Source organism: Ruegeria sp. N10, from assembly GCF_056531545.1.
In genome coordinates, this window is the sequence record NZ_JBQFLY010000017.1 from 1 (window position 1) to 57671 (window position 57671).

Annotated in this window: 55 protein-coding genes (1 of these 55 running past the window's edge); 25 read left to right on the forward strand and 30 right to left on the reverse strand. The window is 55.5% G+C overall.

Features of this window, described 5'->3' with window-relative positions:
- Window position 1: 1 nt before the first annotated feature.
- Window positions 2-892 (reverse strand): LysR substrate-binding domain-containing protein, encoded by an 891-nt coding sequence (locus tag ACR0JI_RS18070; RefSeq protein ID WP_480477701.1) that lies wholly within the window; start codon window positions 890-892, stop codon window positions 2-4.
- A gap of 120 nt (window positions 893-1012) precedes the next feature.
- On the opposite strand from ACR0JI_RS18070, the gene ACR0JI_RS18075 reads away from it, so the two are divergent.
- The 4 genes from ACR0JI_RS18075 (at window position 1013) to pbfA (ending at window position 6388) form a co-directional block, all read left to right on the forward strand.
- A complete protein-coding gene (locus ACR0JI_RS18075) occupies window positions 1013-2200 on the forward strand; it encodes a 2-aminoethylphosphonate--pyruvate transaminase (protein ID WP_480477699.1) in 1188 nt (395 codons plus the stop codon).
- A 17-nt stretch (window positions 2201-2217) separates the two neighbouring features.
- Window positions 2218-3462, forward strand: coding sequence for a phosphonoacetate hydrolase (gene phnA, locus ACR0JI_RS18080; RefSeq protein WP_480477697.1), 1245 nt, complete (start codon window positions 2218-2220; stop codon window positions 3460-3462).
- An 18-nt stretch (window positions 3463-3480) separates the two neighbouring features.
- Window positions 3481-4929 carry a phosphonoacetaldehyde dehydrogenase gene (gene phnY / locus ACR0JI_RS18085; protein WP_480495829.1) on the forward strand — a complete coding sequence of 483 codons (1449 nt, stop codon included), beginning with the start codon at window positions 3481-3483 and terminating at the stop codon, window positions 4927-4929.
- Between the two features lie 106 nt (window positions 4930-5035).
- Window positions 5036-6388 carry a (R)-1-hydroxy-2-aminoethylphosphonate ammonia-lyase gene (gene pbfA, locus ACR0JI_RS18090; RefSeq protein WP_480495831.1) on the forward strand — a complete coding sequence of 451 codons (1353 nt, stop codon included), beginning with the start codon at window positions 5036-5038 and terminating at the stop codon, window positions 6386-6388.
- A gap of 858 nt (window positions 6389-7246) precedes the next feature.
- Here pbfA and ACR0JI_RS18095 read toward each other — a convergent pair.
- The 11 genes from ACR0JI_RS18095 to ACR0JI_RS18145 form a co-directional block, all read right to left on the reverse strand.
- On the reverse strand, window positions 7247-9226 hold the full coding sequence (locus tag ACR0JI_RS18095) for a bifunctional 2',3'-cyclic-nucleotide 2'-phosphodiesterase/3'-nucleotidase (protein ID WP_480495832.1): 1980 nt from the start codon (window positions 9224-9226) through the stop codon (window positions 7247-7249).
- Between the two features lie 280 nt (window positions 9227-9506).
- A complete protein-coding gene (locus tag ACR0JI_RS18100; RefSeq protein WP_480495834.1) occupies window positions 9507-10304 on the reverse strand; it encodes a M24 family metallopeptidase in 798 nt (265 codons plus the stop codon).
- 200 nt (window positions 10305-10504) lie between these two features.
- On the reverse strand, window positions 10505-12304 hold the full coding sequence (locus ACR0JI_RS18105; protein WP_480495836.1) for an aminopeptidase P family protein: 1800 nt from the start codon (window positions 12302-12304) through the stop codon (window positions 10505-10507).
- Complete coding sequence (locus ACR0JI_RS18110) at window positions 12294-13295, reverse strand: ABC transporter ATP-binding protein (RefSeq protein ID WP_480477681.1); 1002 nt, start codon at window positions 13293-13295, stop codon at window positions 12294-12296. Before ACR0JI_RS18110 ends, ACR0JI_RS18105 begins: the two co-directional genes overlap by 11 nt.
- Entirely contained in the window at window positions 13292-14287 is a 996-nt protein-coding gene (locus ACR0JI_RS18115) for an ABC transporter ATP-binding protein (protein WP_480477679.1), read from the reverse strand. The genes ACR0JI_RS18110 and ACR0JI_RS18115 overlap by 4 nt, the downstream gene beginning before the upstream one ends.
- Window positions 14288-14297: 10 nt before the next feature.
- On the reverse strand, window positions 14298-15164 hold the full coding sequence (locus ACR0JI_RS18120) for an ABC transporter permease (RefSeq protein WP_480495838.1): 867 nt from the start codon (window positions 15162-15164) through the stop codon (window positions 14298-14300).
- Entirely contained in the window at window positions 15161-16102 is a 942-nt protein-coding gene (locus ACR0JI_RS18125; protein WP_480477675.1) for an ABC transporter permease, read from the reverse strand. The genes ACR0JI_RS18120 and ACR0JI_RS18125 overlap by 4 nt, the downstream gene beginning before the upstream one ends.
- A gap of 54 nt (window positions 16103-16156) precedes the next feature.
- Window positions 16157-17743 carry an ABC transporter substrate-binding protein gene (locus ACR0JI_RS18130; protein ID WP_480495840.1) on the reverse strand — a complete coding sequence of 529 codons (1587 nt, stop codon included), beginning with the start codon at window positions 17741-17743 and terminating at the stop codon, window positions 16157-16159.
- A 220-nt stretch (window positions 17744-17963) separates the two neighbouring features.
- Window positions 17964-18533 (reverse strand): helix-turn-helix domain-containing protein, encoded by a 570-nt coding sequence (locus ACR0JI_RS18135; RefSeq protein WP_480880178.1) that lies wholly within the window; start codon window positions 18531-18533, stop codon window positions 17964-17966.
- Between the two features lie 725 nt (window positions 18534-19258).
- A complete protein-coding gene (locus tag ACR0JI_RS18140; protein WP_480495844.1) occupies window positions 19259-20191 on the reverse strand; it encodes a phosphotransferase in 933 nt (310 codons plus the stop codon).
- 15 nt (window positions 20192-20206) lie between these two features.
- Window positions 20207-22630, reverse strand: coding sequence for a GcvT family protein (locus tag ACR0JI_RS18145; protein ID WP_480495846.1), 2424 nt, complete (start codon window positions 22628-22630; stop codon window positions 20207-20209).
- A 146-nt stretch (window positions 22631-22776) separates the two neighbouring features.
- Between ACR0JI_RS18145 and ACR0JI_RS18150 the strand changes: the two genes are divergently transcribed.
- Window positions 22777-23538, forward strand: a complete 762-nt coding sequence (locus tag ACR0JI_RS18150; RefSeq protein ID WP_480495848.1) for a DeoR/GlpR family DNA-binding transcription regulator — start codon at window positions 22777-22779, stop codon at window positions 23536-23538.
- Window positions 23539-23884: 346 nt separating this feature from the next.
- On the opposite strand, the gene ACR0JI_RS18155 is transcribed toward ACR0JI_RS18150, so the two are convergent.
- From ACR0JI_RS18155 to pobA, 13 genes are all read right to left on the reverse strand, one after another.
- Window positions 23885-24616, reverse strand: a complete 732-nt coding sequence (locus ACR0JI_RS18155) for an amino acid ABC transporter ATP-binding protein (RefSeq protein ID WP_480495850.1) — start codon at window positions 24614-24616, stop codon at window positions 23885-23887.
- Entirely contained in the window at window positions 24613-25266 is a 654-nt protein-coding gene (locus tag ACR0JI_RS18160) for an amino acid ABC transporter permease (RefSeq protein ID WP_480495852.1), read from the reverse strand. Before ACR0JI_RS18160 ends, ACR0JI_RS18155 begins: the two co-directional genes overlap by 4 nt.
- Complete coding sequence (locus tag ACR0JI_RS18165; RefSeq protein ID WP_480495898.1) at window positions 25263-25538, reverse strand: ABC transporter permease subunit; 276 nt, start codon at window positions 25536-25538, stop codon at window positions 25263-25265. The genes ACR0JI_RS18160 and ACR0JI_RS18165 overlap by 4 nt, the downstream gene beginning before the upstream one ends.
- Entirely contained in the window at window positions 25539-25697 is a 159-nt protein-coding gene (locus ACR0JI_RS18170; RefSeq protein WP_480495854.1) for a hypothetical protein, read from the reverse strand.
- 12 nt (window positions 25698-25709) lie between these two features.
- Window positions 25710-25985 carry an ABC transporter permease subunit gene (locus ACR0JI_RS18175; protein WP_480495900.1) on the reverse strand — a complete coding sequence of 92 codons (276 nt, stop codon included), beginning with the start codon at window positions 25983-25985 and terminating at the stop codon, window positions 25710-25712.
- A gap of 39 nt (window positions 25986-26024) precedes the next feature.
- A complete protein-coding gene (locus ACR0JI_RS18180) occupies window positions 26025-26672 on the reverse strand; it encodes a type 2 periplasmic-binding domain-containing protein (protein ID WP_480495855.1) in 648 nt (215 codons plus the stop codon).
- A 121-nt stretch (window positions 26673-26793) separates the two neighbouring features.
- Entirely contained in the window at window positions 26794-27855 is a 1062-nt protein-coding gene (locus ACR0JI_RS18185) for a 3-carboxy-cis,cis-muconate cycloisomerase (protein ID WP_480495857.1), read from the reverse strand.
- Between the two features lie 66 nt (window positions 27856-27921).
- Window positions 27922-28743 (reverse strand): 3-oxoadipate:acetyl-CoA acetyltransferase, encoded by an 822-nt coding sequence (locus ACR0JI_RS18190; protein WP_480495859.1) that lies wholly within the window; start codon window positions 28741-28743, stop codon window positions 27922-27924.
- Window positions 28744-28791: 48 nt separating this feature from the next.
- Window positions 28792-29409 carry a protocatechuate 3,4-dioxygenase subunit alpha gene (gene pcaG / locus ACR0JI_RS18195; RefSeq protein ID WP_480477649.1) on the reverse strand — a complete coding sequence of 206 codons (618 nt, stop codon included), beginning with the start codon at window positions 29407-29409 and terminating at the stop codon, window positions 28792-28794.
- Between the two features lie 2 nt (window positions 29410-29411).
- On the reverse strand, window positions 29412-30140 hold the full coding sequence (gene pcaH / locus ACR0JI_RS18200; RefSeq protein ID WP_480477647.1) for a protocatechuate 3,4-dioxygenase subunit beta: 729 nt from the start codon (window positions 30138-30140) through the stop codon (window positions 29412-29414).
- Between the two features lie 52 nt (window positions 30141-30192).
- Window positions 30193-30570, reverse strand: a complete 378-nt coding sequence (pcaC, locus tag ACR0JI_RS18205) for a 4-carboxymuconolactone decarboxylase (RefSeq protein WP_480477645.1) — start codon at window positions 30568-30570, stop codon at window positions 30193-30195.
- A complete protein-coding gene (pcaD, locus tag ACR0JI_RS18210) occupies window positions 30563-31351 on the reverse strand; it encodes a 3-oxoadipate enol-lactonase (protein WP_480495861.1) in 789 nt (262 codons plus the stop codon). Before pcaD ends, pcaC begins: the two co-directional genes overlap by 8 nt.
- Entirely contained in the window at window positions 31351-32520 is a 1170-nt protein-coding gene (gene pobA / locus ACR0JI_RS18215) for a 4-hydroxybenzoate 3-monooxygenase (RefSeq protein WP_480477643.1), read from the reverse strand. The genes pcaD and pobA overlap by 1 nt, the downstream gene beginning before the upstream one ends.
- Before the next feature lie 97 nt (window positions 32521-32617).
- Here pobA and pcaQ point away from each other — a divergent pair, with 97 nt between their 5' ends.
- The 9 genes from pcaQ (at window position 32618) to ACR0JI_RS18260 (ending at window position 42034) form a co-directional block, all read left to right on the forward strand.
- The gene (gene pcaQ / locus ACR0JI_RS18220; protein ID WP_480477641.1) at window positions 32618-33559 is read left to right on the forward strand and encodes a pca operon transcription factor PcaQ; all 942 of its coding nucleotides are present in this window, start codon (window positions 32618-32620) and stop codon (window positions 33557-33559) included.
- 44 nt (window positions 33560-33603) lie between these two features.
- Window positions 33604-34311 carry a class II aldolase/adducin family protein gene (locus tag ACR0JI_RS18225; protein ID WP_480477639.1) on the forward strand — a complete coding sequence of 236 codons (708 nt, stop codon included), beginning with the start codon at window positions 33604-33606 and terminating at the stop codon, window positions 34309-34311.
- Between the two features lie 197 nt (window positions 34312-34508).
- Window positions 34509-35534, forward strand: a complete 1026-nt coding sequence (locus tag ACR0JI_RS18230) for a LacI family DNA-binding transcriptional regulator (protein WP_480477637.1) — start codon at window positions 34509-34511, stop codon at window positions 35532-35534.
- A gap of 93 nt (window positions 35535-35627) precedes the next feature.
- Entirely contained in the window at window positions 35628-36932 is a 1305-nt protein-coding gene (locus tag ACR0JI_RS18235) for an ABC transporter substrate-binding protein (protein ID WP_480477635.1), read from the forward strand.
- A gap of 106 nt (window positions 36933-37038) precedes the next feature.
- On the forward strand, window positions 37039-37905 hold the full coding sequence (locus ACR0JI_RS18240) for a carbohydrate ABC transporter permease (RefSeq protein ID WP_480477633.1): 867 nt from the start codon (window positions 37039-37041) through the stop codon (window positions 37903-37905).
- 12 nt (window positions 37906-37917) lie between these two features.
- Window positions 37918-38748: a carbohydrate ABC transporter permease gene (locus ACR0JI_RS18245; RefSeq protein WP_480477631.1), complete on the forward strand. Its 831-nt coding sequence runs from the start codon at window positions 37918-37920 to the stop codon at window positions 38746-38748.
- A 12-nt stretch (window positions 38749-38760) separates the two neighbouring features.
- Window positions 38761-39765, forward strand: coding sequence for an ABC transporter ATP-binding protein (locus tag ACR0JI_RS18250; protein ID WP_480477629.1), 1005 nt, complete (start codon window positions 38761-38763; stop codon window positions 39763-39765).
- Window positions 39762-40535, forward strand: a complete 774-nt coding sequence (locus tag ACR0JI_RS18255) for an L-iditol 2-dehydrogenase (protein WP_480477627.1) — start codon at window positions 39762-39764, stop codon at window positions 40533-40535. The genes ACR0JI_RS18250 and ACR0JI_RS18255 overlap by 4 nt, the downstream gene beginning before the upstream one ends.
- Window positions 40535-42034 carry a mannitol dehydrogenase family protein gene (locus ACR0JI_RS18260; protein WP_480495863.1) on the forward strand — a complete coding sequence of 500 codons (1500 nt, stop codon included), beginning with the start codon at window positions 40535-40537 and terminating at the stop codon, window positions 42032-42034. Before ACR0JI_RS18255 ends, ACR0JI_RS18260 begins: the two co-directional genes overlap by 1 nt.
- A gap of 107 nt (window positions 42035-42141) precedes the next feature.
- On the opposite strand, the gene ACR0JI_RS18265 is transcribed toward ACR0JI_RS18260, so the two are convergent.
- The 3 genes from ACR0JI_RS18265 to ACR0JI_RS18275 are packed head-to-tail and all read right to left on the reverse strand — an operon-like array spanning window position 42142 to window position 44702.
- The gene (locus ACR0JI_RS18265; protein ID WP_480477623.1) at window positions 42142-42300 is read right to left on the reverse strand and encodes an EamA family transporter; all 159 of its coding nucleotides are present in this window, start codon (window positions 42298-42300) and stop codon (window positions 42142-42144) included.
- 56 nt (window positions 42301-42356) lie between these two features.
- Entirely contained in the window at window positions 42357-43514 is a 1158-nt protein-coding gene (argE, locus tag ACR0JI_RS18270) for an acetylornithine deacetylase (protein WP_480477621.1), read from the reverse strand.
- 3 nt (window positions 43515-43517) lie between these two features.
- Window positions 43518-44702: a M24 family metallopeptidase gene (locus ACR0JI_RS18275; RefSeq protein WP_480495865.1), complete on the reverse strand. Its 1185-nt coding sequence runs from the start codon at window positions 44700-44702 to the stop codon at window positions 43518-43520.
- A 492-nt stretch (window positions 44703-45194) separates the two neighbouring features.
- Here ACR0JI_RS18275 and ACR0JI_RS18280 point away from each other — a divergent pair, with 492 nt between their 5' ends.
- The 7 genes from ACR0JI_RS18280 to ACR0JI_RS18310 all read left to right on the forward strand — a co-directional run bounded on the left by ACR0JI_RS18280 (window position 45195) and on the right by ACR0JI_RS18310 (window position 52463).
- Entirely contained in the window at window positions 45195-45569 is a 375-nt protein-coding gene (locus ACR0JI_RS18280; protein ID WP_480488825.1) for a hypothetical protein, read from the forward strand.
- Window positions 45570-45872: 303 nt separating this feature from the next.
- Window positions 45873-47456 (forward strand): ABC transporter substrate-binding protein, encoded by a 1584-nt coding sequence (locus tag ACR0JI_RS18285; RefSeq protein WP_480495867.1) that lies wholly within the window; start codon window positions 45873-45875, stop codon window positions 47454-47456.
- Between the two features lie 68 nt (window positions 47457-47524).
- Window positions 47525-48619, forward strand: a complete 1095-nt coding sequence (locus ACR0JI_RS18290; protein ID WP_480495869.1) for a M24 family metallopeptidase — start codon at window positions 47525-47527, stop codon at window positions 48617-48619.
- Entirely contained in the window at window positions 48619-49626 is a 1008-nt protein-coding gene (locus tag ACR0JI_RS18295) for an ABC transporter permease subunit (RefSeq protein ID WP_480477613.1), read from the forward strand. Before ACR0JI_RS18290 ends, ACR0JI_RS18295 begins: the two co-directional genes overlap by 1 nt.
- Entirely contained in the window at window positions 49626-50528 is a 903-nt protein-coding gene (locus ACR0JI_RS18300) for an ABC transporter permease subunit (RefSeq protein WP_480488831.1), read from the forward strand. The genes ACR0JI_RS18295 and ACR0JI_RS18300 overlap by 1 nt, the downstream gene beginning before the upstream one ends.
- 4 nt (window positions 50529-50532) lie before the next feature.
- Window positions 50533-51510 carry an ABC transporter ATP-binding protein gene (locus tag ACR0JI_RS18305; RefSeq protein WP_480477609.1) on the forward strand — a complete coding sequence of 326 codons (978 nt, stop codon included), beginning with the start codon at window positions 50533-50535 and terminating at the stop codon, window positions 51508-51510.
- The gene (locus ACR0JI_RS18310; RefSeq protein ID WP_480495871.1) at window positions 51507-52463 is read left to right on the forward strand and encodes a dipeptide ABC transporter ATP-binding protein; all 957 of its coding nucleotides are present in this window, start codon (window positions 51507-51509) and stop codon (window positions 52461-52463) included. The genes ACR0JI_RS18305 and ACR0JI_RS18310 overlap by 4 nt, the downstream gene beginning before the upstream one ends.
- A 73-nt stretch (window positions 52464-52536) precedes the next feature.
- Here ACR0JI_RS18310 and ACR0JI_RS18315 read toward each other — a convergent pair whose 3' ends face one another.
- Entirely contained in the window at window positions 52537-53307 is a 771-nt protein-coding gene (locus ACR0JI_RS18315; RefSeq protein ID WP_480477605.1) for a transporter substrate-binding domain-containing protein, read from the reverse strand.
- A 121-nt stretch (window positions 53308-53428) separates the two neighbouring features.
- Here ACR0JI_RS18315 and ACR0JI_RS18320 point away from each other — a divergent pair, with 121 nt between their 5' ends.
- Genes ACR0JI_RS18320 through ACR0JI_RS18330 form a run of 3 tightly spaced genes read left to right on the forward strand, consistent with a single transcriptional unit; the run spans window position 53429 to window position 55284 of the window.
- The gene (locus ACR0JI_RS18320) at window positions 53429-54169 is read left to right on the forward strand and encodes an amino acid ABC transporter ATP-binding protein (RefSeq protein WP_480495873.1); all 741 of its coding nucleotides are present in this window, start codon (window positions 53429-53431) and stop codon (window positions 54167-54169) included.
- Window positions 54170-54178: 9 nt separating this feature from the next.
- The gene (locus tag ACR0JI_RS18325; protein WP_480477601.1) at window positions 54179-54937 is read left to right on the forward strand and encodes an amino acid ABC transporter permease; all 759 of its coding nucleotides are present in this window, start codon (window positions 54179-54181) and stop codon (window positions 54935-54937) included.
- 11 nt (window positions 54938-54948) lie between these two features.
- Window positions 54949-55284 carry a carboxymuconolactone decarboxylase family protein gene (locus tag ACR0JI_RS18330; RefSeq protein ID WP_480477599.1) on the forward strand — a complete coding sequence of 112 codons (336 nt, stop codon included), beginning with the start codon at window positions 54949-54951 and terminating at the stop codon, window positions 55282-55284.
- A 31-nt stretch (window positions 55285-55315) separates the two neighbouring features.
- Here the strand turns inward: ACR0JI_RS18330 and ACR0JI_RS18335 are convergent, their stop codons facing one another.
- Window positions 55316-56248 carry a hydrogen peroxide-inducible genes activator gene (locus ACR0JI_RS18335; protein WP_480495875.1) on the reverse strand — a complete coding sequence of 311 codons (933 nt, stop codon included), beginning with the start codon at window positions 56246-56248 and terminating at the stop codon, window positions 55316-55318.
- 107 nt (window positions 56249-56355) lie between these two features.
- Here ACR0JI_RS18335 and katG point away from each other — a divergent pair, with 107 nt between their 5' ends.
- Window positions 56356-57671, forward strand: the 5' portion of a protein-coding gene (gene katG / locus ACR0JI_RS18340) for a catalase/peroxidase HPI (protein WP_480495877.1). It continues 865 nt past the right edge of the window; only the first 1316 of its 2181 coding nucleotides appear in the window; the start codon lies at window positions 56356-56358; its stop codon lies beyond the right edge, outside the window.

Below are 57671 nucleotides of genomic sequence, written 5' to 3' on the forward strand. Positions count from 1 at the left end.
GTCACATGTCTCCGGCGGTTTCCTTCTCCCCAAGAACCCGCTCCGCAAAGTCCATAAACGCCCGTATGATCTTGACATCGCGACGCTGGGAAAGTGAGATCATGCTTTCACCCATTTGCAAATTCACACCCTTCAATTTGATTTGCCGCAGTCGATCATCGTGCCCATATTCCGCCTGAGAAACAAAACCGATACCTGCACCCGAGGCAACAAGTTCGCGAACGGCTTCTCGGCCTTCAGCTACAATCGCCGGGTTTAACCTGATACCTTGTTTCTCGGCTGCTTCTTCCAGTTTCTCGCGTGTTTTTGACCCGTGCTCTCTGAAAATCAGGGGCAACTCGGCCAGCTCCTTCAGGGTCAGGGTGGGTTTTGATGCCAAAAGCACGCCCTGGCCAGCAAAGGCCACGATTTCAGTGGACCCCAAATTCAATACGTCCATGTCCTTGCCAGGAGACAGGCTGCCAACAACACCGATCTCTGCATTGTAAGACCGAAGCTCTTCCAGGATTTCTTCGGTGTTGCCGGATCGCACAGTGATCGTGATTTTAGGGTATTTCTTTTGGAACGGCGCCAGAAAAGATGTCATGTGATGCGCTGAATCGGCAATGATCCTTAATTCTCCATCGATCGCGGCTTTGGTTTCAGAGAGGTAATCCTCAATCTGATCTTCGATCTCGAAATACTGTTTGGTGAATCGGTAAAGCTGTTCGCCTTCGGGCGTTAGGTTCACGCGTTTTCGTTCACGCTGGAACAACAACAGGTCGTGATCCTGTTCCAGTTTTCGGACCTGCTCTGAAATCGCTGGCTGGGTCAGATACAAAGCCTCTGCCGCACGGGAAAATCCCCCATGTTTGGCCACGTAATGAAAGGCTTTCAACTGGCTGTGTCGCATTACAGTTCCCTGAAGATGAATGCATAGGCTGCGCCTATGATTAGATTGATAATTGCAATTTCACATATAGCAAGCGTTGCTGCAATTGTGTTCCTGAAAACGCTGTTCTGGAGCCTGGTAATGACGCCATCCAAACCAAAATTAGAGCAACCGCGCCTCGGCGAACCCTACCTTTTGACCCCCGGTCCTTTGACAACCTCCTATGCGGTCAAAGAGGCCATGCTGCGCGATTGGGGAAGCTGGGACGATGATTTCCGCGCCATGACGCGAGAGGTGCGGTCAAGCCTGCTGAACCTGCTTGGCGAGGGTGCCGACGAGTTTGATTGCGTGCCGATGCAAGGCAGCGGATCGTTTTCTGTCGAAGCGATGCTGGCATCCTTTATTCCGCGGGACGGAAAAGCGCTGGTATTGGCAAATGGTGCCTACGGGCAGCGTTCGGCACAGACGTTGCAGTACCTGGGTCGTGATCATGTCGTGTTGGACAAGGGCGATTACCTGCCGCCGAGGGGTGACGAAGTGGCGCGCATTCTTGCGGATGACCCGGACATCACGCACGTCGTCGCCATTCACTGCGAAACCAGCTCGGGTATCCTGAACCCGGTCGAAGAGATATCGGAAGTCACATATGCCGCCGGGCGCAAGCTTTTGATCGACTCGATGTCCGCATTTGGAGCGATTGAGCTCAAACCCACTGAAATCCGTTACGAGGCCATGGTGTCTTCGGCGAACAAATGCATCGAGGGCGTTCCGGGTTTTGGGTTCATTGTGGCCCGCAAGACCGAGCTTGAAGCCGCAAAAGGCAACAGTCATTCGCTGTCTCTGGATGTGTATGCGCAGTGGTCGCATATGAATAAAACGGGCCAGTGGCGGTTTACCCCACCGACGCATGTGGTCGCTGCCTTCATCGAGGCGCTTCGGGCGCACACTGCCGAAGGAGGTGTTGCAGGTCGCGGTGCCCGCTATACCCGCAACCGGGACGTCATGGTCGCGGGCATGCGTGAACTGGGTTTCGAAACACTGCTGGATAATCGTTGGCTGAGCCCCATCATCGTTACCTTCTTCTGCCCGGCTGATGAGAAATTCGTCTTCGATCAGTTCTATAACCGGATGAAGGAAAAAGGGTTCATTATCTATCCGGGCAAACTTACTGTCGTCGACAGTTTCCGCGTTGGTTGCATCGGTCAGATGGACGAAGATGTCATGCGTAAAGTTGTGATCGCCGCAAAAGAATCTCTGGAAGAAATGGGCGTGACAAGCGCTGCGCCTCCTCTCCGGGCACTGGAAGAACGCGCCAAGTTGGCCGCATAAAAATCAAGGAAAAACAGATGACCATTCAAACCCCTGTCGAAGCAAATGAGCGCGTCTACCCGACGCCCAAAGTGCCCGCAATTGCCATCTGCCTTGATGGATGTGAACCAGAATACCTCGACGTGGCGATTGCCAAAGGGCTGATGCCCAACCTCAAACGGATGCGGGAGGAAGGTACGGACCGTCTGGCGCATTCTGTTATCCCGTCGTTCACCAACCCCAACAATCTTTCGATTGCCACCGGGCGCCCGCCGATCGTGCATGGAATCTGCGGCAACTACCTTATCGATCCCGATACTGGTGAAGAGGTGATGATGAACGACGTCCGCTTCCTGCGTGCGCCGACCATCTTCTCGCAGTTCTATGATGCAGGTTTCCGCGTGGCGATGGTAACCGCCAAGGACAAGCTTCGCGCGCTGCTTGGTGCCGGGCTGAAGTTTGACGAGGGCAGGGCGGTTGCATTCTCTTCTGAGCGTTCGGGCGAAACGACGCTTGAGGAACACGGCATCGACAATGCCAGCAAGTGGTTGGGCATGGACGTGCCCGAGGTTTACTCGGCCGAACTGTCCGAGTTCGTTTTTGCTGCTGGCGTCAAGCTGCTGAAAGAGTTCAAGCCCGACGTCATGTATTTGTCGACCACCGACTATATCCAGCACAAGTTTGCACCCGATCAAAAGGGCGCACTGGATTTCTACGCCATGTTCGACCGCTATCTGGGCGAATTGGATGCATTGGGGGCCGCCATCGTGGTGACGGCTGATCACGGCATGAAGCCAAAGCACTTGGCAGATGGATCCCCTTCGGTCGTCTATGTGCAGGACCTGATGGACGAATGGCTGGGCAAGGATGCGGCGCGGGTCATCCTTCCGATCACTGACCCGTATGTCGTGCATCATGGTGCACTGGGCTCGTTCGCGACCGCATATCTGCCGGATGGCGCGGATCAGGGCGACATCATTGCCAAACTCAAGGCGACCGATGGGATCACCCATGTGCTGACCAAGGCTCAGGCCATTGAACGGTTCGAATTGCCCGGTGACCGGATTGGCGACATTGTAATGGTTTCTGGCGAAAACATTTGCATCGGAACGTCCGAGCATCGCCATGATCTGGCAGCGCTCAAAGAGCCCCTGCGCAGCCATGGTGGTTTGACGGAACAAGAAGTTCCCTTCATCGTGAATCGTGTCATCGACCTGCCAAACCAACCCGTGCTGCGCAACTTTGATGCCTTCTTCTACGCAACTACAGCGGCGGCACAGTAAGCCATGAAAGACCAGACCATGTCGAAAATCGAAGTACGTAACGAAGGAATGCGGATCGGTGGCGAAATCGTTTTTACCGATGAAACCATTCCGGTTCTCTACCCGTACACAAACGAAGTTGTGGGTCATGTTCCCGCTGGCACCGCAGAACACGCACGCAGGGCTTTCGAAATTGCGGCGAATTACAAACCAAAACTGACCCGGTACGAGCGCAGCCAGATTTTGCAGCGCGCAGGCGAGCTGATCGGTGAAAAACGTGATTATCTTGCGAAATGGCTGACGTTAGAGCTGGGCATCTGCCACCAGCATGCGATCTACGAAACCAAACGTGCACAGGATGTTTATCAGTTTGCGGCGGCTGAGGCGCTAAAGGACGATGGCGAGATATTTTCCTGCGATCTGACCCACAATGGCAAAGCCCGCAAGATTTTCACCACCCGAGAGCCGGTGAAAGCAATCAGTGCGATTACCCCGTTCAATCACCCTTTGAATATGGTAAGCCACAAAATCGCGCCATCTATTGCAACCAACAATTGTATGGTTTGTAAACCCACGGAACTGACTCCCCTGACCGCGCTGACATTGGCCGACATACTTTACGAGGCAGGCCTGCCGCACGAGATGTTCCAGGTGGTGACCGGTTGGCCTGCTGACATTGGCGATGAGATGATCACCAATGAACATATCGATATTATCACCTTCACCGGGGGTGTGCCGGTGGGCAAGTTGATCGCTGAAAAAGGCGTCTACAAGCGTCAGGCGCTGGAACTTGGGGGCAATGATCCTCTGATCGTTCTGAATGACCTCAGCGATGCGGATTTGGACAAAGCCGCAACAATCGCAGTGGCGGGTGCGACCGGAAACTCCGGTCAGCGGTGCACGGCGGTCAAGCGCATCCTCGTGCAGGAAAGTGTGGCCGACAAGTTTGTACCCCTGGTTCTGGAGAAGGCCAAGAAGATCAAATTTGGCGATCCGCAAGACCCTGAAACCGAGCTGGGGTGCGTGATCCACGACAAAGCCGCGGAGATATTCGAAAACCGCGTTCTTCAGGCTGAAAAAGAGGGTGCAGAAATCCTGTATCACCCGGGCCGTCAGGGCGCATTGCTGCCGCCTATCGTCGTCGACAAGGTTCCCCATGACAGCGAGCTGGTGATGGAAGAAACTTTCGGTCCTATCGTGCCGATCGTGCGCGTGCCGGACAACGACGAAGAGGTGATGGCGATCTCAAATTCGACCGAGTTCGGCCTGTCTTCTGGGGTCTGCACTAATGACCTGAACAGGGCCATCGCCTTTATCAACGGATTGAATGTCGGCACATGCAACATCTGGGAACAACCGGGTTACCGCATTGAAATGTCACCCTTTGGCGGCATCAAGGACAGCGGAAACGGCGTGAAGGAGGGTGTTATCGAGGCGATGAAGTTTTTCACCAACGTCAAAACCTATTCGCTGCCTTGGCCCAACTAAACCTTGCGTCCTTTCCCCACAGGCGGGAAGGGCGCCTCATATCCTCCCTGATACTGGCGGGCCTTTAGGGGCCCGCATCTTTTGATGACAGAAACGAGGAGCGGACATGCCACAGATTGTCCACACGGAAGGGGAATCAAACACATCCGAGGCGCGCAAGGCGTGGTTGAGAAAGTCCATGGGACCAAAGTCGACACCTCTGCTCAAACGCGATGCGGATGTATTCCTGCATCAATCTCTGTCATCACCCTGCGTCAGCACCATTGCAAAGGCCAAGGGGATCTGGATCGAGGATATGGAGGGTCGCCGGTACATGGATTTCCATGGCAACTCGGTGCACCACATAGGCTACGGGCACCCGCGTCTGGTTGCCGCAATCAAGGCGCAGCTTGACGATCTTCCTTTCGCGCCCCGCCGCTTTACCAATGATCCGGCAGTGGACTTGGCGGAAAAACTGGCAGATATCGTATCTGGCGATCTGGGGAAAATGCTCTTTACCACAGGCGGCTCTGACGCCAACGAGGTTGCCCTCAAGATCGCGCGCGCCGCGACCGGTCGGTTCAAAACGATCAGCTTCTGGGATGCCTTCCATGGCGCGGGCTTTGGCGCCGCAAGCGTCGGTGGCGAGGCGACGTTCCGCAGTCATATCGCGGGCCCCCTCTTGTCGGGCACTGAACACGTCGCGCCTTTCGCCTGCTACCGTTGCCCATACAATCACACGGGGCCGGAAACCTGCGGGTTGGCCTGCGCGAAAATGGTCGAATATGTTCTGGAGCGTGAAGGAGATGTGGCGGCGGTCATAGCCGAACCGATGCGTGCGGTGCCCTATGTACCACCGCCGGGGTTTTGGAAATCCGTGCGCGAGGCGTGCAATCGTCACGGCGCGCTTTTGATCATGGATGAAATCCCGACAGGCCTTGGCAAAACCGGCAGGATGTTTGCCTTTGAACATGACGAGATCGTCCCCGACATTGTGACGCTCGGAAAAGCGCTTGGCGGGGGCATCCTGCCCATTGCCGCTTGTGTTGCCCGCAAACAATTGGATGTCTGCGGAGATTTTGCCATTGGTCATTACACACACGAAAAGAACCCGGTTACCGCGCGGGCCGCTTTGACAACGCTTCAAATCATCGAAGATGAGGGGTTGGTTCATCGATCGGCCACGTTGGGTGAGCACGCAATTGGCCGTCTTATGGACGAACTTCAGAACGTACCTACCGTCGGAGACATTCGGGGACGGGGTTTGATGTTCGGGGTCGAAATCGTCGATGATCGCGCCGACAAAACGCCGGGTAATGCGCGTGCCGAACGGATTTACTATGCCTGTCTGGAGGCCGGTTTGAGCTATAAGATCAGTCAGGGATGCGTTCTGACATTGTCGCCGCCGCTGACCATCTCGCAATCGGATCTGGACCACGCAATCGACATTGTGGTTGCTGCGATCAAGGCCGAGAGTTGACACGTCGGATCAGTCAAAATTCGGCAGTTGGGAAAAAGAGGCTAGCCGGGACAGCGACGAAGACCCCAAAATGCGACGTAAGACAACGAGTTCGATGGCGCACGGCGTACAAAAAAATTTGGATCTAGCCGAAGGCGTTGTAGTATCCAACTGCACTCAGGCTTCAAGCGCTGACGAAAGTGACGGGAAAGGCAAAATCTTCAATTCGGCCTCTAGTACAAATGAGACTGAATAAACTGACGGGATTACAGGAACTCAATATCAACAGAGCGGGGTCTTTCATGGTATCGAATGTAATTCAGAAGCTGAAAGACCTGTTGTCGCTGTGCTCCACAGATCGCAGCCCGTCGTCTTTGCCAAATGGTGGAAAAAAAGATTCAGTTCAGCAGGCGACTACTTTTTACCTGCCATAGGGTATTCAAACTCCCTTTGCCGCGAGATCCTTGAATACAGATTTCACCAACTTGCCCATGCCTTCATCCGTTTCAGGCGGTTATTCTCTTTTTCCATCCTCGCAAATACTGATCAGATCTAAGGTCTAATCGGCATTACTTCTGTGTGTCATGAATCATCCTTGCAAGGGTGGATGATCAACACCGAGATAGTCTGATTTCAGGGGACTGGGTCACCCGTTCAGCTTCTTTGACAGGGCTGGGAGCGCAGAAGCTCAACTGGCTTCCAACGGTTCGCTGAGTTCTATGGCCCACCCTCTCGACGCATGTCAGGAACGCCGATTGAAAATGTAGCATCTTCCGCCGCCGGGACAGATGGCTTTGAATTGTACGGGTGTTCAGCGCAAACCCGCCACCGAGATAGCAAGGTGGCGGGTCAGGTTATCGTTGTGACAAATTGGTCGGATCAGAGCTTGATGCGGAAGGCTGCGAAACCGTCTGCACCTTCCCCGGCGTCCTCGATTGCCACTCCTTTGACATCGCCCATATAGTCACGGGCTTTTGGACCGGTCTCGAACAACACCGTGGTGTCCGCCAGCGGCGAAAACGACCAGTTGGCATCCGCTTTGGGATCGATTGTGCCCTGTTCGACAATGTAGCGCACAATGACGTCGCGGTTGGTGTCCGGTGCTTCGAACACGATTGTGTCGCCCATTGCGCCCGGGAACGCGCCACCACCGGATGCGCGGTAATTGTTGGTGGCAATGATGAACTCCATATCATCCGTAACAGGCGAGCCATTGAAGGCAAGGTTCACGATCCGTGCTGCGTCGGGGTTTACCTCTTCGCCCTTTGGCCCAAAGCGCGACGGTTGCGACAGGTCGATCTGATAGGTCACGCCGTCCATCACGTCGAAATTGTACGACGGGAATTCAGGGTTCAGAAGGATCGCATCCTTGGATCCAGCTTCGACCTGATTGAACATACCGGCCGAGCGTTCCAACCAGCCACGCACCTGCGCTCCGTTCACTCGAACAGCGCGGACCGTGTTTGGATAGAGGTACAGATCGGCCACGTTCTTGATGGCAACGTCCCCGACCGGGACATCGGTGTAATACTCCGGACCGCCTCGGCCGCCAGCCTTGAACGGTGCTGCCGCAGACAGGATCGGCAGCCCTTCATGCTCGGTGCCTTTCAGCATGTCTTCGACATACCATTTCTGCGCGATCGAGACGATCTGCACAGACGGATCATCCGCGACCAATGCGAAATAGCTGTGCAGCGGAGCCGAGGTCTTGCCGACCGCGCGCCGAACATAGGCGAGCGTTTCGTCATGAGCTTTCGCAACCGAATCCAGAACCTTCTGATCATCTTCGACCAGAGCGGTGATCGAGCGGTCTTCGTTGCGTTTGGAAATCGGTCGCGCCTCGGAGGTTGTGGTAACGACGCGCCATTCATTGCCGTCCCGTTCCAAAAGCAGGTCCAGCAGGCCAAGATGCGACCCCCAGAAACCGCCCATGACGGCAGGTTTGCCCATCAGCGTGCCTTTTTCCACATCGATCCCTGGGCGGTCAGCAAATGTCGGTGACGGGAAAACCAGGTGATTGTGGCCGGTGACCAGCGCGTCGATCCCGTCGACACCTGCCAGAACCACCGATGCGTTTTCCATGCCGTCTTCATGATCGGCACCCCCGATCCCCGAATGCGACAGGGCGATGATCAGGTCACATCCCTGTTCCTTCATCTCGGGCACATAGGCCTGAGCCGTCTCGACGATATCGCGGGCTTGAACATTACCCTCCAGGTGCCTGCGGTCCCAATTCACGATTTGTGGCGGTGTAAAGCCGATGACACCGATCCTGATTAGATGTTTGGTGCCGTCGCCCATCTCGATGTCTCGGTCGAGAATGGCATAGGCCTGAACAAGGGTCTTGTCGTCACGCGGGTTTGCACCTTTTTCCTTGGCGACGTTGGCCAGAACAACAGGGAACTCGGCACCGGCCAAAGCCTTGTTCAGGAATTCCAGACCGTAGTTGAACTCGTGATTGCCCAGCGTCGCGGCATCATACCCGACCGTATTGAAGGCCGTGATGATGGGATGACTGTCGCCGTCCTTCATGCCGCGCTCGTAAGCGATGTAGTCACCCATCGGGTTGCCTTGCAGGAAATCGCCGTTATCCACCAAAAGCGAGTTTTTCGCCTCGGACCGGATTTCGTTGATGATCGACGCTGTGCGGGACAGGCCTACTGTATCGCGGGGTTTGTCCGAATAATAATCATAAGGGAACACATGAACATGGATGTCGGTGGTTTCCATGATGCGCAGATGCGCCTGATTACTGGCCGCTGCCACCGAAAATGGGTGCAGGGTAATTGCCGCTGCACCAGCGGTTGTCGTGGCAAGGAAACGGCGTCGCGAAATTGTAGAACGGCTGGAGAAAGACATAGGTCACCTTTCAGGTTTGTGGTCAACGCGTCTTTTTGCCTGTAATTCACAACAACCATATGAAACGGGGTGCCAGCGCTTTAGACGCGTCATGTGTAGGCGCAATGCTAGGTACAATAGCCCAACTTCCTGTACTTGATAAGACATGGCAGAAGGGGAACCCTTGCCCTGCGATTGCCAAGACAATGCCTCTCAATCAGTGCTTTGCGACATATCCAGCTCGCATCATGTTGGCATCCGTCCACTGACCGCCAACCGTGTGGCTGGGACGGCCCGGTTATCAACGTACTGCCCCCAGGACAACACGCTCTTTCGGGAAGCTGGTCAGTGATTGGCACCCGTCTTCTGTGACCAGGACGTCATCTTCATTACGGACACCAAAACTGCCCAGGTCATACAGACCCGGTTCGTTGGTCCAGACCATGCCTGCGCGCATTACCTGGTTGTTTCCGCGCATGATATAAGGAGCCTCGTGCAAATCCCGACCCAAACCATGGCCTGTCTTGGTGCGTATGCGATTGGCGAATGGGGATGCTTCAAGAACGCCGATGACCGCATCATCGATATCATGGACAGTCACACCGGGGCGACACACGTTCAGACCCATCTGGCCTGCACGTACAGTCCCGATAACCTGCTCAAGCGCACGTTCCGAGATGGTGATCGCAGCTTGCAGGGAGGCCACATCCTTGCTGGACTTGATCAGGCGCAGTTTCGAGACTTGGTGCTCTGCATCAATTATCTTTAACCCAGGCATAGCTTCGGTCAGTGCATCAGAGACAAAAACACGCATGACCTGTCCTTCACCTGTAAGGGACGTGATGCTCAGGTGGTCCGCCAAAGCGGCGAAAGCCCCTTTGTAACCGGCCTCATCCCGCCAATCGAATACCGCTCCTTCGAACCTTAATTGATCCCACGAGCCAAGTTCCAGATTTGGAACAATGGCGGCGGATTCTCCTGAAGCGGGTATCACAACCACGATGAGGCGTTCGTTGGTCATGAAAGACTTGCCCATGGCACGGTCGAAATTTGGACCCGGCACTAATGCCACGGCATCGACAGAGATTTCACGGGCCAATTGGCGATATTCTGATAAATCTGGTAATCTTACCAACCCTTAATGTGACCAAAACCACCCGCTTCGGCGATCCCGGCACATCTTATTGTTCTTACTCCACGCGCGAGCCGTTATCGGCTTGGTATTCTGACGGTTGGAAACGTCGCCACTCGTTTCGCCGCACAGCAGCATACAGCCCGGCCAAAAGTTCGCTTCGTGTTTCAGATTGCAGTCGTCACTTTTGTCAGCCACTCTTTTGCGGGATCGCTCAATCGCGGTGAAAGCATCTGTCTGATTTGACGATGATATTGATTTAACCAGTGCCGCTCGGGCATAGTCAGGTTTTGAACAATCAACATGTCAGTCTGAATTGGCACAAACGTCATATTGCGGAAGGCAAGGAAACCGTTGTCTTCTGTGACGACCTCAAAGACGTTTTCTATGCGGATGCCGAAGCTGGCGGCCTTGTAAAACCCCGGTTCAATCGACATGACCATGCCCGGTTCCAGATCAATCGGGTTATAGGGTTTTCCTATTCTCTGCGGGTGTTCGTGCACTGACAGTCGATGGCCGATGCCGTGACCGGTCCCATGGTCATAGTCCAGCCCGAGATCCCACAAAGGGCGGCGGCAGATCCCGTCGATATGGTGCCCTTGGGTACCAGGCGGGAATCGCAAGGTGGCCAAGGCACAGAAGGCCTTGAAGACTGCCGTGTATGCCTCATCATACCCGTCAGGCCGTGCTCCAAAAGCATAGCACCGGGTGGTATCGGTCGTTCCCGTCTCGTATTGTCCGCCGCTGTCCATCAGATAGGTTTGATCCGGTTGGATAGGATCATTCCGATCCGCGGTCGCGCTATAGTGGCACATCGCCGCGTTCCCGCCTGCCGCTGAGATCGCGTGAAAACTGTCACCTAGGAAACCTTGCTGTGCGCAGCGCAGCGCCTTCAATTTTTGCTCTGCTTCACGCTCGGTCAGGGGGTCACCACTTTCGGCGCGAACGGGAACCGTGTCTGCAAGCCAGGCACCAAATTCTGCCCACGCGATTCCGTCGGTGAAATGGCAGGTTCGAAGACCCTCCAGTTCGATCGTGTTTTTCAATGCCTTAGTCCGGGTAATCACACTGCGTTCAGAACCAAGTTTCGCACCGGCTTCTTCGATGGTTTGTCTTACGGCGACAGGTGAGAAATCCGGATCAGCCAATACCAGCTGATTTGGCCGAAATCTGGCCTTGAGCGTGGGCAAAAACTCTACCTGTGGAACTATCTGAAGATTTGAGGGCAATGCACTCTCTACGAAATCATCCAGCTTTTGCGGATCGACAAACCAAATCAGCGTCCCGTCCCGATGTGCCAGAAGAAAGGAGTTAACTACCGGATTATAGCCAACATCCGCGCCGCGGATGTTCAGTAACCAGGCGATATTGTCAGGTTGTGTTTCGACAACAAAGTCGGCCTGTCGCTGAACCAGATAGTTCGCCAGATCAGAGCATTTTTCTGCACAGTTTTTCCCGGCAATCTGCGACGGTAAAACTGTCACACGACCACAGGGTGGCGCTGGTTGATCTGTCCAAACCGCGTCGACCGGATTGACTTGTTGCGGCACCATCATTGCGCCCACATCCTTGCAAGCTGCGTCAAACCGGTCAAACCACGACGGGGGTATGTGCATCGGGTCATATCCGAGGCGCCAACCTGTACGCATCTCTTTTCTCAGCCACTCTTCGGGCGTCTCGCCATGAAGATGATGATGAGAGAACAACGCGCCTTTGCACTCTTGCGTAGCCTGCAAGCTGTATCGACCATCGACAAAAAGGGCGACGGTCTCAGGTGTTACAAAGGCAAGTCCGGCAGATCCGGTGAACCCGGTCAGATACGCCAGACGTTCGTCATGCGGTGCGACGTATTCGCCTTGATGGGCATCAAATCGTGGTAGTACAAAGGCATCCAGGTCCTGCACGCTCATTTGGTCGCGGAACAGCGAAATTCTTTCGCTCGGACATAAATGAAACCTATCCAGCATGTGCTTTGATCTCTTCCGCGTGGTGGCAGGCGACCTCTCCAAACTCCCTAAATTGTCTGAGTGCGGGAACGTCGCGTTGACAAAGACTTGTGGCAAAACGACAGCGCACGTGGAACGGGCATCCGGGCGGTACGTTCATTGGTGACGGCAACTCACCCTCCAGTCGGATGACGTTGCCCTTGTCATCCGGATCAAGCGAAGGCGCAGCGCTGAGCAGAGCTTGGGAGTAGGGATGTGAGGGATCGGAGAACAAGGTTTCGCTATCGCCGATCTCCACAATCCGGCCCAGATAAATTACGGCCACCCGGTTCGAGACGTGACGTACAAGTCGCAAGTCATGTGCGACGAAAAGAATTGTAAGGTTCAGTTTGTCCTGCAATTCAAGCAGAAGATTGACGACTTGTGCCTGTACTGAAACGTCCAGCGCTGAAACCAGTTCGTCGGCAATCAAAACTTCCGGCTCGACTGCCAGCGCACGTGCGATAGCAATTCGCTGCCTCTGCCCCCCTGAAAACTCGTGTGGAAATTTGTGTGCGGTGTCCTGTGGCAGGCGGACCAGATCCAACAGTTCCATAACGCGCGAAGGAATTTCACTCTCGGGACGCATCTTGTGAACACTAAGAGCCTCGGACAGAATCTGACCAGTCGTCATCCGGGGGTTCAGGGACGAATAAGGATCCTGAAACATCATTTGAACGCGACGGTTGTAGTCGCGCTCATTACGAAATTTCGGGTCAAAGATATCTTTTCCTGCGAAACGGATACTGCCGGCCTGAGGCTGGTGAAGCCGAACGATGCAACGCGCGAGCGTGGACTTGCCACACCCAGACTCGCCGACAACGCCCAGTGTTTCTCCTCGCTTGAGCTCGAGGCTGACACCGTTCAGCGCGTTGACAACCCGCCCGGGTCGCTGGCGGATCAGATCAAGAACCGATCGTGACAAATGAAATTGAAGACCCACATCGTTTATCTCCATGACCGTATCTGTCATGCGACGTCTCCCTGAGCTGCAGGCACATGATTGAAGCACGCCACATGACGGCCCTCGGATATTGCCGACAAGGGTGGGCGCGCGTTCAGGCACGCGTCGACTGTGCTGTGGCACCGTGGGGCAAAGGCGCATCCGACAGGCAATCTCTCGAGGCTCGGAGGCGTGCCCGGCACCGAATAGAGCGGTGTGCGCGGCGGCACATTCTGAGGAACAGACCGCATCAGTCCAACAGTATAAGGGTGACGTGGTGCATTCAAAACCTGACGCACTGCCCCCTGTTCAACCACCCGTCCGGCATACATGACAGCCAAGGATTCACAGGTTTGAGCGACCACACCTAGATCATGCGTGACAAGAACCACGCCCATCTGAAGCTCATCGGCCAAGGACAGGATCAAATCAAGAATCTGCGCCTGAATCGTAACGTCCAATGCGGTGGTTGGTTCATCCGCGAGCAACAGTTTCGGGTTAGCTGCCAGAGCAATCGCGATCATAACGCGCTGCCGCATACCACCTGAAAACTGATGTGGGTATTCGTTCAAACGTGACGCGGCAGATGGAATCCCTACATGATCCAGCATCTCAACCGCCCGGTCACGGCGCGCCGCGCGATTGAGGTCGGTATGCGCCTTCAACGTCTCGGTCAGTTGCATGCCAACCGTCAACAATGGGTTAAGCGATGTCATCGGCTCCTGAAAGATCATCGCAATTTCGCCACCGCGAATGCGCCTCAGTTTTCGTTCGGAAAGCGGAACAAGGTTTTGCCCCTGCCAATTCACAACTCCTGTGACTTCGCCATAGCGCCGCGATAGCCCCAGAACCGAGCGCAAAGTGACGCTCTTGCCAGAACCGCTTTCACCGACCAGTCCCAGGACTTCGCCACGTCGAACGGAAAAACTCACGTCTCGCACGGCTGGCAAAGGGGTCCCTTCTTTCCAGAAGGTTGTACTAAGGTTTTTCACTTCGAGGATAGGTTGCTGATTGCCTGTCATTGCCAACTCCTTACCCGCGTGGCCTGAGCAGGTCTGCCAACCCATCGCCAATAAGGGAAAATCCAAGACCTGTGATAACGATCGCGATCCCGGGCATCAGGCTCAACCACCAGGCCGTTGTGATAAAATTGCGTCCTTCCGCGATCAGGACGCCCCATTCCGCCTGCGGTGGCTGTGCGCCAAGACCCAGATACCCAAGTGACGAACCCAGCAGAATTGCCAGCGCCATATCCGTCATCCAGTAGACGATAACCGGCGTAATCGCATTCGGCAGAAGGTGGCGAAAGATAATGCGCCTGTCGGAGTATCCCATGACGATGCCAGCAGCGGCATAGTCGTTTCCCATCTGCGCAATGATCTCGGCTCGCATTAACCGGGCATAGTAGACCCAACCAACAACCGTTATCGCAATGTACATATTGACCAAGCCCGGCCCAAGTACGGCGACGACTGCAATGACCAGAACCAGAAATGGGAACGTGATGATCGCGTCCACGACACGCCCGAAGATCATATCAGCGATCCCGCGGTAGTAGCCGACAAGCGCGCCAACCACGACGCCAATGATCAGGGCAAAGACTGTGGCAAGGACTGCCATCTGCATGTTTACCGAATAGGCTGAAATAACGCGGCTCAGACTGTCGCGCCCCAGCAGGTCGGTGCCGAAGGGATGGGCCCAGCTTGGTGGCTGTCGGACCGCGGTGTAATCGATGAAGTTTGGATCATACGGGGCAAACGCATTTGGCATGATCGCAAGCAAAGTCGACATTCCAATGATGCAGAGGCCTATTATGAAACCCGGTTTTCGTAGCGCCGCTGGTATGCGCGTCTTTGGCGGTACGCCCGCCCCACCAGGAGAAGTGGCAGTGTCGGTCATGTCAAACGCATCCTCGGGTCCAACGAGCTTTGAAACAGGTCCGTAAGCAGGAATACGACCGAGACCAGAACCGCAAATGTCAGCGTCAATCCCTGGATGAGCGGGTAGTCGCGCGCGAAAATCGCCTCAAGCATCAAGCGTCCGACACCGGGTACGGCGAAAACTGTTTCGGTAACCAGCGTTCCACTCATGAGGTTGCCGATAGACAGACCCAAAAGTGTAACGGTCGAAATCAGTGCGTTACGTAACACGTGGCGCCCCAAGATCAGCCTATCGGGCAAACCCTTGGCTCGGGCAAACTGAACGTATTCGGCATCAAGGACCTCGATGATGGCGGCGCGCAGGTTTCGCATGATGATCGCCGACGTGTACAACGCCACCGCTACGGCAGGCAGGAACAGATGATACAGCCTGTCCATAAAGGTGTCGCCATAGCCGCCAACCGGAAACCACCGCAGTTGGGCGGCAAGAAAAGTCAGCAAGATCAGACCGATGTAAAACACAGGCATCGATAACCCTATCTGGAACACTGTACGGATCACTGCGTCGGGCCACCGTCCGCGGTTCAGAGCTGCAACAAACGCCAGTGGTCCTGCAATCAACAAAGACATGAGAACTGCATAGATCGTCAGAAAAGCCGTGGTCGGCAGGCGGTTGATGATGACTTCAGTAACCGGTGCGCGCATCAGGATAGACCGGCCCAAATCGCCTTGCATCGTATTTGTCAGAAACAGCCAAAACTGCACCAACAGCGGCTCGTTCAGTCCCAACCTCTCGCGGATAGCAGCAAGATCGGCATCCGAAGCCCGGTCTCCTGCGATGGCGATGGCCGGATCCCCCGGTAGAAGACGAACCAGAACAAAGATGATGATCATCACGAGGATGAATGTGGGGATCATCAACAACAAGCGTTTGAATGTGTATTGAAGGGTTGCCATCAAGGCCTCCGTCAAATGTACCGCCGGCAGGTACTGCCGGCGGCATTTAAGCGATCAGCGGCTGACGGTCGCCTGATCGAAGACGTTATTTCCCAGTGGTGTCTGAATGTATCCGTCCACGCTGGTCGATACTGCCACCGCAAAGGGCGTCTCATACATGAAAAGCAAAGGGGCTGCATCTGCATATATTTCCTGCATTTCAGCATACTGGGCCGCTCTTTTTTCAGCGTCTATTTCTGTTGCCGAAGCCTCAAACAGAGCATTGAATTTCGCGTTTTCCCAACCAGTGCCGACCGCATTGGCTGTAGGTGTATAACCTAACCAGCCGACGACCTGGCTGGGGTCGTTTACGTCATTCACCCAGCCATAGGTGTGGATGTCAAATTCGCCCGAGCGGTTCTTGGCGCCACGTGTCGGCCCATCCACCTGTTCGACTGACAGATTGATCCCCAACGGAGCCCACATCTGCTGAAGGGCCGCAAATATGGTGCTGTCATCCGCAGAGCCGGCCAAAGTCGTAAAGGTGATTTGGGTTCCCGGCGCTACGCCTGCCTCGGCGATCAGAGCTTTGGCCTTGTCAAGGTCGTAGGCATATAACGGGCCAAGATCTGCGGAAAGCTGGGTCGCCGCTGCCATCAGTGGTGACGTCATTGGCTTGCCAGCGCCTTGCAGCACAAGCCCGATCAGTGCCTCTTTGTTGGTGGCATAGTTGAGTGCCTGCCGAACCCGAGCGTCTGACAACGGGTTAGGCGATCCGTCAGCACGGGTTTCACGCGTGTTGATCGGCGAATATATGATCCGTGTTGACGGATAGAGGTTCATGTTGATCGCTTGGTCTGCTTCAAGCTCCGGCACACGTGAAAACGGAATGAATTCAGCAGCATCCACTTCACCAGCCTGAAGCTTCAGAATCCGGGTTGCGTCATCAGGTATGACCTCGAAATGCACGCCGTCCAGGTAAGGCAGCGCTTTGCCGTCGGACCCTTTGCGCCAATAATTCTTGTTGGCACAGAACTCCATGGAGGTTCCCTGCTCAAATCCACACAGATAGAAGGGGCCGGACCCGACACCGGGGCCTTTGGCTGCAAAGACTGCGGCGGACTTTTCCTGGTCAGTGGAACCTTCGGCCGCCTCAAAGACGGCTTTGGAGACAATACCGGTTGTGAAAGTGGCAAGCATTGAGAGGATTGTCGGGTCAGCCGCTTTCAGACTGATCGAGACGACATTTCCTTCCGCGCTTACATTGTCGATGGATCCCAGAAGTCCGGCCCAGGGGCTTAGATCGGGATTGCGGGCGCGATCCAGCGAAAAGACAACGTCTTCTCCGGTCAAAGGCGTTCCATCCGAAAAGGAGACGCCGCTGCGCAAGGTAAGCGATACAGACTGTCCATCATCGGAGATACTGTATTCTTCGGCCAGTCCTGGGATGACAGAGTTTCCATCTTCACTGGGGCGCAATAGCGTGTCGAAAAGGCTGCCAACCATCCAGATGTCAGGGTTTCGATCGGCATAAATCGGGTCAATCAGGTTTGATCCGTCATATCTGGCGAAATTCAGAATGCCACCACGCTCTTGTGCGAACAAAGGTAGGGCCATTGCGGTAGCCACGACGGCAGTCGCTGCCATCAAATTACGTTTCATTGATGAGTTCCTCCCAAAGCGATTCTCGATCGCATGAAGGCGGTATACATTAATTTCAATACTGCTAAAACAACTTTTAGTTTGACGTAAACTGCATATTGCGATCACAGGAGCATTGATTGGAAACCCAGGATGCGCCACGACATTCTGGGCAGCACTTTCAAGTGCGACCCCGCGATAGAATTCGGAGAACTTTCGGTGAGCTGTTCAGCCGGTGCTGTTACTTGGGCGTATTTTTGATCGGCGTCGTATCCACCCACAATTCAACCGCTTCGGTATCTCCTAGAACGATCGAATAATGCGGCTTGGACGCGTCGTGATGTATCGTGTCACCGCTCGACATGATGTGGACTTCATCACCCAGATGATATTCCAACTGACCCGAAATCAGATAACAAAAGGTCTCGCCTTCGTGACACATCTTCTCGGACATGTGACCCGCAGGGCGATGAACAATACACGGATACAAAAGCGCCCCCGAAAACCCCGGACCCAACTTTTCATAGAACCGCCCGTTGACTCCCAAAGCATAGGTTTGACGTCGATCTTTGCGAACGTATTCGGTGTACTCCTCGGGAACGCTGACTAGCTGTTCAATGCTGGTCTTCAAAGATGCAGCAATTGCCATAAGCGAAGACAGGGACGGGGCACTGATGCCGCGTTCAACCTGCGATATGAACCCTGTTGTCAAATCAGCTTCATCCGCAACTTCGACAAGTGTTTTGCCAAGCGCTTTCCGGCGGCGTCGAATTGCTTTCCCCAGTTGAGACGGGTGATTTTTCTGATCCATCATTTCTTCTCTAGTGGTCGAGCTCGACGGCTCTCAGGGGCCTTGTTTCAGCAAATCCTGTACCTGTGACCGACGGGAACAGCGATTCGCTTACCTAGGCGAACTTCATAACCGGTACGGTTATCATTGGCTAAGTTTCTACTAAAAGCGTTTTTAACCCGGAAAGGCAAATTAGGTTCCTTCCTTCGTGTCGCTGCAAACTTCTGAATGAGAGGCTTAGTCTCGGCGATCACGTGGGAGGAAGGTAGCCAAAATCAGCTCTCCGCTATGACTGGCTCAGATCTGACGAAGGACCTTGTTGCTGCCGACTTACTTCACCGCGCGCACAGAAGAAAATTAGTGAATTTGACGCCTTCATCCCAGAATGGAAGAAGAAGCAGCCGCGTGCCCGTTGCGTTGAAGAATCTTAGGGCCAAGTGCCAGGAATTCTGCACTGAGCGTACCTTCGAATGCGCCCGTGCAAAGACCAACGGTGAAAAAAACTCGATTGTTGAGGGTCGCCTGATTAACTCTCGGACTGCGTTCGGCCATGATCTCTGTTCGACTGCGACAAGAAACTGTGTGCCTCAAGTAGAATTGCGCAATATATTGAGGCGTCGTTATTGGGATGTTGCGGCCCCTCAAAGAGCTCATTGTGAAACCTGTTCGAAACCCATTTGTCCGAACCAATCTTTCATTTCCACATGCCAGTCATTCACCAAAAGATTGCAACTTATCCATCTGCTTTATTCGGTCGCAACTGCCTGAACATGCGCTGCGAAAGTAGGATCAAACATCAGTGCCTTGCACCTGTCGAACCGACCCGTGGCATAGGCCCAGAAATCATCGGCCGGGTTATCATCGGCATGTTGGATCAAGCCCCAAAGTGTCCACAGAAGATCGCACATCGCCTTGTAGATCACCATTCGCCCGAATTGAGCCGCTGTTGGTGCCGCGCCGAAATAGGACGTCAGCATCTCGATTTCTTGCGCCTCGGTCAGCCCGGCTTCGACCGACAAATCGCCGAGGTCCCAAAGGGCATCATTCATGCCGGAATATTCGAAATCCACGATCCACATACGGTCACCGTTGTCGAGAAAGTTCTCGCAAAGCGGATCGCAATGGCTGGGAACCAGCATGCCCGGCCTGTCTTGCAGCAGCTGTTTGATCGGCGCAGCTTCCGCGACAATTTCTGTATAGCCTTCGGGCAGGGAAATATCCTTTGTTGACAGGACTTTCAGGTATTCATCGATCATCGAAAAAAGTTCGAACCGAAACTCGAAAGGGCGGGGTGACTCGTGTAGTTGCCGCAGGGCATGCCCGGCACGTGCGGCCGCTCCGGTGCGCGTTGCGAAAAGCTCGGGTGTCATGGTGACGATACCGTCAATGCAATCACTGATCATCACACCGGTATCTGCATCCGCCCAAAGCACAGCAGGACCGATGCCAGCTTCGGCTGCGACCTTGGCATTGTGAATCTCAACGCCGCGATCAATGTAATCCGCAGTGCCATCTCCGGGGATACGAACGATCATGGTGTGCCCGCCGGTTTCCACTCTGTAGACCAGATTGGTCAACCCACCCAGCCGTTTGATTTTGCTGTCTTGTGCTGAGGTTTCCTCAAAACCTTTCAGGTTGCGAAGTTCACTCAGGACACGATCAGTGTTTCCGTCAGTCATTATCTGCCCTCCCTTTCAGGCTTTTAGCCGCTCATTGGTCGGGTCGTACAGAGGCCCATCCACCCGGTGGATCTGTTTGCGGTCTCCGAACAATTCGAGTTCGAATTCCGTCTGGTCCATCAGCGCCACCGGAAGATAGCCGTAGATGATCGTTTTCCCGACATGGTGCCCATAGCCACCGCTGCTGGCGCGCGAAACGGTTACGCCATTGTGCAGGATGGTTTCCCCCCCGGTCATCGGCAGTTTTTCCTCGGTCACGAAGGTACAGAGTTTCTGTGCTGCGCCATTGGATTTCTGGCCCTCCAGAACATCGCGCCCGAAGAAACTTCCCTTGGATTTCAGGTGGACGCGAGAGCTCAGGCCCGCTTCTACAGGTGTATAGTCCGGGGTGATATCGGTGCTCCAGTAAAGATACCCCTTTTCCAGGCGCAGCGAGTCTATGGTCCGGTAGCCAATGTCGCGGATGCCATAGGCCTGTCCGGCCTTCCAAAGCTGATCATAGACATGAAGTGCAAATTCGGTTGGGATGTGCAGTTCCCAGCCCAATTCGCCGGTATAGCCGATGCGCACCGCACGCACTTTTGCTGCTCCGACCGTAATGTCGCGCGCTGTTGCAAAGGGAAACGCAGCGTTTGAGATATCCTCTTCGGTTACCGCCTGCAGGACGTCGCGCGCTTTTGGTCCGCAGATATTGATCACCGCCCGGGATGAGGTAACCTCGATCAGATGTGCCGATCCGTCTTGCGGCAGATGGCGTCGGATCCAGTCAGAATCGTGCGCCCCGAATCCGGCGCCGGTCACGATATAGAAATGGTCGCGCCTCAGGCGGGTGATGGTGACATCCGCCTCGACTCCTCCTTTGTCGTTACAAAGCTGGGTATAGATTACGCTGCCATCCGGCTTGTCCATGTTTGAGACCGCTAGGTGTTGCAACACACCCAACGCGCCAGAGCCGATCAGTTCGAACTTGGAAAAGCTCGACTGGTCGATCAGAACGACACCTTCGCGCGCAGCGCGGTGTTCTTCGGCCGCGAAGACATGCCAACCGGGATTGAGAAAATCGAGTTGATCCACTGGGGTAACCCCAGCTGGGGCGAACCACAAGGGCCGCTCCCACCCGTTCTTTGACCCATAGACCGCCCCGTGTTCTTTCAATCGGTTGTATAGCGGAGACAGTCGCAAATTGCGTGCGGTCTCGGCCTCCTGGCCCGGATAGCGCATCTTGTAGTGATGCGCATAATGCTCGACAGCTCGGGGATACATAAAGGCCTTGGTCGCATGATGTGGGCTGAACCGCCGCACGTCCAATGGCCAAAGATCCAGGCTTGGACGCCCGTTCAGAATCCATTCCGCGATCATTTCCCCCGCGCCCCCGCCAGCCGCAATACCATAGAGGAACCCGGTCGAGAGCATCAGGTTTTTAACCTCAGGGGCCCAGCCCATGACAAAATCACCATCGGCGGAGTAGGGGATTGGTCCATTGATGATTTGCCGGATGCCGACCTGGTTCACGACAGGCGTGACGACACCGGCAAGTTCAGCCAGCGGCGCGAAACGGTCAAGATTGTCCGGTAGCAACTGGCGCACGAACTCTCCGGGAATGCCCCGCTCTCCAAATGGCAATGTGTCGTCTTCGTAACCTCCGATGACCAGACGCCCGCCAGCATCGGGCTTGTAATAGACCAGACGCTCAGGGTCGCGCAGCGTGGGCAGGCCCTTGACCAATTCCGGCTCTGGCAACGGTTCTGTTACGACATATTGGTGCTCGACAGCGCAGGCTGGCACCACGACGCCCAGTTTTGCGGCCAGTTCACGGCTCCACATGCCCGAGGCCAGCACAACGGTTTTCGCCTCATAGTCGCCGTTGGTTGTCATCACTTTGGTTATGCGGCCATTGCGGATTTCGAAATCCTTGACCTTCACCCCCTGCCTGATCTGTGCGCCGTGGCTCCGCGCACCGGCTGCAATCGCCAGACACAGGCCAGCGGGGTCAACGTGGCCATCCGATGGAATAAAGGCAGCCCCCTCTAACCCGTCGGCATCAATATAGGGAAACAGGGCTTTCGCTTCGGCTGGTGAGATGATTTCCATCTCCAGGTCAAAACTGCGTGCCATTGTCGCCAGACGTTTTGCCTCCAGCAGCCGTTCCTTGGTTGCCGCCAGCCGCAAGCTGCCGACTTTCTTCCAGTCGAACTCCATACCGGTCTCGTCGGCCAGCCGGTCATAGAGCGCGACCGATCGTTTCAGCATCCGGGTCGTATTGCGGGAAGACCGCAGTTGCCCAACCAGCCCGGCAGCGTGCCATGTTGCCCCCTCTGTCAGAGATGCCTTTTCCAGAAGGACGACATCCGTCTCACCTGCCCGGGCCAGATGATAGGCGATTGAGCATCCGATGATGCCGCCGCCAATAATAAGGTGTTTTGCAGAATGGGTTGTCATGGCCTCGCCCCTGTCGACAAATTTGATGCCAGATCATCGTATCGACCAACAGAAATCAACAAAAATTAAAAAAGATTGTTGAAATATGTTGATTTAAGGAGGTATCAACAATTCATCCTGTTAGAATCCAACATCCGAGTGGCTGAATGTCGAAATACGAAAAGGACATCCTGAGCGCGGTTAACATTCATGGCCGAATCTCGGTCATGGACCTGGCGCAGAGGCTTAACGTTTCCGATCAGACAATCCGTCGAATTGTGAAGCCGTTGGTGGATGCGGGGCACATCGACAAGGTTCACGGCGCGTTGGTCAGCACCCAAAAGGTTCTGGATCCCCCTTTCATCGCGCGTATGACAACCAACCGCGCGGCGAAAGTCGCCATTGCAAAGTCCATTTTGAACCTTGTGCCTGATAACGCGTCCATTGCTATTGATACAGGATCTACGTCGGGTTTTGTGGCTCAGGCTCTCAAGGCGCGCAGAGATCTTACCGTGGTGACGAATTCAGCGTTCATTGCAACAACTCTGGCGATGGGGAACGGCAACCGGGTATTTATGGCGGGCACACAGCTTAGAAATCATGACGGCGCAGCGTTCGACCGCGCGGCCTTTGACGTTATTGCAAATATGTCGGTGGAATACTCGATCCTGTCGGCGTCGCGTGTGCATCCGAAACAGGGTTTTTTGGTGTTCGAACAATGCGAAGTCGATATTGCGGTCGCAATGAAGGCGATCAGCGAACGATGTTTCATGGCAGTGGACTCGACCAAGTTCCAGGCATCCGAACCCAAACCGGCCTTGCATCTTCCAGCTCTTTCGGCAAGTGACTTCCTGATAACCGAGCGGAAGCCTACGTCAAAGTTTGAAGGCGTTATAGGTCGGGCAAAGACAGTAATCGCCGCAGATTAGTTTCAAGCTTTTGACGAATGAGCGGCTAAGAAAGGACGCGGCCCACCTGCACGCCGCGTTCAGTCATGTTCTGGACAGAGTGTACCGGGGTTATAAGTTAAAAGCGTGCAAGACTGTATCCTTGGGGAAGTGACAGGGCTTCAATGTGATCAAGTTGCGAACTGTTAACGAACTGTTTTATGGGAACAAACGTCAGATCACCTATGCTCCCCAACTGTATTTCAAAGTTGGCAACATAGTCTTCGTCCGCAAATGCGCGGCGTACGTCGCTCCGCCGCGCGTGTTTTCGGGCATCTAGGTCCGGCTTAGAAGATAAATTGGCCTGCTGTCGACATCCTGATCTGCTTCAGTGGTTGACAATCTTGAACAGGAAATCCTGAGCACGCGGGCTTCGCGGGGAACCAAAAAACTCGGCCGAAGGCGCGTCTTCGACGATTTCGCCATGGTCCATGAAGACCACGCGGTCGGCCACCTTCTTGGCAAACCCCATCTCATGCGTGACGACCATCATCGTCATGCCTTCCTTGGCCAGTTCCACCATGACGTCCAGAACCTCGTTGATCATCTCTGGGTCGAGCGCCGATGTTGGTTCGTCAAAGAGCATTGCCATCGGCTCCATCGCAAGGCCGCGGGCAATCGCCACCCGCTGTTGCCGGCCGCCGGACAACTGCGAGGGGTATTTCTGCGCATGTTCCGTCAGGCCCACGCGCTCAAGAAGTGCGAGCGCGTTTTCCTCCGCTTCTTTCGGATCGCGCCCCAGCACCTTGATCTGGCCGATCTTGAAGTTCTCGGTCACGTTCATATGAGGAAACAGCTCAAAATTCTGAATGACCATGCCGATCCGGGCGCGTATCTTGTCGAGATTTGTCGATTTCGCGGTGATCGAGGTGCCCGCGACGGTGATCTCGCCATCATTGATCGGCTCAAGCCCGTTCACCGTTTTGATCAGCGTGGACTTGCCCGAACCAGAAGGGCCGCAGACCACGATCACCTCACCTTTGGCGACGCTGAGGGTACAGTTCTTCAGAACCTGAAAGGTCTTGCCGTACCATTTGTTGACATTCTTCATCTCGATCATGTGGCAAGCCTTTTTTGCAGATACCGGACGCCCATGGAGGCGAGGAAACAGAGGGTGAAGTAGACCGCAGCGACGAAGAGGAACATTTCCACCAGCTTCTGGTCACGGTTTGCAACGATCTCGGCACTGACAAGGAAATCGCGCAGGCCAACGACATAGACGAGCGATGTGTCCTGAAAGAGGATGATCGCCTGTGTCAGCAGGATCGGCGTCATCGCCCGGAAGGCCTGAGGCAGCACGATATAGCGCATCGACTGGCCGTAGGTGAGGCCGATGGCGCGCGCGGCGGCCAGTTGTCCGGGACGGACAGAGTTGATGCCGGCCCGGATGATCTCGGAATAATAGGCGGCCTCAAACAGGATAAATGCCACGAGAACTGAGGAGAAGGCGCCGACAGGTCGACCAATGATAAGCGGCACAAGGAAGAAGAGCCAGAAGATCACGAGGATCAGCGGCAGCGAGCGGAAGAAGTTGACATAGGCCGCAGCGAACTGGCCCAGAACCGGTACCTTTGCGATGCGCAGAAGGGCAAGGACCGTGCCAAGGACGATACCCCCTGCCACTGCGAGGCCCGTCAGTAGGAAGGTCATTTTCATGCCGTCCCACAACAGTTCGCCATTGACGGGAATGACGGAGAAATCGAGTGTCATTGCGCAGCCCCTTTTGCGAAGGTGCCGGGCAGGGCGGTCATCCTGTCGACCCACCGCATAACCGCCATCACCGTGAAGGTGACAAGGCTGTAGACCACAGTTGCTGCGGTGAAGGCTTCAAACCCCTGGAACGTATATTCCTCGATCTGTCGTGTCATCGCCGTCAGTTCGACGACACCTATGGTCAGCGCCAGCGAGGAATTCTTGAAGATCGTCAAAAACTCGCTTGTCAGCGGCGAGATGATGATGCGGTAGGCATTGGGCAGAAGAATTTATCGATTGACCTGTACCTCGGTCATGCCGATGGCGCGGCCTGCCTGGCGCTGCCCACGGCCCACGGCCTCGATTCCCGAACGGACCTGTTCGCAGACACGCGAGGCGGTATAAAGGCCGATAGCGACAATGGCGGTGGTCATTGCCGGGAAGGGCATGTCGCGCTTGACCTAACGCGACCAGTCATCCGGCAGGACTTCGGGGAAAGCGAAGTACCACAGGAACAGCTGTACCAGCAGCGGAACATTGCGGAAGATCTCTACATAGGTGGTGCCAACGGCCCTGAGGACCGGGTTGGATGAGGTGCGGAAGATACCGAGCGCTGAGCCCACCGAAAAAGCGATTGTCCAGGCCAGAAGCGAGATAACTATGGTCCAGCCGAAATAGGGCTCGCGGGACAGAACGCCCCAGTCCCAATTATAGTTCTTGTCATCCCCCTGCCGCAGCTGGGGAGGGGCGGATGTACCCGCCCCTTCTTTTGTTGCTTATTCTGGCAGTGCCTGAATTTCGAACGCGGTCGCCAGCGTATCGGAAAGCGGCATGTCGATGTTTGTCGGGCCCGGCTCGAACCAATTGGCGTAAATCTCCTTGATCTCACCAGAGCGCATCAGACCGGCCATGACCGTACGTCCAAGACGTTCGAACGTGGAGTCGTTGCGCTGCACCATCAGGGCATAGGGATCGAAGGACAGGTGCCGCCCGGTGACCTGATAGCCAGTCGGATCGGACGCCTTTGAGATCAGGTCATAGAGCAGAACATCGTCCGAGCCATAAGCGTCGATGCGGTCCGTTTCCAGCGCCAGCCAGTACCGGCTGCGATCTTTGACCGGCACGATTTCGACGTTCAGGCCCTTTTCTTCGATGATGGCCTTGATCGCCTTTTCGTTGGTCGTGCCCGCAGACAGGCCAATGACCTTTCCTTCCTGATCCTCGATCTCGGCTTTTCGATCGCCTTGATCGACCTGACCATGATGCAGCTCAAGACGCGCAGCTTTTCCCAGCACGAAAAAGTGGTTGAGGCGATCTCTGCCGAAATATCGGCAATCTTGTCGCGGCAGGCCTGACGCCTGTTCGTTACCGTCGGCGGTTTCGGCGGCCTTGTCGAAATCCGTCCGTTTCAGCAGTTCGCCCAACTGTCAGTGTAGTCAAGACGCCAGCTCCACTGATGCTAACATATATAAGTTACTGCGGCAAAACCGGTGACGCCAAGTCGACGCACCGCCTGAGTAACGTCGGGCTCAGAGGCCAGTGCAGTCACTCCACGATGCCTATCCGTTCGATCTGTTGCACTAACGTACCACAGCTGATCAGGGCCTGCCCCGTTGCCAAGATCATCTGGGGCAGGATCATCCATTCTAGCGTCCAGGCAACGCCGGAACGTTCCTGCTCGTGCACCAGCGCCTGATGCATGCCCGACAGTTGGGTTGCGTTGAAACGAGCCAGTGCGACCAGCAGTTCCGCACGGACCGGGTTGCGCTTGTGAGGCATCGCCGAAGATCCGCCGCCACCTGTCAGCGAAACCTCGTCCACCCCTTGCTGGGCCATGAGCGACACGTCCTGACCAATCTTCCCCAGCGATCCGGTTATCAATGAAAGCCATGAGGCAAATTCTGCAAGATTGTCCCGGCGGGTATGCCAGTTTGCATTGCAGCTGGCCAGGCCAAGCCTGTCGGCCATATGATCTGCGATTGCCTGTCCGGATCCGAGCATCCCAACGCGGTCGCCAACGGCGCCGCCAAGTTGCAGCACAAGCAATCTGGGCTGCAATTCGGTCAGGCGTTTCTGGTGATCGGCCAATGGCAACCGCCAGTTTCGCAGGCGCGTGGCAACCGAAATCTCCAATGCCGCCTGCATTCGGGTTCGCCCCATCATCACGTGTTCGCCATATGCCTGCTCCAGCGCCACAAGCGCATCTACCAGGTCTGAAAGACGGGCCGAAAACACCTCCAGAATGTCTTTGATTGACAAAACCAGAGCGGTGTCGACAACATCCTGCGACGTCATCCCCTTATGCAGCGCGACGTGGCAATGATCGGGCAATGCCGCTTTGAGTGACCGCACCAGCGAGGGCACCACCACGCCATCCAATGACGTCCCGTCGCGCAGCGCCCGCATGTCGGGACGGTGTTGTCGGATAAGTTTAGCCGCGGTATCCGCCACCTCTGGTGGTACCTTGCCGACCGCGGCCAAAACCTCAGAATATGCGGCCTCGACGGACAGCATGTGTCTTAGCTGAGTCTCTGCGCCCAGCATCTCTGAGGTCTGCGGGTCCTCAAACAGCCCGCTGAGCCAGGGATGAGTGGAAAGCTGTTCCATCCTATATGTGGCCTTTGAATTGAAGCGGGCGGATATCAATCGTCATGGTGCCATTCCTCCCTGCGCTCAAAGAGCCAAAATCTCGCGGGCCTGTTGCCAGGTGGCGACCGGACGTTCGTGCTTTGCGCATAGCTCGGTCACGCGATTGACCAGCGCAGCATTCGAAGGCGCCAGTGTATTCCGATCCAGCCGGACATTGTCTTCCAGACCTGTTCGCGTGTGCCCACCCGCAGCAATGGCCCATTCATTTACCACAATCTGGTTTGGACCGATCCCGGCGGCACACCATTCGGCATCCGGTGCGCGATCCTGCATGGATTTCACGTAAAAGTCGAACACGGCCCTGTCGACCGGCATCGCGTTTTTGACACCCATGACAAATTGAACATACAGCTTGCCATACAGCTTGCCTTCCTTGTGCAATCTGATCGCTTGCAGGATGTGGGACAGGTCAAACGCTTCGATCTCGGGCGTGACTTTGTATTTTTGCATTTCGGCTGACAGCCAGTCCACCAGGTCGGGTGGATTTTCGTACACCCGGGTGGGAAAGTTGTTCGATCCAACCGACAGCGAAGCCATATCAGGTGACAGGGGCAGCATTCCGCCTCTGGCCTGACCGGCGCCTGACCGCCCACCGGTGGAAAACTGGATGATCATTCCGGGGCAGTGTTTTTGCAAACCCTCTTTCAGGAGAGCGAATTTGTCGGGGTCGCTGCTGGGCGTCTGATCATCGTTGCGAACATGGGCGTGGACGATGCTGGCCCCGGCCTCGAACGCCTCTTGCGTGCTTTCGACCTGTTCCGCAACCGAGATCGGCACCGCTGGGTTGTTGTTTTTGGTAGGCAGGGAACCGGTGATGGCCACGCAGATGATGCAGGGTTTGGTCATGGTGACTTCCTGAAATGAGTGCCGCCTTGGCAAGGCAGCACCAAGTAATCAGATATCAAAAAAGACGGTCTCATCTTCGCCTTGTATCTTGATATCGAAGCGATAGACAATTTGACCGTCCCTATTGGTGCGTCTGGCCAGCAGCGTTGCGCGGCGGCGTTCCCATTCGATGAGATTAAGGACCGGGTCCTTGCTGTTGGCCTCTTCCTCATCCTCGAAATAGATACGCGTATTCAGGCCGACATTGATACCCCGGGCTACAACCCAAAGGTTTATGTGAGGCGCTTGCTGGCCCACGTTTCGTCCCGGTGTCGGGCCGGGTTTGACAGTGTCGAACGCCCATTCGCCGGTTTCAAAATTGGTGATGACGCGTCCCCAGCCGCGAAAGCCGTCTTCGACATCGCCGCCGCCCTCAGGATGGGCATAGACGCCCCTGGCATTTGCCTGCCATGCCTCAAGCAGAACATCCTTGATGGGAGATCCTGCCCCGTCCACGACCAGTCCTTCGATCCGAATACGCTCACCCTCGGCATTTGGTCCGGCGATGTCCCAGCCCAACTCCTGCCTGTAGATTTCAAATCCGGCAGCCCCAGGCGCCAGACCGATATGGACGTAAGGCCCGGCTGTTTGCGAGGGGGTTTCCTTCAGATAATTCAGCTGTTGCACCTTCAGTTCCCCTCCAAACGGTTTTCAAACAGGGTCGAACGCCGACCGCGCAAGACCACGTCGAACTTATAGGCGATGGTATCCAGAGGGATCGTTGAATTCATATCGAGCCGCGAAATCAGGCGGCTGATCGCATCGGCATCAGGAATAGTTTTCACGATCGGACACCTGTCGATCAGCGGGTCACCTTCGAAATAGCATTGTGTGATCAGGCGTTGTGCAAAACCTGTTCCAAATATCGACATGTGGATATGGGCGGGACGCCAGCTGTTCACCCAATTGCGCCAGGGGTAGGCACCGGGTTTCACGGTGCGGAAGAAATAATACCCGTTTTCATCTGTCAGGGTGCGGCCGCAACCACCGAAATTGGGATCAATCGGTGCCAGATAGGTATCCTTCTTGTGGCGATAGCGCCCACCCGCATTCGCCTGCCAGATTTCCACCAACGTGTTTGGCACCGGACGTCCGTTTTCATCCTGCACCCTGCCGTGCAGAATAATTCGCTCGCCAATCGGGCTTTCACCGGGCTGCGCATAGTTCGAGATCAGGTCCTTATCCAGAGGATCAACATCGTTGTGGCCAAAAACCGGGCCGGTGACCTCACTGATCGAGTTTTGCAGCGAAATCAGCGAATATTGCGGTGAACGGGTCACGCTGGTCTTGTAGTCGGGCGTCAGTGCAGGTGGGTGCCACTCGCGGTCACGCTGGTAGAATTCACCTTGTTTCAACATTGTCGGATCACACTTCCTTTTTGTCTAACTGGGGTTTCTGCGCGTTTCCCATTCAGTCCTGTTCCATTTCGTCATACGTTTGTTTTGCCAGCCTGAGGGCCTGATTGGCGCGTGGTACGCCCGCGTAAATCGCGACGTGCTGAAACGCTTCAAGTACATCCTGCTTGCTGGCGCCGGTACGGGCTGTGGCGCGGATATGCATCGGGATTTCCTCGAAATTGCCCAACGCAGCCAGCAAAGCCAGCGTCAGCATGGATCTCTCACGGTCGCTGATCCCGTCCGAAGCCCAGACAGTGCCCCACGCGCCTTCGGTGATAAGCGTCTGAAATGGACCGTCCAGATCAGATTTGGCGGCTTCGGCACGATCCACATGGGCATCGCCCAGAATTCTGCGCCGCACTCGCATACCGGACGCGTATTTGTCACTCATTGCGGTTCTCCATCAGGAATGCGGACAAGTGTTCAGCATAGGTGGCGGGGGCTTCCACGCATGGCAGGTGCCCGGTGTTGGGTATTTCGGCATAGCGCGCCCCGGGGATCATAGCACAGGTCTGCCGGACCAGTTCGGGCGGGCAGGCGCGGTCATCTGATCCGGCGATGGCCAGAACTGGCAATCGCAGCGCCCAGGTCATGGATTCAAGATCAACATTTGAAATCGCGTTGCAGCATCCCAGGTACCCAGAAACAGGGGTACGCACCAGCATGTTGCGCCAAAGCAGCACGTTATCGGTTGCCCTGAAACCCGCTGCAAACCAACGGTCCAGAATTGCGTCAGCCATAGACTCGATGCCGGACGATCGGATTGCGCCCATCCGGTCACGCCACATCTGGGCTGTCCCCATTTTTGCGGCGGTGTTGGAAAGAACAAGGGCGCGGATCAGGTCTGGTCGGCGCGAAGCCAGCGCCTGACCGATCATGCCGCCAATCGACAGGCCGACAAACACCGTGTCGCGAACCCCGATATGTTCAAGCAACGCCTCGGCGTCATCTGTCAGCTCAGCCAAGCTGTAAAGTGCCTGAGGGCATTCCGACAGGCCGTGACCACGCAGATCGAACCGGATCAGGCGCAGCCCCTTGGGCAGCAAGGGCAAAACTTTGTCCCAAAGGCGCAGGTCAGTTCCCAGCGAGTTGGCAAACACCACAGGCGTGCCATCTGGATCGCCATCCTCACGCCAATGCAGGTGAATGTTATCCAGCGCCGCAATCTGCATCAGTAGGGCAGCCCGACGTAGTTTTGTGCAAACACCGATTGGGCCTCTTTGTTTTCGCGCAGGAAATCAATGTCAGCCTTCTGTATTTTCAGGTCAAAGCCGTTCTGTTCCGGAAAACGGTGCAACAGGTTGGTCGTGGACCAACTGAACCGCTCGGCTTTCCAAATTCGGGCCAACGCTTTTTCGGAATAGCGGTCGATGCCTTCGCTGTCGTGGTCTTTATAGAATTGCAGCAGGGCGTTGTGCAGATAGTGGATGTCGCTTGCCGCCGTGTTAAGCCCCTTGGCCCCGGTGGGGGGCACGATATGCGCGGCATCACCACACAGGAACAAACGGCCCCAGCGCATTGGTTCAGTCACGAAAGACCGCAGCGCCGCAATTGATTTTTCGACAGATGGCCCGGTGATCAGTGTCTCAGCATATTGCGCGGGAATCCTGCGTTTCAGCTCCTGCCAGAAGGCTTGATCAGTCCAGTCATCGGCACTGTCAGACAGCGAGCATTGAATGTAGTAACGGCTGAGGTTCTCATTGCGCATGGAACAAAGCGCAAAACCGCGTTCCGACCCGGCATAGATCAGTTCGTCATGGACCGGGGGAGTTTCGGACAAAACGCCCAGCCAGCCAAACGGATAGACCTTTTCATATTCCCGGCGCACGGTCAGCGGGATGGTTTGACGCGACACCCCATGAAACCCGTCGCACCCGGCGACAAAATCGCAATCAATCCGGTGTCCGGTCCCATCCGCTTGATACGTCACATAAGGTGCATCGCTGTCAGCCCCATGAATCTGAAGATAATCGACGTTAAAAGCAATCTTGCCGCCCATCGCATCGCGTACATCATACAGGTCGCGGGTTACTTCCGTTTGTCCGTAAACAACCACATGTTTGCCCGTCAGCTCTTTAAAGTTGATGCCGAATTCGATATCGCCATACGAGATCACTGTGCCGTCATGGACAAAACACTCCTTGTCCATCCGATCTGCTACACCGGCTTCGCGCATCAGCTCCACAAAACCGGTTTCCAGAATGCCAGCGCGAATGCGACCCAGAACATATTCCCTGGTTTTGCGCTCTAACACGATGGTGTCTATGCCGTTGCGGTGCAACAACTGGCTGAGCAAAAGACCTGAAGGTCCACCGCCGATGATCGCGACCTGAACGCGCATGTTGGCTCTCCTGATTTCGCGTGTCTAATAATTGAACGTCATTTCTCGATATGTAAAATGAGTTCTACTTGGACTTAGTTGCTATAATTGGAAAGTAATGATAGATCGCCGCATCAAAGTTAGGCATATTCAATGTTTTATTGAGATATGTCGCGAGAAAAGCCTGAAAGTTGCGGCAGAGAAGCTGTTTCTCACGCAACCGGCGATATCCAAGACGCTTAAGGAGCTTGAGGATATTCTGGGCACTGTGCTGTTGTCCCGTAACCGGTCGGGTGTTTCTCTGACACGGCAGGGCGAAGTGTTTCTGCATTTCGCCGAAATGTCGCTGGCCGCTTTGCAGCAGGGCTTTTCTGGTGTGGAGCAGATCGAAGCGCGCGGCAGGGCCAGTCTTCGGGTCGGGGTGCTGCCTTCGGTTGCGGCCCGTTTGATGCCAGCCGTTGCCACCGAGTTTTCCGAACTTGCGGGCAATGCCCGACTGAGCGTTTTCGACGGTCCACATGGCCATTTGATGGAGCGTCTTCGTCTGGGCGACCTGGAGCTTGTTATCGGGCGTTTGGGTCGCCCTGAAACCATGCAGGGCATTTCCTTTACCCAGCTTTACGAGGAGAAGGTCGTCTTTGTCGTGCGCGCGGATCACCCACTGCTGAAAGCCCCCGATCTCAGGCGGATTACCGAGTGGCAAGTGCTTTACCCGCCTGAAGGATCGGCAATTCGGCCCTTGGTGGATCGCCTCATGATCGCGCATGGGATTGGTGAAATCGAAGATCGTCTGGAAACTGTCTCGGGTGCTTTCGGACGGGTGTATACCCGACAGACCGATGCGATCTGGATTATCTCGGCAGGGGTGGTCGCCAATGAAATCAGCGATGGCCACCTTGTAGCGCTGCCTTTTGATACGTCGATAACGCGCGGTCCCGTTGGGCTGATGCGTCGGCCAGACCAGGTCCTGTCACCTCAGGCGCAAGTTTTCGGGTTGGTTTTGGACAATGCAATTGCAAGGTTGGGCTTGTCGCCTGATGGTGCGACCTCTGATAACTAAAGCTGGTCCATTCTGCCGGGGTGGCGCGAGGACAGGAGCACAAGATGGATGACAAGGAACGCGGAATCCGTGAGGCGATTATCGAGAAATGCCTTTTTCTGAATTCCAGTGGTCTTAGCCAAGGCACATCCGGCAATATCTCGGCCCGATACGAGAACCGGATGCTGATCACACCTTCGGCGACGCCATATGACATGCTAACCCCCGAGATGATCGTCTCAATGCCATTTGATGGAGAGTATGGGATCTGGGATGGCCCGCTCAAACCTTCGACCGAATGGCGGTTCCACTTCGACATCCTCAAGACCCGCCCCGATATGGGCGCTGTTGTCCATGCACATCCGACCTATTGCACGGCGCTGGCGATTGCACACAAAGAGATCCCGGCAGCGCATTACATGGTCGCGGCCTTCGGTGGTACTAATGTTCGCTGCGCACCCTATGCGCGCTTTGGAACGCCCGAGCTGTCGGAGCTGGCGATCGAAGCGCTGCAAGACCGAACCGCCTGTTTGCTTGGCAATCATGGGTCCATTGCCATGGGTGAGGACCTGGACAAGGCCATGTGGCGCGCGGTTGAGCTGGAAACCATTGCCCGGCAATATTACCTTTCCTTGGCCCTCGGTCCGGTAATCCTGACCGATGAACAGATTTCTGAAACGCTATCCGGTTTCGCTTCTTACGGCATTCATGACGACTACAAGGACGTCGCAGAAGGTACTGCCGGGAAGCAAAATGAGCCTGAACAGACCTGACGACCAAGGTGGTTGCGCTGGGGGTCGATATATTGGGCTCAAGTCCAAAACGCCGCGACTTGATCAGGAGGTTTTCGGCTGTTCGGCGTTGGCGTCACGCGTCTTACCGTTCGCGCGGATACGGCAGCCTATTGATTTATTGCCGCGCGTAAAGAAAATGTAAGGTCAAAGCAAAAGAATTCCGTAAGCGGGTAGGTATGGCAAAAATAAGAAATATGGAGGAGTTTGCGGCCCTCAGCGGGATTTCTCGGCCAACGGTTTCCAAATATTTCCACGACCCGGAAAGCGTTCGTTCCTCTACGCGGGCGCGTATCGAAGAAGCTTTGGAAAAGTTCGATTACCGCCCAAACATCTATGCGGTGAACCAGAACCGAAAGCTGACCAAGAATATCGGCATCGTTGTTCCCTATCTAGCCGATCCATTTTTTGCCGAGATGGCCAGATACCTTGAGCAGAGCTGTATTGCTGCCGGGTATCGTCCATCTCTTTTCAGCTCGCATGGTGAACAGAAGCTGGAGAATGAAATTCTCGATAGTTTGCGCTCTCTGAAACCGGCGGGAGTGCTGTTTGCCCCATTAGGGCGTGCCTCAGACCGCGCTTACATCGAGAAGTTTTGCGCCGAGGTGCCTACTGTTCTGTTTGACAGCAACCTTGAAGGGTTGGGCGCCGCATTTATTGGATCGGACAATTTCAGTTTTGTGTCCCAAACCGTGGAATACATGACCCGGACGGGTGAACCTCCGTCTTTCTTTGAAATGCGCACGCCAGCAAACCCAAACGCCAACAAGCGACGCAAGGCATATATAGAGGTTATGGAACGTCTGGGGTTCGAGCCCGATGTCATTAAAATTGATGGCGAAGGCTGGGCGTTTGAAGAGATTGGGCATCAAGGTGCTTTGAGAGTGTTGGAGAAAGGTGCTCTCAGGACGAACTCGGTTTTGTGCAGCAATGACCGCCTTGCGATCGGATTTCTGGCAGCCTGTTATGAGCAGGGGATTCGGGTTGGGCGAAAAGAAGATTGCTCACTCCGCGTCGCATCAAATGACGACCACCCCTTTGCAAAATTTACGTGCCCATCGCTGACAACAGCTGCGCATGATTATGACAACGTGGCTGGGCGCAGTGTGGATACCTTGTTTGAACTCATTGAAAGCGGGGGAAAATTTGACGATCGGACGGAAACTCTGTTTCCGGCACGGCTTGTCTTGAGGGAATCTGCATGAACTAAAAGTTAACGCGCGTAAAGTTTATATTGACGCCGCGACAATTTATAAACTAGGGTCTCTGTATAGCATCCAAGCTCAGGGAGGACAGGGATGTATTTGAAGAACGCACTTCGTGCGGCGACTGCGTTGACTTTCGTCGTTACGGCAGCAGCCCAAGCGGAAACCATCACGATCGCGACCGTCAACAATGGTGACATGATCCGGATGCAGGGCTACACAGACAACTTCACCAATGCGACAGGCATTGATGTCGAATGGGTGACGTTGGAAGAAAACGTTTTGCGTCAGCGCGTTACGACCGACATCACCACCAAAGGCGGTCAGTTCGACATCATGACCATCGGCATGTACGAAACCCCGATCTGGGGTGCGAACGGCTGGCTGGTACCGCTGGACGGTTTGTCCGATGAATATGATGTTGGTGATCTGCTACCTGCGATGGCAGGCGGGTTGAGCCATGATGGCACGCTTTACGCTGCGCCGTTTTATGGCGAAAGCTCGATGATCATGTACCGCACCGACCTGATGGAAAAGGCCGGTCTGGAAATGCCCGAAGCACCTACATGGCAATTCATCCGTGAAGCCGCGGCTGCCATGACTGATCGCGACAACGACATCAACGGCATCTGCCTGCGCGGTAAGGCGGGTTGGGGTGAAGGTGGTGCCTTTATCACCGTAACCGGCAATTCCTTCGGTGCGCGCTGGTTTGATGAAAACTGGAAGCCCCAGTTCGATCAGCCCGAGTGGAAAGAGGCGCTGACGTTCTTCGTCGACATGATGAGTGAATCCGGCCCGGCTGGCTATGCCACTAACGGTTTCAACGAGAACCTGTCTTTGTTCCAGCAAGGCAAGTGCGGCATGTGGATTGACGCCACCGTTGCCGCGTCTTTTGTGACAAATCCGGAAGACTCAACCGTAGCTGACAAAGTTGGCTTCGCACTTGCACCAAATTCGGAAGGCGTCGACAAGCACGCCAATTGGCTTTGGGCTTGGGCGCTGGCGATCCCGGCGGGAACTCAGCGGGAAGATGCGGCCAAGCAGTTCATCGAATGGGCAACCTCGAAAGACTACATCGAGCTGGTGGCTGAAAACGAAGGGTGGGCCAATGTGCCTCCGGGCGCGCGGACCTCGCTTTATGAGAATGACAACTACAAGGCAGTCCCATTCGCAAAAATGACTCTGGAATCGATCCTGAAGGCTGACCCGCAGAATTGCTGTGTGCAGCCGACGCCCTATACCGGTGTCCAGTTCGTGGCCATTCCGGAATTTGCAGGGATTGCCACACAGGTAAGTCAGGAATTCTCGGCCGTTTATGCCGGGCAGCAAACAGTGGACGAGGCGCTTGCCAAAGCGCAGGCCTTCACAGCAGAAGAGATGGAAGCCGCAGGGTACTGAGGCAACCTTCCCAGCGGGGGGCAGATCTTCTGTCCCCTGCTCCCACTTCCACAATTCGTGTTTTTCTCGCAGGCTGTCTTACGCCTGAACAGAGAGGTCTTGCGCAATGGCAACTCAACATTCCAGATCAGTTGCACGCCTGATGATGGCACCCGCAGTGGTGCTGCTGCTTGGCTGGATGCTCGTGCCGCTGACGATGACCCTGTATTTTTCCTTCAAGAAATATCTTCCCTTGCGGGGCGGTGATCTCGGATGGGTGGGTTTCGACAACTATATCCGATTTGTTTCGTCCAGTTCGTTCTGGCCCGCCGTTCAGGCAACGCTTGTCATTGTTCTCGGCGTGTTGGCGATTACGGTCATTCTGGGCATCCTGCTGGCGATGCTATTAGATCAACCGATGTGGGGCCAGGGGGTGGTGCGCATCCTTGTCATTGCGCCATTCTTCGTTATGCCGACCGTTTCGGCTCTGGTCTGGAAAAACATGTTCATGGACCCGGTCAACGGGTTGCTGGCCCATCTGTGGCGCTTTTTTGGGGCTGAACCGGTCTCGTGGTTGTCCGAAGCTTCAATGACCTCGATAGTCATGATCGTGTCGTGGCAATGGCTGCCATTTGCGACACTGATCCTTTTGACCGCAATCCAGTCGCTGGACAGTGAGCAACTGGAAGCTGCTGAAATGGACGGTGCGCCGCCGCTCAAGCGGTTCTACCACATCATTCTGCCGCACCTGAGCCGTGCAATCACAATCGTAATCCTGATCCAGACAATCTTTCTGCTTTCGATCTTTGCCGAGATTTTCGTCACCACAGGTGGCGCGTTCGGCACCCGTACACTCACCTACCTGATCTTCCAGCGCGTTTTGGAAAGCCAGAATATCGGTCTCGGATCAGCCGGAGGTGTCTATGCAATCATTCTCGCCAATATCGTTGCGGTCTTCCTGATGCGCATTGTCGGCAAGAACCTGGACGCGTGAGGAGATAAAACCATGGCCCGCTCCGTCACAATCCAACGCAAGTCGCTGAACACAGCCCTGGCTTGGGCCGTCGGTCTGCTGATCTTTTTCCCGATCCTCTGGACGATCCTGACCAGCTTCAAAACCGAAGCGCAGGCCATTGCGAGCCCGCCACTGTTCCTGAACTTTGACTGGACGCTTGAGAACTATGCTGTCGTACAGGAACGCTCGAATTACATGCGTTTCCTTTGGAACTCGGTCATCATTGCAGGTGGGTCAACCCTGTTGGGTGTGATCATTGCCGTACCGGCAGCATGGGCAATGGCGTTCGTTCCTTCGAAACGTACAAAGGACATTCTGCTTTGGATGCTCTCTACCAAGATGTTGCCGGCAGTCGGTGTCCTTTACCCGATCTACCTGCTGTTCATCCGTCTGGGGCTGCTTGATACACGAGGTGGATTGGTCGTCGTGTTGATGCTGATCAACTTGCCGATCATCGTCTGGATGCTCTACACCTACTTCCGTGAAATTCCCGGTGAAATCCTTGAAGCCGCACGGATGGACGGGGCGACACTGAAAGAGGAAATCCTGCACATCCTGACACCCATGGCTGTTCCGGGCATCGCTTCGACTGTTTTGCTGAACTTCATTCTTGCCTGGAACGAGGCGTTCTGGACCCTCAACCTGACAGCCGTTGACGCGGCCCCGCTGACCGCATTTATCGCCAGCTATTCCAGCCCCGAGGGCCTGTTCTTTGCCAAGCTCAGCGCGGCTTCGACAATGGCGATTGCACCGATCCTGATCCTTGGCTGGTTTAGCCAGAAACAACTTGTCCGCGGCCTGACTTTTGGCGCTGTGAAATAAGGAAAACTTATCATGGGACGTATTCAACTCAGGTCCGTGACCAAAAGCTTTGGCGACGTACAGGTTATCCCGCCACTGGATCTGACCATCGAAGACGGAGAGTTCACGGTGTTCGTCGGGCCATCGGGTTGCGGCAAGTCCACTTTGCTGCGTCTGATTGCGGGGTTGGAGGACATCACGTCAGGTTCCATCGACATTGACGGGGCCGACGCGACAAACGTACCACCCGCAAAACGCGGTCTGGCGATGGTGTTCCAGTCCTATGCCTTGTATCCGCACATGTCCGTTCGCAAGAACATCGCCTTTCCCTTGCGCATGGCAAAACTGGATCAGGCCGAAATCGACAAACGTGTGAAAGGGGCCGCGCAGGTTCTGAACCTGACCGACTATCTGGATCGCCGCCCCGGCCAGCTGTCCGGTGGCCAGCGTCAGCGCGTTGCTATCGGGCGTGCCATTGTCCGTGAACCCGCAGCGTTCTTGTTCGATGAGCCGCTGTCCAACCTGGACGCTGCGCTGCGCGTTGGCATGCGGTTGGAGATCAGCGAGTTGCACGAACGGCTGGCGACCACCATGATCTATGTGACCCATGATCAGGTTGAAGCAATGACGATGGCCGACAAGATCGTCGTGCTTCAGGCTGGTGTGATCGAGCAGGTCGGAAGCCCGCTGGACCTGTATCGTACGCCACGAAACCTTTTTGTCGCCGGGTTCATCGGTTCGCCCAGGATGAACTTTATCGAAGGCGAAGAAGCTGCAAAACACGGCGCACATACAATCGGCATCCGCCCCGAACATATTGCTGTGTCCGAGAGCGACGGAACCTGGAGCGGTGTTGTAGGCGTGTCCGAGCATCTTGGATCAGATACGTTTTTCCACATACATGAAACCGGTCTGGCGGAAACAATCACGGTGCGAGCAGACGGAGAAGTTGGATTTACGCATGGCGACCGCATCTACCTGACGCCACGTGCCGACGTGCTTCATTGTTTTGACGCGCAAGGGCTGCGGATCGAATGAAGCGACTGGACGGAAAAACCGCGCTCATCACTGGGGCTGCGCGCGGAATCGGGCTGGCCTTTGCAAAAGCTTACGTCGCCGAAGGTGCGCGTGTGGCCATTGCCGACATAGATTTCGCGCGGGCGCAATCCGCAGCCTCGGAAATCGGTGACGCTGCAATGGCGGTCGAAATGAATGTTGTTGATCAGGACAGCATCGACATTGCTGTTGCGCGCACAGTGGATCAGTTCGGCCAGATTGACATTCTGATCAACAATGCTGCCGTTTTCTCAGCAGCGCCAATCATCGAAATCGACCGCTCCGATTACCAGCGAGTCTTTGATATCAATGTTTCGGGCACCTTGTTTACAATGCAGACCGTTGCGCGACACATGATCGACGCCAATGTCAAAGGCCGGATCATAAATCTGGCCTCACAGGCTGGTCGGCGTGGCGAACCTTTGGTCGCCGTTTACTGCGCCAGCAAGGCTGCCGTTATATCTTTGACGCAGTCAGCGGGGCTCAATCTGATCGCTCACGGGATAAATGTGAATGCGATCTCACCCGGTGTTGTTGATGGAGAGCATTGGGACGGCGTCGACGCCTTCTTTGCGAAGTACGAAAATAAAAAACCGGGGCAGAAGAAGCGTGAAGTTGCATCAGCGGTACCGTTCGGCCGTATGGGACGGGCCGAGGATTTAACCGGGATGGCGGTGTTTCTGGCGTCTGATGAAGCGGAATACATCGTGGCCCAGACTTACAATGTCGATGGCGGAAACTGGATGAGCTGATGACCCCTTTGGCGGACATAACACCGGTAGAGCTGTGCCTCGAACGCCTCGGATCGCTTCCTGCGGATGTCAAAATACCCGGATACCGGCGTGAAGACCTGACCCCTGGAATTGTTCATATTGGGCTTGGGAATTTTCACCGTGCGCATCAGGCGTGGTACATCCACAGGCTGATGCAAAAAGGGCAGGCCTTGGACTGGGCGATCATCGGGGCCGGCGTTCGGGCTTTTGACGCGGACATGCGCGAAAAGCTGATTGGGCAGGACTGTCTGACAACTTTGATCGAGCTTGACCCGTCCGGCGTTTCGGCCGAAGTCATCGGTCCGTTGATGGACTATCTGCCCATTGAACCCGAAAATGCGCCTCTGATCCGGAAAATGTCCGATCCCGCCATTCGGATCGTGTCCCTTACCGTAACGGAAGGTGGCTATTTTCTGGATGCCAAGTCAGGTGTTTTCGACGTGGATCACGATGATATTCGACACGACGTGCAAAACCCGCAACAGCCTCGCACGGTCTTTGGTGCCATTGTGGCAGCACTTGGCAATCGCCGTTCCGCCGGGCATCTGCCCTTTACGGCATTAAGTTGTGACAACCTTCAGGGCAACGGTACTATCTTGCGCAACTGTGTTGTTGAACTGGCGCGCCGGACGGACCCTGATCTTGCGGATTGGATCGATCAGAACGGGGCGTTTCCGAATTCAATGGTGGATTGCATTGTTCCCGCCACCTCTGATCAAGTTCGGTCGCAGGCTCGAGCCCTAGGAATTGAAGACTGCGTTCCGGTGTCACACGAGAATTTCCGCCAATGGGTGATTGAGGATGATTTCTGCGCCGGGCGGCCAATGTTGGAGAATGTCGGCGTTACGATCACCAAGGACGTACACGCATATGAAACACTGAAACTGCGCATTCTGAACGGCGGGCACCAGATTCTGGCGAATGTGGGCGAGGTTCTGAACATCCCCACAATCTCGGACTGCATGAACGACCGGGAAATTTCGGCATTCTTCCTGAAAGTCCAGACCGAAGAAATTCTTCCTCATGCCAGTGCGGTTCCTGGGATGACACCGGAACAGTATCTGGATCTGGTTAAACGCAGATTTTCGAATACGGCTATTCACGATACCACGCGACGCGTGGCCTTTGATGGGTCTGCGCGCCACCCCGGTTTCTTGCTTCCGTCCATTCGCGATGCTCTGGCCTCGGGTACATCTGTCACTGGGCTGGCACTGGTTGAAGCTTTCTGGTGCCGGATGTGCGCCGGTCTGCGTGAGGATGGATCAGAGATTGCGCCCAATGATCCCATCTGGAGCGATTTGCAGAGTGCGGCCCTTGCCGCCAGGGGACGGCCCGAAAAGTGGCTTGAGGTAGCAAACCTGTACGGAAGTACTGGCCGTGAAGCCCAGTTTGCAGAATCCTTCACACGCTGGTTGCCACGGATCTGGCAGCACGGATGCCGGTCGACGATCAAAAGCTATGTGAATGCGCTTTCCTGACGGTTGTGATCTCGGTTCAGGTGGTTTCTATCGTTTCGCTGGTCATGGTGATGGGAAATATCACGACAAAAAAGAATGAGTATTGCACTGTGCTAGCCGGTACCGGGTCATTTCGAGTGATCACGCGGCAGGGCAGGGCGGAACACCGCCAGCAGCGGCAGAAGACACAGAACAGCCAGACCATAACGGATCGCAAGCATGGTCATCGGTTCCACATAGGGCAGCCCCATCTTGGCAAAACTGTAGCCACCCGCCCAGAACAGCACGAACAGACCGGTGCACCCAACCAGAATATCGATACCGCGCGGACCAAGGTCATCATCTACTCCAGCTTCGAAGATAACCGCCGAAGCATATCAAGGCACTGGGCCATCTGTTCGACCGAGACGTATTCATCCGGTTTATGCGCCTGATCGATTGATCCGGGACCGCAGACAACGACGTTCATCCCCAACTGCTGGAATATCCCGGCCTCGGTACCGAAGGGTACAACGTCGGCTCCGTTTGCCCCTGTCAGTTCCATCACAAGGTCACGCGCCTCGTTGTCGTCCATTGGTTCTAGCCCGTCGACCTCACCGATAATTTCGGTCTTGATACCAGCATCGGGGTGAATAGCCTGCATTGCCGGGATCAGGGTTTGCGCGCAAAACCGGTGCAGTTCGTCTTTGACGTAATCCGCATCCGCCTTTTGCACTGGTCGCATCTCCCAATCGACCCGCGCCTTACCGGGGATCACATTATGGGCCACCCCGCCCACCAACGTACCGGTATTTATTGTCGTCCATGGTGGGTCGAACGGGCTGTTTGCCGGTGCTCTCCCTTGCAAATCAGCCTTCAGCGTCAGCAGTTTCGAGACGTATTGCACCGCGTATTCGACGGCGTTTACACCGCGCTCGGGGGCCGAGCCATGGCCTTCGAACCCGGTAAAATGCGCTGTATATTCAAAGCAGCCCTTATGGCCCTCGATGATGCGCATCGAGGTGGGTTCCCCGATGATGACCACAGCGGGTTTGATCGCTTTCTTCCGCAGGGTCTTGGCCAAAGCCTGCGCGCCAAAACAGCCGATTTCTTCATCATATGTAAAGGCGAAATGCAATGGGCGCTGAAGATCCAGCTTTGCGTAATACGGGGCCATGACGACTGCCGCCGCGATAAACCCTTTCATATCGCAGGTTCCGCGCCCAAACCACTTGCCGTCCCGCTCCTCCATCACGAACGGGTCCGAGGACCAGTCCTGATCGGCGACAGGCACTACATCGGAATGGCCTGACAGAACGATACCACCGTCGCGCTTTGGGCCCAATGTGGCAAAAAGATTGGCTTTGGTGCCGGTTTCATCATGCCATATTTCAACCTCTGCACCGCAATCGCTCAACCGGTCCGCGAGGTGTTTGATCATGTCCAGGTTGCTGTCTGACGAAACCGTGGGGAAGCTGATCAGTTCGCCCAGCAGGGTCTTGGCGTCTTCGAGGGTGCTCAAGGCTTAGTCTTTCACAAAGAGCTTTCGCTCGATATTGCACAGGGCTTCGGCGGGGCCGTTTTCAGTGATAAGAATGGTTTCCGTGGTCTCAAGCCCCCAGCTGTCCATCCATAGCGCAGGCATGAAATGGAAAACCATGCCCGGTTGCAGAATGGTCTCGTCTTCGGCGCGGATCGACGCTGTCCGTTCGCCCCAATCTGGCGGATAGCTCAGGCCGATAGGGTATCCCATGCGCCCCTCCCGTTCGAGTCCGTGACGGGCAAGAACCTTAAGAAAAGCGGTTGCAATGTCGCTTGTCCGATTGCCAGCCCGTGCAGCCTCTAAACCCGCCGCTATCCCTTCGATCTGCGCGCGTTCCGCGTCCCGCATTTCTGGCGGCGGAGTGCCAAGATAAACCGTGCGGCAAAGCGGAGCGTGGTACCGCCGATAGCAGCCTGATAGTTCGAAAAATGTTGCCTCACCTTCTTTCATCGGCGCGCCATTCCATGTCAGGTGCGCGGCAGTGGCATCCAGCCCTGAGGGTGTCAAAGGGACAATGGCCGGGTAATCCCCCCAATCATCCTCAACCCCGGTAATCCCGGCATGAAGGATATCTGCGACAAGGTCGTTCTTGCGCACGCCCACCGCGGCGCGATCAATGGCCGTTTGGATTACTTTTTCGGAAATCCGGGCCGCCTTTCTAATAAAGACAATTTCTTCTTCCGACTTGATCAGACGCTGCCAGTTCACAAGTGCCGTCGCATCCACCAGCGTCGCTTCGGGCAATTCCTTGCCCAAAACCTCGTGTGCCTTTGCGGAATAGTAATAGTTCTCCATCTCAACGCCGATGCGGGCGGTGCTCAGCCCGAGTGCGCGAATGTGGCCAGCCAGATCCTGCATGGGATGGCGTATGGTTGATTGAACGTAGTGGTCTGCATAGCCGCGAATGTTGTCCCTGGACATCCAGCATGTGCGCAACCCACCCAATGCATCCATCTGGCGTCCCCACCAAATCGGCTCACCTTCCATGCCGAGCAATACGCCCTGATGCACGTAAAAGGACCAACCATCATAGCCAGTCAGCCAAGCCTGGTTCGAAGGGTCGGTGACAAACAGTAGCTCTAGCCCCGCTTTTTCCATAGCGCTTCGGGTCTTGGCGATCCTGCGGTCATATTCCGCTTGGCTGAAGGGGGCGTGTTCAATCGGCATGGCATCCTCGGAGGCTGGATATGACACGTACTTGAGCGCAATCTTTCCAATTTGTACACAAATGAACTTGTAAGCGATACCTGAACCGAAACCCCTATTAGAAGTTAATGGGTTATCTAACGAGGAGATCATGGTACGGGTACAGGGTATTCGCCCTCAGCATCGAAGGACGCAGTAGAATAGAGCGCTGGAAGCATGCGAAGTCCCTGTTCGGCGGTTAGTGCGTTTCCGAAACCGCGCCAAAAGTCATGAGCCACCGAGGGTCATGAGAAATTTCTTCAGACCTCATCTGATCGCGGTTTTCGCGGGCCAATCGACTATTTGTGCGGTTTTATGCTGCGCCTGAGCGAGGATCGGCATTTCTCCGCTGGATATGATTGCAAGACGGCAACGGTGGAACCTGATCTCGCGCGCGGCATGGTGCAGGGGGTCGGTGTCTTGGGGCACAGTGAAGGCTCGCTGCCAAACCCCAGATGTCCAAGGACTCAATCAATGCTACACACTGCGCCCACCTGTCGAGAGGCGGCCCCTTGTTTCGATGCATGTCGATCCAGCGCGCTCGACACCAACGGCATTCTCAATTCAACGCGTGCCGCGTCCCCTGTGGTGAACGAGGCAGAGTGTCAGAGCCTGCGCAACTCGGCCGGTCAGAGGAAAGCGCGCAATCTTTGGGGAATGGTTGCGTGGGGTTTGTTGGTGATAGTCCAAATCGCTGCGTACGCCGCCATGTTCTATGGCGTGTTGGTTATGCATATCTCGCTGCTTCCCTACGTATTTCTGGTTGCACTGACAGTCTTATTCTGGCTGGGCTACGATTGCATTCGCGATATGCGCAAGGATGCTTCATCAGCTAACGGTCAAAGTTAGATTCCTTTCTTACCTGAATGACTTCGGGTCAATGACAGTCGATATCTGTGGCCAAACCGCCGGGCCCAGTGGAATGTAAGTGTTGCCCTTCGTGATTTCCTTGGGGCAGGGCGCTTTCAGGTTCAAGACACGCCCTGGCAACAGGAATCTTTCACGAAAGTCAGTGACAGAGCCGGTTGACAACAGGTTTTGTATTTTGGATACATTTGTCAGGGATATCGCAACGACCTGTATTGTCACTGAACGCTCTGACGACAAAGAGCCCTGCGATTGTCTTGCCAAGTCCATTTCTGGGAGAAAATCATGAAACTCAATCTTCTGGCCGCAACCACGGCAATAGCCCTGTCGGGTGCCGTGGCACAGGCAAATACCCTGGTGTATTGTTCCGAAGGTTCACCCGAGGGGTTTGACCCTGCACTGTTTACCGCAGGGACTACCTTTGATGCCTCGTCGCATCCCATTTATAACCGGTTGCTTGAATTCGAAACCGGTACAACCAATGTGATCCCCGGTCTGGCTGAAAGTGTCGAGGCCAGTGATGATGGCCTGGAATACACGTTCAAGCTGCGCCAGGGTGTTAAATTCCATTCGAATGACGAATTCACCCCGACCCGAGACTTCAACGCTGATGACGTAATCTTTTCGTTCATGCGCCAAAAGGACGAGAACCACCCCTATAACCAAGTGTCTGGCGGCACGTGGGAATACTTCCAGGGTATGGGGATGCCGGATCTGGTCTCTTCTATCGAGAAGATTGATGACTACACGGTGAAGTTCACCCTGTCCAAGCCAGAGGCACCCTTTGTTGCGAACATGGCGATGGATTTTGCTTCGATCATGTCAGCCGAATATGGCGATGCTATGATGGCTGCCGGAACGCCTGAAAAACTGAATACCGCGCCCATCGGGACCGGGCCTTTCTCGTTCGTGGCCTACCAGAAAGACGCGGTGATCCGCTATGCGGCCAATGGCGACTACTGGAAGGAACCGGCGCAGGTCGAAAACCTGATCTTTGCCATTACGCCGGACGCGTCTGTTCGCTACCAGAAGCTGAAAGCTGGCGAGTGCCATGTGATGCCTTACCCGAACCCGGCTGACATTCAGGCGATGAAGGATGATGCAGACATCAACATGATGGAGCAGGAAGGGCTGAACGTCGGGTATCTTGCCTACAACACCACGATGGCGCCGTTCGACAACCCCAAGGTTCGCAAGGCGTTGAACATGGCGATCGACAAGCAGGCGATCATCGACGTGGTTTTCCAGGGCTCGGGCCAGGCTGCCAAGAACCCGATCCCGCCAACCATGTGGGGCTATAACGACGCCATCGCGGACGATCCATATGATCCCGAAGCGGCCAAGGCCATGCTTGAGGCCGAAGGCGTCTCGGACCTGTCGATGAAGGTCTGGGCGATGCCGGTTCAGCGCCCCTATAACCCTAATGCCCGCCGCATGGCCGAGCTGATTCAGGCCGATTTTGCCAAGGTTGGTGTGGGCGTCGAAATCGTCTCGTACGAATGGGGCGAATACCTGTCACGATCGAAAGAACTGAACCGCGATGGTGCTGTTTTGCTGGGCTGGACCGGGGATAACGGCGATCCGGACAACTTCCTGGCCGTTCTGCTGGGTTGTGACGGTGTCGAAGCATCGAACCGCGCGCAATGGTGCCACCAGCCGTTCGAGGATCTGATCCTGAAAGCCAAGCAAAGCACCGATCAGGCCGAGCGGACCAAACTGTATGAAGAAGCTCAGGTCGTGTTTAAAGAGCAGGCCCCATGGGCAACCATTGCTCACTCGGTTGTATTCATGCCGATGAGCAACAAGGTGCAAGGCTACAAAGTGCACCCGCTGGGCGGCCACATCTTCTATGGTGTGAGCGTCGAGTAAGCCACCACTCACTCACCGGAGCCGCCTGTTTGGCGGCTCCGGCTTTCTTATTGAGGAGGTCGGCCTGAATGCCGGATCTGTCTGAATATCGTCAACTGGCACGGGACATGTCAGTCGACGCTGTTGCTCTTGTACCTGGCCCGAATTTCACCCGCGCTTTGGGAAAAGCTTTCATGAGCCACGAACGGCCCTTCGTGGTCGTTGTCCCGCCTGAGGGACAGGCCGCGGCGATTGTGCCCAATCTGGAACTGGCCTCATGGGATCTTGTCGGGTTCGAGGGCGCTGTTTTCGATTGGCGCGATCAGACCGGTTATGACGATGCGTTTACCGCATTGGCCGCACAAATGCCGATCCGCTCGCTTGCGGTGGAAGGTCAGGTGATGCGGGTTTTCGTCTCTGCGGCGTTCACCCGTGCTTTGCCGGGCTTACGGATCGTCGACGGTGAACGCGAAATCTCGGGCCTGCGCATAATTAAGACCGATGAAGACATTGCTGCGATGCAGGCGGCCATCGATATCTCGGAACGTGCTCTGGGTCGTGTGGTTGCAGATGTGCGTGTCGGCCAGACCGAAAAACAGATCGAGCAAGCCCTGATACAGGCGCTGTTTGCAGAAGGGGCCGAGTCACTGGCGTTTTCACCCATCGTAGCGGCTGGCGACAATTCGGCACGGCCGCATGGGAAAGCGCGCAACGACTACCAGATCAGGGCAGGCGACGCGTTACTGTTCGATTTCGGTGCCCGCAAAGATGGTTTCGCCGCCGATATTACGCGAACTTTCTTTGTTCAGGACGTGTCAGACGAGGGCAGGGAAGTCTACGATGCCGTTCTGCGCGCCAACAAAGCCGGGTTCGAAGCCTGCCGCCCGGGTGTAACGGCCCATGACATCGACGATGCGGTCATAAGCGTGCTCGAGGCCTCGCCATTTGCGGATCGTATTCGCACCAAAACGGGTCACGGGTTGGGTCGGGATGTGCATGAGGCACCTTATATCATGCGTGGGAATCATCAGAAAATCCTGCCGGGTATGGTCTGGACGAATGAACCAGGTCTGTATGCGCTCGAAAGTTTTGGCGTTCGCATCGAAGATGATGTGCTTGTCACTGAGGATGGCTGCCGGTCGCTGACCCATTTCCCCAAAGAGCTTACAATCATAGGTCGCTGATGTTTGGTTACTTACTCACCCGCATTGGCCTGTTCGTCCCGACCTTTCTGGGCGTGACGTTGATTTCATTCATGTTTATCAGGGTGCTACCGGGTGATCCGATCATCGTCATGGCCGGCGAGCGCGGCATGACTGAAGAACGCTACCAGGAAATGGTAGAAAAGCTGGGTTTCGACAAACCGGTGTTGCAGCAATACTGGGAATACCTTGCCGGAGTTTTGCAGGGCGATCTCGGCGAAAGCTTTGTCACAAAAAAACCGGTCTGGGAGGAGTTCTTTTCGCTGTTCCCCGCGACAATGGAACTTTCGCTCTGCGCCATGATCTTCGCCATCGCATTGGGTCTGCCTGCCGGTGTGATTGCGGCGGTAAACCGGGGGAAGTTTTTTGACAGGGCACTGATGTCTTCGGCATTGGTCGGATATTCGATGCCCATCTTCTGGTGGGCGCTGCTGCTGATCATCGTGTTTTCGGGCAATCTTGGCTGGACACCGGTGTCCGGCCGGATCGACCTGCTTTATTACTTCCCAAGTGTCACTGGCTTTATGCTGATCGACAGTCTTTTGTCCGGACAGGAAGGCGCATTCGGGTCGGCCGTTCGTCATCTGATCCTTCCGACGATTGTGCTGGGAACTATTCCGCTGGCCGTGATCGCACGTCAGACCCGGTCGGCGATGCTGGAGGTTCTGGGCGAGGATTACATCCGCACCGCACGTGCAAAAGGGTTGTCGCCGACCCGGGTAAACGGGCTGCATGCGCTACGTAACGCGCTGATACCGGTTGTCACGGTGATCGGGTTGTCGGTTGGTACGTTGCTGGCGGGGGCAATTCTTACTGAAACCATCTTCAGCTGGCCGGGCATCGGCAAGTGGATGGTCGACAGTATTTTCCGCAGGGATTACCCGGTGGTGCAAGGGGGTTTGCTGATGATCGCGGTGATCGTGATGCTGGTGAACCTGCTGGTCGATGTTTTGTACGGCATCATCAACCCCAAAATCCGGAGACGATGATGACCGAGCTTTCGTCGAACCAACCAATGGCCGAAAATCGTCCCAGCGCACTGCGAGAGTTCTGGTACTATTTCAGCGAAAACCGCGGTGCCGTGATCGGGTTGTGGGTTTTTGCCGCCTTTGTGTTCTGTGCGGCCTTTGCCCCTTTGTTGGCCCCCTATGATCCGACCGAACAGTTCCGGGACCATATCCTGCAACCCCCTGCCTGGCAGGAAGGCGGAAGCTGGGCCTTCCCGTTGGGCACCGATCCATTGGGCAGGGATATGCTGTCGCGGCTGATCATGGGTTCACGCTATTCCTTCTTTGTGGGGATCGTTGTGGTCTGTGTTGCCGTAACGGGCGGCGTAATGGTCGGCCTTCTGTCGGGTTTTGCGCCCAAATGGGTTGATACGTTGATTATGCGGGTGATGGACATCGTCCTGGCTTTCCCGTCTCTGCTGCTCGCCCTTGTTCTGGTCGCCATTCTGGGCCCATCACTGACCAATGCGATGATTGCTATCGCCATCGTGTTTCAACCGCATTACGTGCGCCTGACCCGCGCGTCGGTTCTGGCGGAACGGCAGAAAGACTATGTGACCTCGGCCCGTGTGGCCGGTGCTGGCAAGTCGCGGCTGATGTTCATCACGGTATTGCCCAACTGTCTGGCGCCAATCATCGTGCAGGCGGCCCTGTCTTTTTCGACTGCCATTCTGGACGCGGCGGCCCTTGGGTTTCTGGGCATGGGCGCGCAGCCCCCCACGCCGGAATGGGGCACCATGCTGGCTGAAGCGCGCGAGTTCATCCTGCGCGCATGGTGGGTTGTAACCTTCCCCGGTCTCGCGATTCTGGTCACCGTGCTTGCCATCAATCTGATGGGTGACGGGTTGCGGGATGCGCTGGACCCGAAACTGAAACGGAGCTGATCGCATGAGCCTTTTGCAGATCCGTAATCTGACTGTTGAGTTCGCCACATCTTCGGGTAGTTTCCGCGCCGTGGACGGTGTCGATCTGTCGGTCGACAAAGGCGAATTGCTGGCCATCGTCGGCGAAAGCGGTTCGGGCAAGTCCGTGTCGATGCTGGCACTGATGGGCTTGCTGCCCTGGACCGCCACGATCACCGCCGATGAGATGAGCTTTGAGGGCCGTGACCTGTCCGGTATCTCGGCCCGCGAACGGCGCAAGATCATTGGTAAGGACATGGCGATGATCTTTCAGGAACCGATGTCCTCGCTGAACCCCTGTTTTACTGTCGGGTTTCAGATCAAAGAGGCATTGCGCATCCACCTTGGCCTGAACCGAAAAGAGCGTCACGAGCGTGCGGTCGAATTGTTCGATCAGGTTGGCATTCCCGCGCCTGAAAGCCGCCTGAATTCCTTTCCGCATCAAATGTCAGGGGGCATGAACCAACGGGTTGTGATCGCGATGGCCATTGCCTGCAACCCCAAGCTGCTGATCGCGGATGAACCGACCACGGCGCTGGACGTGACCATTCAGGCGCAGATTCTGGATCTGTTGATCCGGTTGCGTAATGAGCATGGCATGGGTCTGGTTCTGATCACCCATGACATGGGTGTCGTGGCGGAAACCGCCGAGCGGGTTCAGGTGCAATATGCCGGGCAAAAGGTTGAAGAACAGCCTGTCAGGGAATTGTTTCGAACGCCGCGTCATCCCTATACCACGGCCCTGCTAAGTGCTTTGCCGGAGCGGGCAACGTCCAAGATTCTGCCGACGATTCCAGGTGTTGTACCTGGGCAATTCGACCGGCCAAAAGGATGCCTTTTCAGCCCACGGTGCCGCTTTGCCGATGCGACCTGCGCTCAGACCCCGCCGACCCCTCATGCCGAGGCATTTGGCAAGGCGCGCTGTCACCATGTTGAAAAGATTGCCGCCGGAGAGCTGGTATGACCACACCTATCGTTCAGGCCAACGCCCTGGCCCGGTTTTACACGGTCAAAGGCGGGTTGCTGTCCAAACCCGCAACCGTAAAGGCGCTGTCGGGGGTGGATTTCGACCTGCAACCGGGAAAAACATTGGCCATTGTCGGAGAGTCAGGCTGTGGCAAGTCTACGCTGGCCAGACTGATCACAATGATCGAAGAACCAACCTCGGGCAGCCTGACGATAAACGGGGTCGAAATTACCCCTTCGCAATGGAGCAAGATGCGAGAGACGGTGCAGATCGTCTTTCAGGATCCCTATAGCTCGTTGAATCCGCGTCAGCGCATCGGCCAGATCCTGCAGGAACCGCTGATCATCAACCGGCCTCAGATGACGGCCGCCGACCGTGAATTGCAGGCACGCAAGATGATCGAGATGGTGGGCCTGCGCCCGGAACATTATGACCGCTATCCGCATATGTTCTCGGGTGGGCAGCGCCAGCGGATCGCCATTGCGCGGGCGCTTATGCTGGACCCCAAGGTGCTGGTTCTGGATGAACCTGTCTCGGCACTGGATGTGTCGATTCAATCGCAGATCTTGAACCTGCTGGTCGATCTTCAGGAACGGCTGAACTTGGCCTACCTGTTCATTTCACATGACTTGTCGGTTGTCCGGCATTTCGCCGACGACGTGATTGTCATGTATCTGGGGCGCGCGGTTGAAAAAGGTCCGAAAGAGCAGCTGTTCGCTGCTCCCCGACATCCGTACTCCAAGGCGTTGCTGTCCACGACGCCCCGTGCCGACCCGGATGCCCGGAAAGAGCGGATCAAGCTGGAAGGCGAGTTGCCGTCACCCATGAACATCCCGAAAGGGTGCGCTTTTGCGCAACGATGCTGGCTTGCGACTGACCAGTGCAGGCAAACATTGCCTGAACTGGATGATGAAATCCATCAGGTCGCGTGTCTGCATCCTCTTTTCTGAAAAACCAGATGGCCAGCGAAAACGCCCGGGCCATAGGACCGGGCGTTAGAGTATCCGCACGTCCTTGAAGGCGTCAGAGCCCCCATTTTTCGCGGTTTGCTTCAAAGAAGCCTTCCGCTTTTTTCACTTCGATCCAGTTGTTAACATAATTTATCCAGATCTGGTCGCCTTGTGGCAGGATCATTGCAATCGGCGAAGGTGATCGGGGGCCAGCGTTTTTCACGCGCTCTACTGGAAATTTCTCCTCTAGTGTCGATCCTTCGATGTTCGACGTGATGAACACATCAGCACGACCGGCGATAACTTCCTGAAAACCGCGGGCTGGGGCCTCGACCACCTTGATCTCGGCGTTAGGGAACCACTCGCGGACCCGTTTTTCAAACGTGGTGCCCAAAGTCGTCGCGACCTTAACTCCGGGTTGATTGATCGAGTCATATCCGTCGAATTTTTCGACCTTGTCCTTGGTGGTGTAGGGGAAGAGTTCCACCGAGATATAGCTGTCGGAAAAACCCGCAACTTTCATGCGCGGTGGTGAAATCGATGCCGACCCGGTCAGGTGGTACTTGCCCGCGACCACACCATTCACCAGTGTTTTCCAGTCGGTGGGGACAAATTCGACCTCAACGCCAAGATCGGCGGCCAGTGCATTCATAATGTCGATGTCGTACCCTTTGTAGCTGTTGGTTGCTGGGTCGCGCAGTGTCATAGGGTTCCAGTCACCTGTGGTACCAACCTTGAGCACGCCGGAATCCAGCACCTCGTTCAGCGCAGATTGCGCTTGTGCGGAACCTGACAATACAAGCCCCAACACGGCAGCCGCCGCGGCTTTCCAAAAAACGCTCATAGGTATCTCCCGTTGGTGGCGTTACGATTTTGTGATCGTATTCTTCATTGATTTAAGTCTAAAGGGAAAGATAACCTCAAGAAAATTTTATACTGAGGCTAAAATAGGGGCAATTCAGCTTATGCCAGACGCCGCAATCGAACTTGTGGATGTGAACAAGTGGTTTGATACCTTTCACGTTCTCAAGGACATCAATCTGACAGTTAACAGCGGCGAAAAGGTGGTAATTTGCGGACCTTCCGGGTCAGGAAAATCGACCGTTGTGAGATGTATCAACCAGTTGGAAAAGCACCAGAAAGGTACCATTCGTGTAGACGGGGTTGAGCTGACGGATGATGCAAAATCTGCGGCAACCATTCGGTCAGAAGTCGGGATGGTTTTCCAGCAATTCAATCTGTTTCCGCATTTGACCGTTTTGGAGAACCTAACTCTGGGCCCGATCAAAGCGCGCGGCCTGAGCCGGAAGGACGCGGAAGAAAAAGCGCGCCATTATCTGGATCGGGTACATATTCCCGATCAGGCGGACAAAAAGCCCATGCAGTTGTCCGGTGGTCAGCAACAGCGCGTGGCCATCGCGCGGTCCCTGTGCATGGAGCCACGCGTGCTGTTGTTTGATGAACCCACGTCGGCGCTGGACCCCGAGATGATCTCGGAAGTGTTGGAAGTTATGGTGGAACTGGCGAATGAGGGCATGACCATGGTGGTCGTGACCCACGAGATGGGGTTTGCCCGCAAAGTGGCTGACAAGATGATCTTCATGGATGCTGGTGAGATCGTCGAAGAAGGCAAGCCGGAACATTTCTTCACCAACCCTCAGTCTGATCGGTGTCGCAAATTCCTGTCTCAGATACTACAGCACTAAGAGGGGCAGATGAAAAAACTCTTTATGATAATGCCCCTGCTGATGCTCACAGGCTGTTCGTCGTCCCAGACCTGGGGTTGGTATGTGATCAACCCGACCACAGCATCGGGTTGGATCAATGTAAAATTCCTGATCTCAGGGATGGGGGCAACGATCCAGATTTCACTGATCGCGGCCGTGTTGTCGATCGTACTGGGGCTGATGGTGGCCCTGCCGGGATTGTCCGAGAAACGCGGCTGGCGGCTGGTCAACCGTGTTTACGTTGAATTCATTCGCGCCATTCCCCTGCTGCCGATGCTGTTCTGGGTCTTTTACGGATTGCCCATTGTGTTCAAGTCGATGGGCATGAATGTCCCCATCGATCCCTTTTGGGGTGCGATCATCACATTGGCGATTTCTGACAGCGCCTTCACTGCCGAGATTTACCGCGCAGGAATTCAATCCATTGCGCGTGGTCAGAGCGAAGCGGCGCAGACCATCGGGCTGAACTATATGCAGACCATGCGCTATGTGATCCTGCCGCAGGCAATCCGGCGCATTCTGCCGCCCTTGGCAAACCAGTTCATCTACATCGTCAAGATGAGCGCATTCGCCAGCGTCATCGGGATGCAGGAACTGACCCGGCGCGCGAATGAGCTGGTGGTCACGGAATACCGCCCGTTGGAAATCTATACCCTGTTGATCTTTGAATACCTGATCCTGGTTCTGATCATCAGTGCCGGTGTGCGCTGGCTGGAGCGTCGCATGGGCGCGGACGAGCGCGGTTAAGGAGAATGGATATGGACTGGAAAGCTTTCATGGCCGAGACCGAGGCCAATATCGGAACTTTTTCGAAGGAGGTGCCCGAAACCGTGCGCGGCTTTGGCATCATGGGCAAGGCCGCCAAGACCGATGGCGCGCTGAGTGAGAAAACCAAGGAATTCATGGCCCTTGGCATCGCCATTGCGACCCGCTGCGACAGCTGCATCGGATTTCACGTGCGTTCCCTTGTCCGGCTGGGTGCCACCCGAGACGAGATGTGCGAGGCATTGGCGATGGCGACCTATATGGGTGGCGGGCCGTCTTATGCCTACAGCGCCAAAGCGTTGAAGGCTTATGATGTGTTTTCCGGGTAATTGCCACGCAAATCACTAAAGCGGTTAGTGATCATCCGTTTGGTTCCGGTTTCATTTGCCCCATGCCTCCAGCGTTTTCTTCGGCGGTTTTGCGAATAATTGCGCCAAGTTTCAGGAGGTTTTCGCCCAGCGGGTTGGTCTTTCGCCAGATCAGGCCGATGGTCCGGGTTGGTGGAGTATCCTGAAAGCGGGCGATGGACACGTCGGCAGACCGGGTTTCCAGCCCCACGGCCATTTCCGGTATCAGCGTCACACCGATGCCCGCCCCGACCATCTGCACCAATGTGGACAGAGAACTGCCCTCCATAATGTGTTGCGGTTCGATATTGCGGATCGAACAGAATGAAAGCGCCTGATCCCTGAAACAATGCCCTTCTTCCAGCAACAGCAGCCGCATGGTTCTGAGCTGTGACGAACTTGGCATTGGCAACCCGGCGTCCCGCGCCGGGCGAACCAGCAGAAAGTCTTCGTTAAACAACGAAAATTCCCGAAGGCTGGGTTCCGAGACCGGCAAAGCGACAACGGCAAAATCCAGTCTGGAGTCCAAAATTTCGCCGATCAGGGTTTGGGTGATGGTCTCTTTGGGTTCGATCGTCAGCTGCGGGAATCGTTGCGACAGTGCCTTAATGATTGATGGCAGCAAATAAGGCGCGACCGTGGGGATGACCCCGATTCTGATGCGACCCGACAAGGGACCAGCGGAAGATTGCACAAGATTCCCCAAATCCTCGACCCGCGTCAGGATTTCGCGGCCATGTTTTAGGACATCCTCGCCAAGCGCGGTCAGGCGGGTTTCACGCGCTGCGCGTTCGACCAAGGGGCCACCCATGATGGCCTCCAGCTCCTTGATTTGTATGGAAAGCGCGGGTTGCGATATCGCGCTGGCCGCCGCCGCCTTGCCAAAGTGGCCGTGGGTGGCAAGCGCTTCGAAGTAGCGCAGGTGTTTAAGTGTGAGCGACTTCATAGGAAAAATTAATTGCAACGATAGTAATTACAAATTTCCAATTATCGAAACCGTAAGGTACGAGTCAAGACATCTGAACCCCTCGGTAAATACTCAGGAGATCTACAATGGACGGTAATCCCCACAATCACCAATCCGGCGGCTGCCCAGTCTTGCATGGCGGGAACACGGGCACGGGCAACTCTGTCACCAAATGGTGGCCGGATGCGCTGAACCTGGACATTCTGAGCCAGCACGACACCCGCACCAACCCGATGGACGCGGATTACAACCACCGCGAAGCAGTCAAAGGGCTGGATTTCAACGCTGTTCGCGCCGACGTCGAAGCGTTGCTGACCGACAGTCAGGACTGGTGGCCGGCCGATTGGGGCCACTATGGCGGCCTGATGATCCGACTGGCGTGGCACTCTGCCGGGTCGTACCGTCTGGGGGATGGTCGTGGTGGCGCAGGTTCGGGCAACATCCGTTTTGCACCGCTGAACTCATGGCCCGACAATGCAAGCCTGGATAAAGCGCGCCGTCTGCTCTGGCCGGTGAAAAAGAAATACGGCAATGCGCTGTCCTGGGCAGACCTGATTGTTCTGTCGGGAACGGTTGCCTACGAAGCCATGGGTCTGAAGACCTTTGGCTTTGGCTTTGGCCGCGAAGATATCTGGGGCCCGGAAAAAGACGTCTACTGGGGTTCGGAAAACCAGTGGCTGGCTCCGTCCGAGAACCGCTATGGCGATCTGGAAACCCCCGGCACGCTGGAAAACCCGCTGGGCGCGGTGCATATGGGCCTGATCTATGTGAACCCCGAAGGTGTGAACGGTAATCCGGACCCGGCGAAAACAGCGCTGCACATCCGCGAAACCTTTGCCCGCATGGCGATGAATGACGAAGAGACGGCGGCGCTGACCTGCGGTGGTCACACAGTCGGCAAAGCCCATGGTGCGATGGCAGGCGATCATATCGGTGCCGAGCCCGAAGCCTGCCCGGTCTCCGGTCAGGGCCTGGGTTGGAACAACCCCGATCAGAACGGCAAGGCAACCAACGCATTCACCTCTGGTATCGAGGGTGCGTGGACGAAAAACCCGACCAAATTCGACATGGGCTTTTTCGATTACCTGTTCGGATATGAGTGGGAATTGGGTAAATCGCCCGCGGGTGCACAACAGTGGCAGCCTATCGACATGCCGGAAGATGAAAAGCCGGTCGACCCGACCGACCCTTCGGTTCGGCGTATGCCGGTCATGACCGATGCGGACATGGCAATGAAGATCGATCCGATTTACAACGCGATCTGTCAGAAGTTCATGGCCGACCCGGATTACTTTGCTGACACCTTTGCCCGCGCGTGGTTCAAGCTGACCCACCGCGATATGGGGCCACGCGTCAACTACTATGGCCCAAACGTCCCGTCAGAAGAGCTGATCTGGCAGGA

Coding starts and splice junctions, on each gene's coding strand:
- ACR0JI_RS18240 (WP_480477633.1), top strand. CDS start 37,039: ATGGCAACTCAACATTCCAGATCAGTTGCACGCCTGATGATGGCACCC.
- ACR0JI_RS18230 (WP_480477637.1), top strand. CDS start 34,509: ATGGCAAAAATAAGAAATATGGAGGAGTTTGCGGCCCTCAGCGGGATT.
- ACR0JI_RS18330 (WP_480477599.1), top strand. CDS start 54,949: ATGGACTGGAAAGCTTTCATGGCCGAGACCGAGGCCAATATCGGAACT.
- ACR0JI_RS18245 (WP_480477631.1), top strand. CDS start 37,918: ATGGCCCGCTCCGTCACAATCCAACGCAAGTCGCTGAACACAGCCCTG.
- ACR0JI_RS18170 (WP_480495854.1), bottom strand. CDS start 25,697: ATGCCCTTCCCGGCAATGACCACCGCCATTGTCGCTATCGGCCTTTAT.
- ACR0JI_RS18225 (WP_480477639.1), top strand. CDS start 33,604: ATGGATGACAAGGAACGCGGAATCCGTGAGGCGATTATCGAGAAATGC.
- ACR0JI_RS18190 (WP_480495859.1), bottom strand. CDS start 28,743: ATGACCAAACCCTGCATCATCTGCGTGGCCATCACCGGTTCCCTGCCT.
- phnY (WP_480495829.1), top strand. CDS start 3,481: ATGTCGAAAATCGAAGTACGTAACGAAGGAATGCGGATCGGTGGCGAA.
- ACR0JI_RS18155 (WP_480495850.1), bottom strand. CDS start 24,616: ATGATCGAGATGAAGAATGTCAACAAATGGTACGGCAAGACCTTTCAG.
- ACR0JI_RS18285 (WP_480495867.1), top strand. CDS start 45,873: ATGAAACTCAATCTTCTGGCCGCAACCACGGCAATAGCCCTGTCGGGT.
- ACR0JI_RS18300 (WP_480488831.1), top strand. CDS start 49,626: ATGACCGAGCTTTCGTCGAACCAACCAATGGCCGAAAATCGTCCCAGC.
- ACR0JI_RS18260 (WP_480495863.1), top strand. CDS start 40,535: ATGACCCCTTTGGCGGACATAACACCGGTAGAGCTGTGCCTCGAACGC.
- pcaH (WP_480477647.1), bottom strand. CDS start 30,140: ATGTTGAAACAAGGTGAATTCTACCAGCGTGACCGCGAGTGGCACCCA.
- phnA (WP_480477697.1), top strand. CDS start 2,218: ATGACCATTCAAACCCCTGTCGAAGCAAATGAGCGCGTCTACCCGACG.
- ACR0JI_RS18185 (WP_480495857.1), bottom strand. CDS start 27,855: ATGGAACAGCTTTCCACTCATCCCTGGCTCAGCGGGCTGTTTGAGGAC.
- ACR0JI_RS18075 (WP_480477699.1), top strand. CDS start 1,013: ATGACGCCATCCAAACCAAAATTAGAGCAACCGCGCCTCGGCGAACCC.
- ACR0JI_RS18070 (WP_480477701.1), bottom strand. CDS start 892: ATGCGACACAGCCAGTTGAAAGCCTTTCATTACGTGGCCAAACATGGG.
- pcaD (WP_480495861.1), bottom strand. CDS start 31,351: ATGCAGATTGCGGCGCTGGATAACATTCACCTGCATTGGCGTGAGGAT.
- ACR0JI_RS18120 (WP_480495838.1), bottom strand. CDS start 15,164: ATGACCGACACTGCCACTTCTCCTGGTGGGGCGGGCGTACCGCCAAAG.
- ACR0JI_RS18115 (WP_480477679.1), bottom strand. CDS start 14,287: ATGACAGGCAATCAGCAACCTATCCTCGAAGTGAAAAACCTTAGTACA.
- ACR0JI_RS18105 (WP_480495836.1), bottom strand. CDS start 12,304: ATGCTGGATAGGTTTCATTTATGTCCGAGCGAAAGAATTTCGCTGTTC.
- ACR0JI_RS18095 (WP_480495832.1), bottom strand. CDS start 9,226: ATGTCTTTCTCCAGCCGTTCTACAATTTCGCGACGCCGTTTCCTTGCC.
- ACR0JI_RS18145 (WP_480495846.1), bottom strand. CDS start 22,630: ATGACAACCCATTCTGCAAAACACCTTATTATTGGCGGCGGCATCATC.
- ACR0JI_RS18135 (WP_480880178.1), bottom strand. CDS start 18,533: ATGGATCAGAAAAATCACCCGTCTCAACTGGGGAAAGCAATTCGACGC.
- pbfA (WP_480495831.1), top strand. CDS start 5,036: ATGCCACAGATTGTCCACACGGAAGGGGAATCAAACACATCCGAGGCG.
- ACR0JI_RS18130 (WP_480495840.1), bottom strand. CDS start 17,743: ATGAAACGTAATTTGATGGCAGCGACTGCCGTCGTGGCTACCGCAATG.
- ACR0JI_RS18275 (WP_480495865.1), bottom strand. CDS start 44,702: ATGCCGATTGAACACGCCCCCTTCAGCCAAGCGGAATATGACCGCAGG.
- pobA (WP_480477643.1), bottom strand. CDS start 32,520: ATGCGCGTTCAGGTCGCGATCATCGGCGGTGGACCTTCAGGTCTTTTG.
- ACR0JI_RS18250 (WP_480477629.1), top strand. CDS start 38,761: ATGGGACGTATTCAACTCAGGTCCGTGACCAAAAGCTTTGGCGACGTA.
- ACR0JI_RS18140 (WP_480495844.1), bottom strand. CDS start 20,191: ATGACTGACGGAAACACTGATCGTGTCCTGAGTGAACTTCGCAACCTG.
- ACR0JI_RS18310 (WP_480495871.1), top strand. CDS start 51,507: ATGACCACACCTATCGTTCAGGCCAACGCCCTGGCCCGGTTTTACACG.
- ACR0JI_RS18255 (WP_480477627.1), top strand. CDS start 39,762: ATGAAGCGACTGGACGGAAAAACCGCGCTCATCACTGGGGCTGCGCGC.
- ACR0JI_RS18280 (WP_480488825.1), top strand. CDS start 45,195: ATGCTACACACTGCGCCCACCTGTCGAGAGGCGGCCCCTTGTTTCGAT.
- pcaQ (WP_480477641.1), top strand. CDS start 32,618: ATGATAGATCGCCGCATCAAAGTTAGGCATATTCAATGTTTTATTGAG.
- ACR0JI_RS18335 (WP_480495875.1), bottom strand. CDS start 56,248: ATGAAGTCGCTCACACTTAAACACCTGCGCTACTTCGAAGCGCTTGCC.
- ACR0JI_RS18315 (WP_480477605.1), bottom strand. CDS start 53,307: ATGAGCGTTTTTTGGAAAGCCGCGGCGGCTGCCGTGTTGGGGCTTGTA.
- ACR0JI_RS18320 (WP_480495873.1), top strand. CDS start 53,429: ATGCCAGACGCCGCAATCGAACTTGTGGATGTGAACAAGTGGTTTGAT.
- ACR0JI_RS18125 (WP_480477675.1), bottom strand. CDS start 16,102: ATGGCAACCCTTCAATACACATTCAAACGCTTGTTGTTGATGATCCCC.
- ACR0JI_RS18110 (WP_480477681.1), bottom strand. CDS start 13,295: ATGACAGATACGGTCATGGAGATAAACGATGTGGGTCTTCAATTTCAT.
- ACR0JI_RS18325 (WP_480477601.1), top strand. CDS start 54,179: ATGAAAAAACTCTTTATGATAATGCCCCTGCTGATGCTCACAGGCTGT.
- ACR0JI_RS18235 (WP_480477635.1), top strand. CDS start 35,628: ATGTATTTGAAGAACGCACTTCGTGCGGCGACTGCGTTGACTTTCGTC.
- ACR0JI_RS18160 (WP_480495852.1), bottom strand. CDS start 25,266: ATGACACTCGATTTCTCCGTCATTCCCGTCAATGGCGAACTGTTGTGG.
- ACR0JI_RS18290 (WP_480495869.1), top strand. CDS start 47,525: ATGCCGGATCTGTCTGAATATCGTCAACTGGCACGGGACATGTCAGTC.
- ACR0JI_RS18305 (WP_480477609.1), top strand. CDS start 50,533: ATGAGCCTTTTGCAGATCCGTAATCTGACTGTTGAGTTCGCCACATCT.
- ACR0JI_RS18295 (WP_480477613.1), top strand. CDS start 48,619: ATGTTTGGTTACTTACTCACCCGCATTGGCCTGTTCGTCCCGACCTTT.
- ACR0JI_RS18150 (WP_480495848.1), top strand. CDS start 22,777: ATGTCGAAATACGAAAAGGACATCCTGAGCGCGGTTAACATTCATGGC.
- pcaC (WP_480477645.1), bottom strand. CDS start 30,570: ATGAGTGACAAATACGCGTCCGGTATGCGAGTGCGGCGCAGAATTCTG.